This window comes from Paenibacillus sp. RC84 (genome assembly GCF_041260495.1).
GTDB lineage: Bacteria > Bacillota > Bacilli > Paenibacillales > NBRC-103111 > Paenibacillus_F.
Genome location: NZ_JBGBYL010000004.1, coordinates 230686 through 288356, shown reverse-complemented (window position 1 = coordinate 288356; position 57671 = coordinate 230686). Strand labels below are relative to the sequence as shown.

Annotated in this window: 50 protein-coding genes and 1 pseudogene (2 of these 51 only partly in view); 10 read left to right on the top strand and 41 right to left on the bottom strand. The window is 55.1% G+C overall.

The window, feature by feature from the left end; translation table 11 throughout:
• The 3 genes in view from ABH899_RS11555 to ABH899_RS11545 are tightly spaced (at most 3 nt apart) and all read right to left on the bottom strand, a layout consistent with a single transcriptional unit that may run on beyond the window.
• On the bottom strand, positions 1–643 hold the 5' portion of the coding sequence (locus tag ABH899_RS11555; protein WP_369996248.1) for a M24 family metallopeptidase. Its footprint begins 557 nt before the window's first position; 643 of the gene's 1200 nt are visible here — the first part of the coding sequence; it begins with the start codon at positions 641–643; the stop codon falls past the left edge of the window.
• A 3-nt stretch (positions 644–646) separates the two neighbouring features.
• Entirely contained in the window at positions 647–1051 is a 405-nt protein-coding gene (locus tag ABH899_RS11550; RefSeq protein WP_369996247.1) for an NUDIX hydrolase, read from the bottom strand.
• Positions 1032–2486, bottom strand: a complete 1455-nt coding sequence (locus ABH899_RS11545) for a 4-hydroxyphenylacetate 3-hydroxylase family protein (RefSeq protein WP_369996245.1) — start codon at positions 2484–2486, stop codon at positions 1032–1034. The genes ABH899_RS11550 and ABH899_RS11545 overlap by 20 nt, the downstream gene beginning before the upstream one ends.
• 262 nt (positions 2487–2748) lie before the next feature.
• Between ABH899_RS11545 and greA the strand changes: the two genes are divergently transcribed.
• Positions 2749–3222 (top strand): transcription elongation factor GreA, encoded by a 474-nt coding sequence (gene greA, locus ABH899_RS11540; RefSeq protein WP_009673590.1) that lies wholly within the window; start codon positions 2749–2751, stop codon positions 3220–3222.
• 204 nt (positions 3223–3426) lie between these two features.
• Here the strand turns inward: greA and ABH899_RS11535 are convergent, their stop codons facing one another.
• The 10 genes from ABH899_RS11535 to ABH899_RS11490 all read right to left on the bottom strand — a co-directional run bounded on the left by ABH899_RS11535 (position 3427) and on the right by ABH899_RS11490 (position 14467).
• Positions 3427–4329, bottom strand: coding sequence for an alpha/beta hydrolase (locus tag ABH899_RS11535; protein WP_369996244.1), 903 nt, complete (start codon positions 4327–4329; stop codon positions 3427–3429).
• A gap of 1 nt (position 4330) precedes the next feature.
• Positions 4331–5185, bottom strand: coding sequence for an ABC transporter ATP-binding protein (locus ABH899_RS11530; protein ID WP_369996243.1), 855 nt, complete (start codon positions 5183–5185; stop codon positions 4331–4333).
• A gap of 15 nt (positions 5186–5200) precedes the next feature.
• Positions 5201–6223 carry a FecCD family ABC transporter permease gene (locus tag ABH899_RS11525; protein ID WP_369996241.1) on the bottom strand — a complete coding sequence of 341 codons (1023 nt, stop codon included), beginning with the start codon at positions 6221–6223 and terminating at the stop codon, positions 5201–5203.
• Positions 6216–7223 (bottom strand): FecCD family ABC transporter permease, encoded by a 1008-nt coding sequence (locus ABH899_RS11520; RefSeq protein WP_369996240.1) that lies wholly within the window; start codon positions 7221–7223, stop codon positions 6216–6218. Before ABH899_RS11520 ends, ABH899_RS11525 begins: the two co-directional genes overlap by 8 nt.
• A 27-nt stretch (positions 7224–7250) precedes the next feature.
• Complete coding sequence (locus ABH899_RS11515) at positions 7251–8231, bottom strand: ABC transporter substrate-binding protein (protein ID WP_369996238.1); 981 nt, start codon at positions 8229–8231, stop codon at positions 7251–7253.
• 6 nt (positions 8232–8237) lie between these two features.
• Complete coding sequence (locus ABH899_RS11510; protein ID WP_369996237.1) at positions 8238–9038, bottom strand: alpha/beta hydrolase; 801 nt, start codon at positions 9036–9038, stop codon at positions 8238–8240.
• 169 nt (positions 9039–9207) lie between these two features.
• On the bottom strand, positions 9208–10842 hold the full coding sequence (locus tag ABH899_RS11505; protein WP_369996236.1) for an ABC transporter substrate-binding protein: 1635 nt from the start codon (positions 10840–10842) through the stop codon (positions 9208–9210).
• Between the two features lie 346 nt (positions 10843–11188).
• The gene (locus ABH899_RS11500; protein WP_369996234.1) at positions 11189–12382 is read right to left on the bottom strand and encodes an MFS transporter; all 1194 of its coding nucleotides are present in this window, start codon (positions 12380–12382) and stop codon (positions 11189–11191) included.
• Between the two features lie 100 nt (positions 12383–12482).
• Positions 12483–13037, bottom strand: coding sequence for an RNA 2'-phosphotransferase (locus tag ABH899_RS11495; RefSeq protein ID WP_369996232.1), 555 nt, complete (start codon positions 13035–13037; stop codon positions 12483–12485).
• 5 nt (positions 13038–13042) lie between these two features.
• Complete coding sequence (locus tag ABH899_RS11490; RefSeq protein WP_369996231.1) at positions 13043–14467, bottom strand: RtcB family protein; 1425 nt, start codon at positions 14465–14467, stop codon at positions 13043–13045.
• Between the two features lie 427 nt (positions 14468–14894).
• On the opposite strand from ABH899_RS11490, the gene ABH899_RS11485 reads away from it, so the two are divergent.
• Together ABH899_RS11485 and ABH899_RS11480 are read left to right on the top strand one after the other, a co-directional pair.
• Positions 14895–15869: a copper amine oxidase N-terminal domain-containing protein gene (locus tag ABH899_RS11485; RefSeq protein WP_369996229.1), complete on the top strand. Its 975-nt coding sequence runs from the start codon at positions 14895–14897 to the stop codon at positions 15867–15869.
• A 96-nt stretch (positions 15870–15965) separates the two neighbouring features.
• Positions 15966–16139 carry a hypothetical protein gene (locus ABH899_RS11480; RefSeq protein ID WP_009673705.1) on the top strand — a complete coding sequence of 58 codons (174 nt, stop codon included), beginning with the start codon at positions 15966–15968 and terminating at the stop codon, positions 16137–16139.
• Between the two features lie 90 nt (positions 16140–16229).
• Here the strand turns inward: ABH899_RS11480 and ABH899_RS11475 are convergent, their stop codons facing one another.
• The 20 genes from ABH899_RS11475 to ABH899_RS11380 form a co-directional block, all read right to left on the bottom strand.
• Positions 16230–17303, bottom strand: a complete 1074-nt coding sequence (locus ABH899_RS11475) for a bifunctional 3-deoxy-7-phosphoheptulonate synthase/chorismate mutase (protein WP_369996228.1) — start codon at positions 17301–17303, stop codon at positions 16230–16232.
• A 408-nt stretch (positions 17304–17711) separates the two neighbouring features.
• Positions 17712–18824 (bottom strand): DUF3626 domain-containing protein, encoded by a 1113-nt coding sequence (locus tag ABH899_RS11470; RefSeq protein WP_369996226.1) that lies wholly within the window; start codon positions 18822–18824, stop codon positions 17712–17714.
• A gap of 149 nt (positions 18825–18973) precedes the next feature.
• Entirely contained in the window at positions 18974–19933 is a 960-nt protein-coding gene (locus ABH899_RS11465; RefSeq protein ID WP_369996224.1) for an alpha/beta fold hydrolase, read from the bottom strand.
• Positions 19934–20040: 107 nt separating this feature from the next.
• On the bottom strand, positions 20041–20868 hold the full coding sequence (locus tag ABH899_RS11460; RefSeq protein WP_369996223.1) for an undecaprenyl-diphosphate phosphatase: 828 nt from the start codon (positions 20866–20868) through the stop codon (positions 20041–20043).
• A 15-nt stretch (positions 20869–20883) separates the two neighbouring features.
• A complete protein-coding gene (locus ABH899_RS11455) occupies positions 20884–21618 on the bottom strand; it encodes an ABC transporter permease (RefSeq protein ID WP_369996222.1) in 735 nt (244 codons plus the stop codon).
• Complete coding sequence (locus tag ABH899_RS11450) at positions 21611–22531, bottom strand: ABC transporter ATP-binding protein (RefSeq protein WP_369996220.1); 921 nt, start codon at positions 22529–22531, stop codon at positions 21611–21613. Before ABH899_RS11450 ends, ABH899_RS11455 begins: the two co-directional genes overlap by 8 nt.
• Before the next feature lie 82 nt (positions 22532–22613).
• Positions 22614–23669 carry a sensor histidine kinase gene (locus tag ABH899_RS11445; protein ID WP_369996219.1) on the bottom strand — a complete coding sequence of 352 codons (1056 nt, stop codon included), beginning with the start codon at positions 23667–23669 and terminating at the stop codon, positions 22614–22616.
• Positions 23666–24382 (bottom strand): response regulator transcription factor, encoded by a 717-nt coding sequence (locus ABH899_RS11440; protein ID WP_369996218.1) that lies wholly within the window; start codon positions 24380–24382, stop codon positions 23666–23668. The genes ABH899_RS11445 and ABH899_RS11440 overlap by 4 nt, the downstream gene beginning before the upstream one ends.
• A gap of 218 nt (positions 24383–24600) precedes the next feature.
• Positions 24601–25515: an oligopeptide ABC transporter permease gene (opp4C, locus tag ABH899_RS11435; RefSeq protein ID WP_369996216.1), complete on the bottom strand. Its 915-nt coding sequence runs from the start codon at positions 25513–25515 to the stop codon at positions 24601–24603.
• Between the two features lie 12 nt (positions 25516–25527).
• Positions 25528–26481: an ABC transporter permease gene (locus tag ABH899_RS11430; protein WP_369996214.1), complete on the bottom strand. Its 954-nt coding sequence runs from the start codon at positions 26479–26481 to the stop codon at positions 25528–25530.
• A gap of 48 nt (positions 26482–26529) precedes the next feature.
• On the bottom strand, positions 26530–27549 hold the full coding sequence (locus ABH899_RS11425; protein WP_369996213.1) for an ABC transporter ATP-binding protein: 1020 nt from the start codon (positions 27547–27549) through the stop codon (positions 26530–26532).
• On the bottom strand, positions 27546–28556 hold the full coding sequence (locus tag ABH899_RS11420) for an ABC transporter ATP-binding protein (RefSeq protein ID WP_218230222.1): 1011 nt from the start codon (positions 28554–28556) through the stop codon (positions 27546–27548). Before ABH899_RS11420 ends, ABH899_RS11425 begins: the two co-directional genes overlap by 4 nt.
• Before the next feature lie 130 nt (positions 28557–28686).
• The gene (locus tag ABH899_RS11415) at positions 28687–30099 is read right to left on the bottom strand and encodes an amidohydrolase (protein ID WP_369996211.1); all 1413 of its coding nucleotides are present in this window, start codon (positions 30097–30099) and stop codon (positions 28687–28689) included.
• Positions 30100–30114: 15 nt separating this feature from the next.
• A complete protein-coding gene (locus ABH899_RS11410; RefSeq protein ID WP_369996210.1) occupies positions 30115–31758 on the bottom strand; it encodes an ABC transporter substrate-binding protein in 1644 nt (547 codons plus the stop codon).
• A 17-nt stretch (positions 31759–31775) separates the two neighbouring features.
• Complete coding sequence (locus tag ABH899_RS11405) at positions 31776–32438, bottom strand: GNAT family N-acetyltransferase (RefSeq protein WP_369996208.1); 663 nt, start codon at positions 32436–32438, stop codon at positions 31776–31778.
• Positions 32387–34468, bottom strand: coding sequence for a dipeptide ABC transporter ATP-binding protein (locus ABH899_RS11400; protein WP_369996207.1), 2082 nt, complete (start codon positions 34466–34468; stop codon positions 32387–32389). The genes ABH899_RS11405 and ABH899_RS11400 overlap by 52 nt, the downstream gene beginning before the upstream one ends.
• A gap of 34 nt (positions 34469–34502) precedes the next feature.
• The gene (locus tag ABH899_RS11395) at positions 34503–35411 is read right to left on the bottom strand and encodes an ABC transporter permease (protein WP_369996205.1); all 909 of its coding nucleotides are present in this window, start codon (positions 35409–35411) and stop codon (positions 34503–34505) included.
• A gap of 45 nt (positions 35412–35456) precedes the next feature.
• Positions 35457–36383: an ABC transporter permease gene (locus tag ABH899_RS11390; protein ID WP_369996204.1), complete on the bottom strand. Its 927-nt coding sequence runs from the start codon at positions 36381–36383 to the stop codon at positions 35457–35459.
• Positions 36384–36398: 15 nt separating this feature from the next.
• Entirely contained in the window at positions 36399–38069 is a 1671-nt protein-coding gene (locus ABH899_RS11385; protein ID WP_369996203.1) for an ABC transporter substrate-binding protein, read from the bottom strand.
• A 265-nt stretch (positions 38070–38334) separates the two neighbouring features.
• Complete coding sequence (locus tag ABH899_RS11380; RefSeq protein ID WP_218230216.1) at positions 38335–39630, bottom strand: MFS transporter; 1296 nt, start codon at positions 39628–39630, stop codon at positions 38335–38337.
• Positions 39631–39804: 174 nt separating this feature from the next.
• Here ABH899_RS11380 and ABH899_RS11375 point away from each other — a divergent pair, with 174 nt between their 5' ends.
• Positions 39805–40626, top strand: coding sequence for an MBL fold metallo-hydrolase (locus ABH899_RS11375; protein WP_369996202.1), 822 nt, complete (start codon positions 39805–39807; stop codon positions 40624–40626).
• Positions 40627–40780: 154 nt separating this feature from the next.
• Here the strand turns inward: ABH899_RS11375 and ABH899_RS11370 are convergent, their stop codons facing one another.
• The 5 genes and pseudogenes from ABH899_RS11370 to ABH899_RS11350 form a co-directional block, all read right to left on the bottom strand.
• Positions 40781–41956 (bottom strand): MFS transporter, encoded by a 1176-nt coding sequence (locus tag ABH899_RS11370; protein WP_369996201.1) that lies wholly within the window; start codon positions 41954–41956, stop codon positions 40781–40783.
• Between the two features lie 812 nt (positions 41957–42768).
• A pseudogene (locus tag ABH899_RS11365) lies at positions 42769–43080 on the bottom strand (Gfo/Idh/MocA family oxidoreductase); the annotation flags it as partial.
• Between the two features lie 20 nt (positions 43081–43100).
• Entirely contained in the window at positions 43101–43598 is a 498-nt protein-coding gene (locus tag ABH899_RS11360; protein ID WP_369996199.1) for a GNAT family N-acetyltransferase, read from the bottom strand.
• Between the two features lie 66 nt (positions 43599–43664).
• Positions 43665–44882, bottom strand: coding sequence for a 5-aminolevulinate synthase (gene hemA / locus ABH899_RS11355; RefSeq protein ID WP_369996198.1), 1218 nt, complete (start codon positions 44880–44882; stop codon positions 43665–43667).
• Between the two features lie 407 nt (positions 44883–45289).
• Complete coding sequence (locus ABH899_RS11350) at positions 45290–46186, bottom strand: LysR family transcriptional regulator (protein ID WP_369996196.1); 897 nt, start codon at positions 46184–46186, stop codon at positions 45290–45292.
• A 134-nt stretch (positions 46187–46320) separates the two neighbouring features.
• Between ABH899_RS11350 and ABH899_RS11345 the strand changes: the two genes are divergently transcribed.
• Complete coding sequence (locus tag ABH899_RS11345; RefSeq protein WP_369996195.1) at positions 46321–47061, top strand: SDR family NAD(P)-dependent oxidoreductase; 741 nt, start codon at positions 46321–46323, stop codon at positions 47059–47061.
• A 246-nt stretch (positions 47062–47307) separates the two neighbouring features.
• Here the strand turns inward: ABH899_RS11345 and ABH899_RS11340 are convergent, their stop codons facing one another.
• Together ABH899_RS11340 and ABH899_RS11335 are read right to left on the bottom strand one after the other, a co-directional pair.
• Positions 47308–48126, bottom strand: a complete 819-nt coding sequence (locus ABH899_RS11340; RefSeq protein WP_369996193.1) for an alpha/beta fold hydrolase — start codon at positions 48124–48126, stop codon at positions 47308–47310.
• 216 nt (positions 48127–48342) lie between these two features.
• Entirely contained in the window at positions 48343–49335 is a 993-nt protein-coding gene (locus tag ABH899_RS11335; protein ID WP_369996192.1) for a LacI family DNA-binding transcriptional regulator, read from the bottom strand.
• Positions 49336–49439: 104 nt separating this feature from the next.
• Between ABH899_RS11335 and ABH899_RS11330 the strand changes: the two genes are divergently transcribed.
• The 4 genes from ABH899_RS11330 (at position 49440) to ABH899_RS11315 (ending at position 53962) form a co-directional block, all read left to right on the top strand.
• On the top strand, positions 49440–50768 hold the full coding sequence (locus ABH899_RS11330; protein ID WP_369996495.1) for a DegT/DnrJ/EryC1/StrS family aminotransferase: 1329 nt from the start codon (positions 49440–49442) through the stop codon (positions 50766–50768).
• Positions 50752–51609, top strand: a complete 858-nt coding sequence (locus ABH899_RS11325) for an HAD-IIB family hydrolase (RefSeq protein ID WP_369996191.1) — start codon at positions 50752–50754, stop codon at positions 51607–51609. Before ABH899_RS11330 ends, ABH899_RS11325 begins: the two co-directional genes overlap by 17 nt.
• A 62-nt stretch (positions 51610–51671) precedes the next feature.
• Positions 51672–52727: a Gfo/Idh/MocA family protein gene (locus ABH899_RS11320; RefSeq protein ID WP_369996189.1), complete on the top strand. Its 1056-nt coding sequence runs from the start codon at positions 51672–51674 to the stop codon at positions 52725–52727.
• Positions 52728–52762: 35 nt separating this feature from the next.
• Complete coding sequence (locus tag ABH899_RS11315) at positions 52763–53962, top strand: MFS transporter (RefSeq protein ID WP_369996188.1); 1200 nt, start codon at positions 52763–52765, stop codon at positions 53960–53962.
• A gap of 160 nt (positions 53963–54122) precedes the next feature.
• Here the strand turns inward: ABH899_RS11315 and ABH899_RS11310 are convergent, their stop codons facing one another.
• Positions 54123–55838 carry an ABC transporter ATP-binding protein gene (locus tag ABH899_RS11310; RefSeq protein ID WP_369996186.1) on the bottom strand — a complete coding sequence of 572 codons (1716 nt, stop codon included), beginning with the start codon at positions 55836–55838 and terminating at the stop codon, positions 54123–54125.
• Between the two features lie 602 nt (positions 55839–56440).
• On the opposite strand from ABH899_RS11310, the gene ABH899_RS11305 reads away from it, so the two are divergent.
• Positions 56441–57671: the 5' portion of a lytic polysaccharide monooxygenase gene (locus ABH899_RS11305; protein WP_218230185.1), read on the top strand. Its footprint extends 116 nt past the window's final position; 1231 of the gene's 1347 nt are visible here — the first part of the coding sequence; the start codon lies at positions 56441–56443; its stop codon lies off the right edge, out of view.

The window sequence follows — 57671 nt, the reverse complement described above, 5'->3', positions numbered from 1 at the left end:
TTGAAAAAACGGCCGCGATTTCATGCTCCGTAATGCCTTCGCGAAGCTCCCCGATGACCTGACCGATCGCATAGTCGATGCAGTCGGCCGAATACGCGAGGGCGTCGGCTTCCGCCTGCGTCTTCACGGCCCTTACCTGCCGGAGCAGGGCTGCGCCTTCGACGAATTCCCCCTGCGGATGCCTGTCGCGGATCGCACCGAATGCGGCGGCCGTAATTCCGTCTTCGTCCAGCGCCACCCGTTCGGCGGTAAGGTTCAGACGGGCGAGAAGAACCGCCAGCGCTTCCTCGGGACCGGCCTGACTTTTGTGCACGTCCGACAAATATTTCAGACGCTCTTCCTCTACAGGCAGGGAGCCTCCGTCCGGATGTTCGCGGTAGAACGTGCCGTACGTTACGACCTGCCCGATGCTTGAGCGGGCGTCGAGAATTTGATCGATTTCGCCTACGGAGTGCACGACGTGCACCTCTTCCGGCGAATCCGCCGTCACAATCGCATAGCATTGCCCCCGGTACGGATTCAGCGTTTTCACTACCGGCTCGAAACCGGTCAGATAACGGATATTTTCTTTGGTTGTCGATATGATTGCCGCCAGATTATGTTCGTTCAGCTTCGCTTGAAGCCTCTGCGCATTGTACAGCATAACTCACCTCGTATCGGATTCGGTTTCGTTCTTGATCGCCCGGACCAGGTCCACTACGGCGGGAGCCAGCAGCTCATGCCGGTCCATCTCGATCCAGCCGGCTTCACTGATCTCGGAGCACGGGGCGATTTGCCCGTTCCAGTCCGCTTCATAGCAGACGAGTTCGACCTGCGCGTCCTCCTTGTAGGCGGCGCCGATCACCGTTCTCAAATACGTGATGCTTTCGGGGAGAAGGTCCAGGTTCAGCTCTTCCTTCAGCTCTCTTTTCAGTGCGGCCTCGGGGTCTTCGCCTTCCTCGATTTTTCCGCCGGGCAGGTACCACCGCTCGTTGTCTCTTACCCGGACAAGCAGCAGCCTGGTTCCGTCCCGCTTCACGAGACAAGCGCATCTAATCCGCTTTGTTTGCACGAGCCAGCACCCTGTCGACCATCGACAGCATTCCGCTTTTGTCGTAATGAAGATAATGGCCGGCCGCAATTCTCATGGGGTCCCCCGCATGGAAAAACTCGTACACCAGCTGACGCTGACCGAACCCGTCCCCGGAGGCATCCCAGGCCAGATTCAGGAGCTTCGAGCGGGTCGCGGCGTCCGTCTCTCCCGTAGACAGCGAGACGCCCAGTCCGCTGAGCTCCTCAGCCAGAAAGTCTTCGTAATGAGGGGTCGACAGCATAGAGCCCGCCGCTAGAGATTGGATCGTTTTCACCATTTTTTCGTACATTTTGGGGAAATTGTAACGGATCGCTTGTATGGCGTTAATGCTCGGCGTTTGTACACCCTCGTGGCTCACGGCGGAGTCGGCTTCGCTTAACAATATGCTCGCCCTCAGAAGCTCGACGTAGGAGGTCATCTCCCCCAGCTTCTCCTGAATGTTCACGAACCCGTCCAGTTTGAGCATCCCGGCAAGTTTGACGGCTATTCCCGTCAGAAGCTCCGCCTTGGACAGGCCGCGTACAATCCCCTGATGGCCCGTATGATTCCGCGCGAAGGTTTTGTCGTAGAACAGGTTCGATTTCGCTACGTCTTTAAACACAAACACTTTATTCCAAGGGATAAATACTTCGTCCAGGATCAGGTACGCGTCGATTTCGTCGAAAGAGTTGGCCAGCGGGTGGTCGAAAGCGTGGTAAGCCGATTTGACAAGCGGTTTGCGGCAGATGATTTTGACTCCGGGATAATCGACCGGCAGTGCGAAAGCCACGCCGTAGTCCTCATCCCCCGGCTTTAACCCCGGCATGTTAAAAATAAGCAGCTCGTCCGCGATCGGCGCAAGCGTGACGATCATTTTGGCGCCGGTGACGGTAATTCCCTCTTTGTCGTGCCGGATCACCTTAACGCCGGCATATTCGTTGACCTGGGAACCGAGAGGCAGCGAGCGGTCGATTTGCGGATTGATCGCGCCGTGGCCGACGAAATAATTGTTCGTCTTGACGTGACGATAGTATGCGTTCATATTTGCGGAAAAATCGGTGTACGCATTCTCTCCCAACAGCTTGCTGTGGGCATGAAGCGTGGCAAGGGCCGCGTTGATAAAATCCGGCGTTCTGCCAAGCATGCCGTAAGACAGATCCGCGACTTCCTTGTAAGACTTTCCTTTTCTCCGCAAGTCTTCTACGGTTAAAGGTACGAGCAGGCTGATCGGAGCATCGAGTCCTTCCTCGTCCTGAAAACAGTGAATCTCGGGCTTCTCCTCCTGCAAATCGTAGTAACGGCCCATGCACGCGATGGCTCCCGTAAATGCGGGCTCCGTACGTACATCGACTTTTGCTCCGTTGACATACACGGTATTCCGGTCCTTCAGTCTCTCCAGGTACTGATCGGCGGCCGATTTTGCGGTAACTACCATCTGGAATGCCTCACTCCTGTCTGCTCGTCACAAAATGACAATTTTTGTTTAATGAAACAAATACAAATACATTTTGACAATTTTTACTATATTCAAGGTTACCATGCCGCCTTCTTCTTTTTCAATAGAATTTATGCAATTTTTACCAAAATAAAAAGAAGATGACTTTTTCCGGCTTGAGGTTCGCATGATCGCTTCATATAGTGTACAATGCAAGAAACACCTGTTATCAAAAGTTTGGGTACCATTAGGAGATGTTTACATGGCAGAAGAACAAGTGATCTTAACCCCCGAAGGGCTGGCTCAGCTGGAGCAGGAGCTGGAAGAGCTCAAAACCGTGAAGCGCAAAGAGCTGGCCGACCGCCTCAAAACCGCAATCAGCTACGGGGATTTAAAAGAAAACAGCGAATACCACTCCGCGAAAGACGATCAGGCCTTTATGGAAACCCGGATTATCACGATTGAGCGGATGCTGAAAAAAGCCCGTGTTTCCGACAATACCGATACGTCTACCGTTAAAGTAGGCTCTATTGTCGTGCTGAACGATATCGAATTTTCCGAAAAAGTGGAGTACCGGATCGTCGGCCCGGCCGAAGCGGATGTAGCCGACAACAAAATTTCTTACGAAAGCCCGCTGGGGGTTTCCCTGATGGGGAAATCGGTCGGCAGTATTATCAGCGTGGATGCTCCGGTAGGAGTCATCAAATACGAACTTCTCGAAATCAGAGCGAAATAATGGCCCTTTGCCGGCAAAAAGGGGGCTGCCCGCCGAGTCATCTCAAATGACTTGGCGGGCAGCCCCCTTTAACTATATTCCGGTCCGTCTCAGCCCGAATGCAGCCGTTGCCGTTGCCCCGGACGTGGCCTGACATGAATCGTGCCGGACATCGATGAACTGGACGGCACCGGACCGCTGCGGCGGACGGTCGCGCAAAATCCGCTACACTTGCCGGTCAGCGGGTTCGGGACGAAGCGCGAACCGCACGGCGCGGCTGATTAACGGCGGCAGCACGGAGACGTGCCCCTCTCCCTCAAACTCCTTAAACTCGGTCACCATGCCGTATTCGCTTAATGCCGAAAGGCGCTCGCAAAGCTCGGACGCATTCTCTCCGCCGCCGGTATGATGCGACTTTTCCAGTTCCCCGATGGCAAGGAACAGCTTTATATCCGCAGCTCCCTCCGTCGACTGTCCGCCAGAGGCTGACAGCTTGGACGCGAAAGCCCGCTCCTCTTCGAGCAGCACCCGCTTGTTCCAGTGGATGGAGGGGCTGCCCGCTACATAACATTGGAACGCTTCCGGCTTGGCGTACAGCATGTGCAGCACAAAAAGTCCGCCCAGCGAATGGCCGAAGATCGTCTGCCTCCTGCGGTCGATAGGGTACGTCTCTTCGATCCGCGGCTTCAGCTCGTCTTCGATGAACGCCATGAAAGCTTCGGCTCCCCCGTGCTCGGGCCGCTCCCCCGCTCGAAGCTTGAAGGGCAGTTCCTCCAGACGGATTTCACGCGTGAAATCGTAATGCCGCGCGGGATGAAACGGTCCGTCCGTCGGATAGCCGATACCGACCACGATAGCGGGAATAACGCCGGTTCTCTCCGGCGCCCGGGACTGGACGCGGACCGCTTCCACCATCGTGCCGAAGACGGAATTGGCGTCCAGCACGTACACCACGGGGAATCCGGATGCAGGCGCTTCCCCCTCGGGGACGGCGATGAAAATCCGGTATTCCCGGTTTTCCGCGCGCGACCGCATGGTGCGCTGCTCGGACCGCGGCATCGTCACACGCTCCAAGACTCCGGCTGCCGCCCCTCCGGTTTCTGCATACTCTCGGTTGACTGTACTCAATCTATCTCACTCCTTCGCCTACCGCTTCTTTTTGCGGTTCCGTGCTGCCTGCGGCCGAAGCCGCCTTATTGCGCAAATAGCTTTCATAACCGTAGCAGACGGGCGCCCCGTTCTCCGGGTCCAGCATAATCCGGGCATCGATGTGGAACACCTGATTCAGCACTTCCCTGGTGATGATTTCATGGGGATGCCCGGCCGCGATAATTTGCCCGCTCTTCATAGCGACAATCCGATGGGAAAACCGAGCCGCATGGTTGATGTCGTGAAGCACCATGACGATCGTCTGCTTCCGCTCCATATTCATTTTCTCTACGATCTGGAGAACTTCCAACTGGTGGGCCATGTCCAGGAAGGTCGTCGGCTCGTCGAGCAGCAGCACTTCCGTATCCTGGGCGAAAGCCATCGCCAGCCATACCTTCTGCCTCTGTCCGCCCGACAGGCTTCCGATCTCACGATCCCGGAAGGACGCCACATTCGTGACTGTGAGCGCCCACTCGATCACTTCCTTATCCTGAGGAGACAGCCTGTTGAGGTTTTTGCGGTGCGGATAGCGTCCGTACGAAACGAGTTCCTCCACTTTAAGCTCCGGAGGGGCGACTGGATTCTGCGGCAGGAGCGCGATATGCTGCGCAATCTTCCGGGTCGGGATCGCATTCAAATTCTGTCCGCGGAAAAAAACGTTCCCGTTCTTCTGCTTCAGAATGCGTCCGATCGTTTTAAGCAGCGTCGATTTACCGCAGCCGTTCGGCCCGATGATGGTGGTGACCTCCCCTTCCTTCACCTCAAAATTGAGATCACGGAATACGCTGTTCTTTTCATAACACGTTTCCAGATTCTCCACACGTATGATACTCAAGGACGAACACTCCCTCTATGCTTTGGCCTTAAACAGCAGGTAGATAAAATACGGAACGCCTATGATCGAGATCATGACACCTACAGGCAGCTCGACCGGCATAAATACCGTTTTGGCGATAAAATCCGATCCGATGACGAGCAGCATTCCGATAACCGCACTGACCGGCAGAACACGGTTATGATGAACGCCGACCAGACGTTTGGCGATATGCGGCGACATCAGCCCGATAAAGCCGATCCCCCCGGACACGGAAACGCACGCGCTTACAAGCCCGATGCTGCCCAGCAGAAGAATCCCATTCTGCCTTTCCACATTTACCCCCAGACTTTTCACGCTGCTCTCTTCGAGCTGGAAAAGATCCAGGGTGTACGCGCTTCTGCGTATAAGCGGGATCAGGATAAGCAGCCAAGGCAAAATGGAAACGACATATTTCCAGTTGGCGTTGTAAATGCTGCCCGATGTCCAGACGGCGGCCATTTCGAAATCCTTGGCATCCATCTTGAGCGTCAGGAACAAAGCCAGAGCGCTGAATCCGGCTCCGATTGCGATTCCCGTTAAAATCAGGCGCTGGGAATCGATCCGTCCGTTTTTCCAGGAAAACAGGTAGATGAGAACGGCGGACGCGAGCCCGCCGACCAGTCCGAACAGAGGCATCGTCATAATCCCCCACCAGCCCGTACCGTGCAGCTTGCCCTGGAAGAAAAACATGAAGATAACGATGGCTGCCCCGGCGCCGGCGTTGATGCCGAGAATGCCCGGGTCCGCCAGCCCGTTGCGGGTAATTCCCTGAATAACGGTTCCCGCAATGCCGAGTCCCATGCCGACCAGTCCCGCAATCACGATTCGCGGCAAGCGGAATTCGAGAATGACGAGATCGTTCTCGGGACTCGGATCGATCCGGAGGAGCGTATTCACCACGTCCCCGACCGTGATATCGAATGAGCCGTTGGTCAAGCTTGTATAAGCGGCGATCGCGATAAGTCCTATGCCGGTAAGAAGGACCAGCATATAGCGGCTGAACGATTGTTTAGGCATGCTTTTCCCCGCCTCTCGTCCTCGCCAGATACAGGAAAAACGGCACGCCGATAATAGCGGTCACGACACCGATCGGCATTTCGTACGGATAATTCAGGAAGCGGCTGAGAACGTCCGCCAAGGCCAGGAAAATGCCTCCCAGCACGCCGGCGCACGGAATCACCCATTTGTAGTCGATTCCGATCAGGAAGCGGGTAATATGGGGAATAATCAGTCCCACAAATCCGATTTTGCCGGCCAGAGCTACCGAGATCCCCGTCAGAATAACGACCGCGCCCATCGCGACAATCTTGACCAGCAGCGTTCTCTGTCCCAGGTTAATGGCGACTTCTTCTCCCAGCGAGAGAATCGTGATCGATTTCGCGATCCGGAAGGCCGCGATAAGACCGATAACCGCAAAAGGAATGCACAGCAGTATCAGCTTGGGCTCCAGTTGATGAAGTCTCGCGTTGTACCAGAAGCTTATGTTCTGCGATTTCTGAAAATACATGGAAAGAGCCGCCGAAACACTGCTGAGAAATGTGCCGATGACTGTGCCGACGATCGCCATCCGCACAGGCGTCAGTCCGTTCGGGAGCAGCGAGGCGAGCCCGAATACAATGCCGACCCCGAGCGCGGAGCCGATCAAGGAATAGAAGATCATATCCAATGAAGACGAATTGGGCAGAAATATCATGCAAAGCGTAATGACAAACGCCGAGCCGTCGGTCACCCCCATGATGGAAGGGGATGCAAGGTAATTCCTTGTCATCCCCTGCATGAGCGCGCCCGATATGGCAAGGAACGCTCCGATTAGAAGCGCCCCCACTACTCTCGGCAAACGGGAGGTCCGGATGATCTGATGATCGACATTACCCGGATCGAAATGGAACAGGGCGTCCATGACCGTTTGCAGATGAATTTGTTTGGCCCCGTACAGAATGGACAGCACTATGATGAACACGATGATCACAGGTGAAGCCCATAAGATCCATTGAGGTTTTGCCAGACTTCTTTTCATATCGGATTACTCGTTTCGGTTTAAAATTTAGTTGGTCAGCTTCGGAAGAGCGGCCTCAAGGAACTTGATCTTACTGTACGACGTTCCTCCCTGCGCCAGCGGGTCTACGACGTTGACGTACATTTTTTTGTTTTTCACTGCGTTGATACTTTGCCAGATCGGATTCTTCTCCAGGTCTTCCAGCGCTTTCGGCTGCTCTTTATTCTCGTCTTCCGAAAATTGGACGAACATATAGTCCGGATTGATTTCAGACAATTTTTCCATCGAAATCAATTGCTGCGCCTTGGCCTGCTTCACTTCTTCGGGTGCGGTGAGGCCCAGATCGCCGTACAGGGATGAATTGAAGAACACGCCTTCCGGATAAATGGCGATGCTGCCCGCACGCACCCGAATCGCCAGCACTTTTTTGTCTTTCAGCGACGTGCCGAGTTTTTCTTTCGCGGCGGCGGCTTCTTTTTTATATTTCTCGATCACTTCTTTAGCCTTGTCCTGATGACCGGTCAGTTCCGCCAGCACGTTCAGATTGGCTTCCCAATCGGTCGAAACGTGGGAGATCGGAAGCGTGACTTTAACCTTGTTCATCTTTTCCATCATTTCCGGCGGAAATTTGGTGGAACCGAGAATGACATCCGGTTTCAGTTTGAGAATCGTCTCCAGATTCGGCTGCGTTTTCTCGCCCACGGATTCCGCCTTGTCCGTAATGCTTTTGAACAGCTCGGGGAATTTGCCGCCGACCGAATTTGCGCCGACCGGTTTCACGCCGAGCACGAGTGCGTCTTCCATCGATTCGAAGGAGCCGGCCACTACGATGCGTTCCGCTTTGGACGGTACGGTATATTCCTTGCCGAGGTAAGTGATTTTACGCGTATCGTTCGTACCCGCCGCTGTCGGGGCCGGGCTTTTCGCCGCTTCCGCGCCGCCTGTCTTTGCCGCCTCTTTTTGCGCTCCGCATGCGGAAGATAATAGTGTTACGGCAACCAGACCGGCTGCCACCCATGTTTTTTTCATTTTTCTCTAACCCCTCTCCGTATCCGGAAAAAATGTGTTTGTATCCATACCGAAAATCCACTTCAATGCTTCGGGAAACTGTTCCACGAATACGGGAACTTGATGCTGCCCGCCTTCGCCGATAACGAGGCGCAGCTTGGCGCCGTTAAAACCGGAGTCCGCAAGCAGCGTGTAAGCCTGCCGGGTTCTGGCCATCATGGCACTCTGAATCGTCTTCTTGCCGACGCCTTCCTGATCTCCCACATACATGTAAAACCTCTGTCCCTCGTCGGCAAGCTTATGCCCCCGCATATACTCGGTGATGCCTTCATACCAGAAGGACCCCGAGATGCTGCCAATTCTCCCGAAAACCGAAGGATGCTCGAACGCCGCAAACATCGAGATCAGACCGCCGAGCGAAGCACCGATCATCCCCGTTCCGGCAGGTCCCGCCAACGTCTCGTAGCGGCCGTCGATATAAGGCTTAAGCTCATGAACGACGAGATCCAGGTATTTTTTGCCGTAGCCGCCGAAATCTTGTACGGATTCCACCAGAGCCTTCGCCGGCCAAGGCGTATATTCATCCAGCCGCTCATCCGGCTCCAAACCGACGAGAATCAGTTCCGGCAGCTTCTTCTCCCGGAAAAGCTCTTCCATACGGGTAACCGCCTGGTTGGTGACCGAATCCATATAATCGGACGGATCGTTGACATAGACGACCGGGTAACGCTTGTCTGCCAAGCCGTAGGACGGCGGCGTATAAACGGTCAGCGTCCTGCCTTGAAAGACTTGCTGCTCCAGACTTCCTCTTTCTCTAATGCTTTCCATGCCATTCCCCCGACGCTCTCTTTGTAAAAGCTGAGAATCATTATCACTTAATAACAAAAAAAAGAGGGAGGTTCTTTTTTGAATATTTGTATTGATAACAATTCTCAATTGAAATTATAACCCACGTTTCTTTACCGGGACATGGACAATACACGGAATTCAAACTGGACTATTTCCGCAAAAAGAGCTTTTCCACTTCACTCAAAATACGCTCGTGCCCGGAAGCCGAGTATTCCCGCCAAGGGTCGGAGGGGATTTCGTAAACCCGGTTCTGCCGCACCGCGTGGAGATCCCGCCAAAGAGCCGTCGCCTGCAGATCTTGCCATCGCCGGAGCGTCTCCGTTTCCTGGCAAACGTTGACGAGGATATGGTCCGCGTCCAGCTCCGCCAACTGCTCCGGGAGAATCTTCACATTGATTTTGTCCCGGGTGTAGTTAAAGGCCGGCTTCATACCCAGCTCGTGAAAAAACACGTCTCCCATGCTGCGGGTTCCGCATACCCGGATCTCCTGCTTATGTAAGCTGATCAGCAAAAATGTTTCTTCTCCCGTCCGTTTACGCAGTCTGCCGCGGAGCGACTCCACGCGGCGGTCGTATTTACCGAGCCATGTCTCGGCTTCGGCCGTCCGGTCCAGATGGGCGGCGATAAGCAGCAGCTGCTCCCGCCAATCCGCCGGGCGATCGGGAATATACAGCACTTTTCCCGCCTGCTCGAGGCGCTCTTTTTCTCCCGGATTGAGGGTATCCATCGAAAGGATAAGGTCCGGCTTCGTTTCCCGCAGCTTCTCGATGTTGTGCTCCCAGTCTTCGCTGTACCGGTAGGCGCTGAGATGAACGGGAATATCGGAACGGTAATTCTCGTAATAGTGCCCGGTCCATTTGGGATGAAGGGGCGCCGCATACGGGAGATGATGAATGGCCAACAATTGGCCGATCAGATGCGAATGATGGACCGCGATTTTTTTTCGCCGGTTCTTCATATAAACCGTGGGCGAGACGCCCACTTCCTGCTTGAACTTCCGGCTGAAGTAAAATTCATCCTGATAGCCCACTACGTGAGCGATGTCCTTGAGGCGGGATTGGGATAACGCCATTAACTGCTTGGCGCGGTTAACCCGCTGCTCGGTCAAGTAGTCGATTACGCTGAGGCCGTACGTTTTTTTAAACAAATCCCCATAGTATTTCGGAGACACTTCGGCCATCCGTGCGAGCTCGTCAATCGTGATATTGGTCTGGTAGTGATTTTCGATATAGTGCCGGGTGCGTTCCAAAGCGCTTCGGGCATCCAGGGGGGATTCGTCCCGCATATGGGCGGAAATCGAATGGATCAATTCAAGAAAAGCCGCCTGGGCTCTCAGCCGGTCGAAAGGATCGGCACTGTGCCAGTAGGTAGAAAGCGCCTCGCTCAGCACGGAAAAATGCGAAAGAGAATGAACGGGCAGCACCTGCGGTTCGTTCCACGTTCCCTTCCGGCATCCTTCACCCGTCTCGTCCTCATAAAAAAGGTCGAATCCGACCCATGTCAGCTCCAGACCGCCTGACTCCGTCTTCATTCCGATTACCTCGCCGGGCAAGCAGACATGTATGTTCTCTGCTTCCAGGCGGCTAAGACTGCCGTCCCGCTTCAAAGCTCCTTCGCCGGCCGTAACGACGATCAGCACATGCTGATCGATGAGCCGGTAATCCATTTCCCAGCCGTCCCCGGCCTTGATGGCTTCAACATGACGTACTTTATAGGAAACGTCCGTAACGGCTGCCGATAAAGCCGGACGTATTTTTTCATTGTCGGTTAAAGAGTCACTCAACCGTTTCCCCTCCCATTCTGTTGGATATTGTTCTGTTCCCGAGTCTGCCCGGATAAATATACCGAGATACAGGTTTATGATAATGATTCTCAATATCATTCGATTATAGCAGATGTCCCGGCCTTTGAGAATCCGAATAAAAAAAAAGACCGCACAGGTCTGTGCGGTCTTCCATTGTTCCGGCGGTACCGGCCGGTATGCGGCTTTAACCTTGTGAAGCTTCCCAAGTTCGGTCTCCTCGCAAAATGTTTCATATGCGCGAACATCCCGCCTCGTTAGAGAACCGTATGACTGGCGGTCTCAAAGCCTGTTTTGCTTCTCTACGGGCTAGTACCGCCCGGTGAGATCAGGCCGTTTTTCTGTCCAATGCGAACACCCAGAGCGCGAGCACCATGCCGATCAGGGACAAAACCGCGCCGGCCCAAGGAAGCGTCGATAAACCGGCTTGGTTAATGACCATGCCGCCGAGGAAAGCTCCTCCGGCATTACCGAGATTCAAGGCCGAATGATTGGACGTTGAAGCAAGGGCGGGGGCATCTTTGGCCAGCGTCATAATCTTGACCTGAAGGCCGGGCAGCACTCCGAAAGCGGCGACGCCCCATATAAAAATCGTCACTACAGCCGCAGCGGGCAGATTAACCGTGTAGGCAAAAACCGCCAAAATAAGCGCCAGTACGGCGAAACTGCCGATCATCACCGGCATCAGCTTCCAGTCCGCCAGCTTTCCGCCCAGAATATTGCCGAAGGTAACGCCGAAGCCGAATAAAACGAGAATCCACGTCACACTGTGCTCCGCATAACCGGTCACCTGCTCCAGGAGCGGGGCGATATAAGTGAACACGGTGAACAGGCTGCTGCAGCCGATAGCTCCCGTAAGAAGAACAAGCAGCAGTCTCGGCTGCGCCAGCGCCCGGATCTGCCGGGCCAGGCTGGATGATTCCTCCCGCGGAATGACCGGAATCAGGGCCAGGATTCCGATGAGCGAAATAACGCCCATCACGGCCACTGCCCCGAACGATGCCCGCCAGCCCAGATTCTGGCCGATAAACGTGCCGAACGGAACGCCGATGATATTGGCGATTGTGAGTCCCGCCATCATAATGGAGACAGCCGCAGCCCTGCGATGCGGCTTCACCAGATTGGCGGCGATAACCGAGCCGACGCCGAAAAAAGTGCCGTGCGCCAGCGCGGTCAACAGCCTCGCTCCCATCAGCAGGCCGTAATTCGGGGCGATGGCAGCTACCATGTTGCCGAGGATAAACAGCACCATCAGCAGGCAGAGCAGCATTTTCTGCGGCAGACGGTGTGTAGCGACCGCCAGCAGCGGGGCCCCGACCGCTACTCCGAGCGCATAACCCGTAATCAGTTGTCCCGCATGCGGGATGGAGACATGAAGATCCCCTGCCACATTGGGCAGCAGCCCCATAATGACAAATTCGGTCATTCCGATGGCAAAGGCGCCGCACGTTAAGGAAATGAGCGCGAGCGGGAACCGGTCCTTGGCCGTTACCGTTTCACCCGCAAGTTGTGCATGATTCATGATGTCCGGTTGATCCCCTTTCCGCTATTCGATAAGACAATGATCTATGTTAGCACGCTTATTGAATAAACTCCACCCTTGCAGGCACGACTGATAACGATTATTGATCGGCAATCGGACGGCAGCATTCGGCCGGAATCCGGTCCGCCAGCCATACTTCGTTCCCGGCGTAATAAAACCGGACGCCTTTCTGTCCGGCCCGGGCTGTATCCACCTCGAGAATGACGAGTTCTCCTCTCCTCTTTCCCGCTAAGGCAGCGAAATGCAGCCCTTCGGACAGGTGCACGTATTGCCGGGACATGGGCAGGAGCCCTTCGGCCATAATTAGGGCAACGGCCTTCCGGTTCGTTCCGTGATAAAGGACAGAAGGAGGTTCGGCCGCCTCGTACGTAATTCGTTCATGACTGTGCCCGTATCTGGCCCGGATATAGTCCTCCGCAATCTCGAACCGCTGTTTTTCGCATTCGCGGACTACTCTTTGAATGTCTTCGGGACGAACATCTTCGAAACCGGACACACGATTCAAAGCAGTCAAAAAATCCCCCAGAGAGCAGAAACCCTCTCCGTCGAGAACAAGTCCGAAATCTCCCGGCGAGTGTCGCAACATTTTGCTCATCAGCTTGCTTAAACCTATATCTTTCTTTGATATCGGCATCTTTATCAAACTCCTTTTATGACAGCCATCGGCCTGCACTTGGCAACAACGGACGCGAGGCCCGCGCCGACGACACTTTCGATAATTTGATCCACATCCTTATAGGCCTGCGGCGATTCGTCGAGAATCGTTTCGAGGGAACGCTGGTTCACGACGACCTCGTCCTCCATACCCACGCGCATACTGGCGGAAAATTCATCTACGGTTACGAGCCTTTTCGTAGCGCTTCGGGACCGGATTCGCCCCGCTCCGTGGCAGATGGAATGATAATTGGCTTTTCCTCCGTCCGCACCCACCATAATATAAGAAGAAGTTCCCATCGAGCCCGGAATTAACGCGGGGTGGCCCGTCGAAGCGTAAGGTTCGGGATTATCCGGATGATTTGCGGGAAGCGCGCGCGTAGCCCCCTTGCGGTGGACGAATACCCGGCGGCCTGCATCTTCCGTATCTTCCTCCCAAGCGTAGTTATGCATCAGATCGTAGAGGGTGGCCAGCTCGAATTTGGAGCCGAATACGTCTTTGCCTGCTTCCCGGATGGCATACGCGATAAGATGGCGATTTACGACCGCATAGTTCAGCGCCGAATACATCAGATCCGTGTACTGTACGGCCAGAGGGTGATCCAAGGAGGCGAACAGCAGATTAGGATCGGCTGTCCCCATACCTTCGGCCCGCATCATTCGTTTGATGTCGCTGCCGCACAACTGGCTGACCGATCCGCCCCACGCACGCGATCCGGAATGGATCATGACGATGACCTGTCCGTCAAACAACCCCCATGCTTCCGCCGTCGCCCGGTTTTCTTCCGCAATTTCCACCGACTGGATTTCGGCGAAATGATTGCCTCCCCCCAGCGTTCCGAGCTGGCGATGAGAACGGTGCCAGACGTTTTCCGGCAGCCGGTTCAGCGAATTCTCGTCAAAACCGAAGCGGCTCGATTCCACGTGAGTCAGCGATTTGGCTTTACGCGGCGTATAGCCGTCGGGGATGTACTTTTTCGGAAGGCCGTGAAGCCCTTTTTTCACCACCGTCTCCAAACGAATATCGGAAAAATGTCCACGGGTATGGGAATCGACCGGCAAGTACTTCTCAATCGTGCGCACCAGCTTCTTCCGCAGCTTCAAATCCTTCAGTTCGTCCTTGTGCAGATTCGTCAGATGAACCCTCATGCCGCAGCCGATATCGCTCCCCACGATGGAGGGGGATACATACCCGTCCTCACTGTTCCAGACGGCCGTAGTGCCGATGCAGGTGCCGACTCCGACGTGAACGTCCGGTGTATAACTCATATAAATCCCGTTCGGGATTTGCAAATTGTTGTTTGCCATTTCGAATACTTTATAGTCCAGCGCCTCATACAAGGACGGTCCGGCGTACACGTGTACGATCCCCGAGGGCAGTTTAACCTGGCGGTAGTAGTTTTCTTTCATAGATAGACTTCCTTTCTTGGTTGAGAAACTTGATAAAAAATAAACGCAAAAAAACCATGGACCTCGCGTCCATGGCTGTCTGCAGCACGGTTATTCAGGACGGCATGCGGAAAACATGCGCCTGACCAACTTTCACATGATCCCGTCGAGACCGGTGAAATGGACTTCTCTGTTCAATTGAATGCGGGAGATGGTAAATGTCATTGTGTCCGGCCTCCTTTCGAATAATTGTACCCATCATACGGTCTGCTACGGCAAATTGTCAATCCGTACCACTGGGAAAAAATAATTATAATTGTTTCGTTTTTTAAATAAGCCTATAAAATCGTGTAACAATCTATTTCTTTTCCAAAATATAGGTTGAAAGTCCTATCTAACTGTGAGACGATTGCGGAAGATTTTTACATAAGAAAAGGGGATACTTATTTTGAACCGGAAAACAAAAACCGCACTTCTGTCCGCCCTGCTTGCGGCTTCGTTCGCAATGCCCGCCAACGTTTTTGCCAATGACCCTGTTAAAGTTTTCATACAAAACGAGCGGGTGCATTTCGACGTCGAGCCGGAGATTGAATCGGGGGTAACTCTCGTCCAATTTCGTCCTATTTTTGAAGAACTGGGCCTAACCGTGGAGTGGGACTCCAAAACCAACACCGTTACGGGCCGAAAAGACGGGCTGTCTATCGTCTTGCAAATAAACAACAAAAATGCAGCCGTTAATGGTGAAACCAAGGTTTTGGAGGCGGCCCCGGCGAATGTGGACGGCAATACAGTCGTCCCTTTGAGATTTATCGGCGAAGCGACAGGCAATCAAGTGATTTGGAACGAATCCGCACGGCAAATCGTTATCCGCAGCGGTGCGGAACGTGGATCAGGCGACAGCTCTACGGTGAGCGATCCTTATTTTAATTGGACTTGGGGAATGAGTCCCGTCGAGGTGCAAGCTACGCTGAATCAAAAACCGTACATCCAATACACCGGTGACAAAGACGGTTACGATTACATGATCTATCACAATCGGTTTGTAGAGGAAAACGACAGCCAATTGGCTTTCAAGTTCAACTCCTCCGGATTAACGGAAGTCGCTTATCTTCCCCTTTTGTCTTCTACCTATGACGAAATTTACGATATGTACGGGGAGATGTCCGGGACACTGTCCGCCTTTTACCGGCAAGACGACGAAGACTACATGATATGGTCGGAAGATCTAGCGGAATCCTTTTATAAACAAATCTACGGAGAGGACCGCAGAGGTATGATCGAAATGGCCATGGGATCGGAAAACTTAGCGATTTTCAACCAATTCGAGGCCGATACCTACAAAGCCTCCTTGCTCTTTACCAATGAGGGCACGCTGACAGAGCCGGAATATAAAATGGGCCTGATCTACTCGCGTCCCAAGTAACTAATACAATCAAGCATCCCTCTTTACTTTTGCTTAAAACGATCAAGAAATTTATAATGGCAGGAGGACATTAGCTCATAAGAAGGAGAATGCACGATGAAGATTTATGCGGTTCTCGCGTTTAACGGAGAGAGTACGGAGAATGTGTGCGTGACGCCGGACGAAGAGAAAGCAATGGCGTTTAAACCGGAAGATTTCGAAGATTGCGATGCGCTGTTCCTGGAAATTTGGGAAGACGGCGAGAAAATAGACGATTACCGTCTCGTTTGAAAAAAAGAACCGGCCGGCCCTTCTTTCCGAGGAAAAAAGGAGCTGTGCCGGTTCTTTTTATAACTGCTCCGCTATGCGGACTCGGGATACTTAAAACAGGCCGGACTCCGTTACCGTTTTGTAGAAGTCTCCGAATTCCTTGAAATTCAGCTGCTGCGCAGCGTCTGAAAGGGCGGTAGCCGGGTCCGGATGGACTTCGACCATTACGCCGTCCGCCCCTGCGGCAAGCGCCGCTTTCGCACAGGGCGCCAAAATATCTTTGCGTCCCGTGGAGTGGGTGACGTCGACAAGCACCGGCAGATGGCTCTCCTGCTTGAGGATCGGCACGGCCGAAATGTCGAGCGTGTTGCGCGTCGCCTTCTCGTAGGTGCGGATTCCTCTCTCGATCAGCATCACCTGCGTGTTGCCCCGGGATACGATGTACTCCGCCGCATTCAGGAACTCATCGAGCGTGGCCGCCAGACCGCGCTTCAACAGGACGGGAACGCGCACATCGCCGGCCGCTTTGAGCAGCTCGAAGTTCTGCATGTTGCGCGCGCCGATCTGGATCACATCGATGTAATCGCAGGCGATTTCGATATGGGCCGGGTCGACGATTTCGCTGATCGTTTTGAGGCCGAATTCGGAAGCCACTTCTTTAAGAATTTTCAGCCCTTCGATGCCAAGACCCTGGAAATCGTAAGGAGATGTGCGGGGTTTGAACGCCCCTCCGCGCATGATCGTCACACCGGCTTCTTTCAGAACAGCCGCGACTTGACGGACCTGTTCGTAGCTTTCGACGGAGCAAGGGCCCGCGATCATGACAGGCTTGCCGGTTCCGACCGAAATTCCGTCACCCAGCGTGACGATCGTGTCCTCTCTCTTGTTTTTGCGGCTTACGAGCAGATGTTTCTTCTGGCCTTCTTCCTGCAAGTTAAGCGACGCCTTGAAAATCTGCTTGAACAGATGCCGGACGGTCTCGTGGCTGAACGGGCCTTTATTGAGCGCCACCAGTTCATCGAGCATTTTCTTTTCGCGGACGGGATCGAATTTCGGGACTCCCTGGCGTTCCTTCTCCTGACCGATCTCCTGGACGATCTCTGCCCGCTCCGAAAGCAGCTCCAGCAGTTGTCCGTTGATCGTATCCAGCCGTTCACGCAGTGCGTCTAAATTTCCTTGTGCCATCGTAATCTCTCCTTTTTATGTCCAGAAAATAAAAAAAGACCTCTCCTCCGCAAGGGACGAGAAGTCGTGGTACCACCCTTATTCGAGAGAACGGACTGCATGAAAAAAGTTCGGTCCTCTCACTTTCGGCCCTGTAACGAAGGGAATACGGGTAACCCTAGAGAAAGCCGCTTGCGGCTGTCCATCAGGTACCGGCTCCGGAGTGAACTTCGGCGGGGACATTTTCTCGGACGCTCTCAGTCGGTGGCGGTCCGTTCCTGTCATAAATGTCAATCCGCTTACTCTCTCCATCTCAGCCTGTTCAACAAGTAATTTTAATCATTCTAACCCAATGGAAAAAATAAAAGCAAGCTGCCGGTTTAACGCGAAGTTGCTTTGTCGCAATAAAGCAACTTCCCAGCCCGGCAATCAGCCGAAGCGGACGAGCACGTGCCACAGCTGCTTCAAATATTGAAGCACCTCGGCCGGAGTCCCGAAGTCCGCCCATGCTTCCGGCTGACGATGCAAGCTGGCCGCGGCTCTGCCGATCGCGGCCGCATCGAACATGTCCGGGGACGCCGCCCCCGTCCCGAAGGACGCAGCGACTCGCCGCGCAAGCGGAGGCATAACGGGTCCGCGGAAATCTTCCGGCACCGATCCGGCGGCAAGCCGGAAGCCGCGATGCCAATAGAGCGGAATGCCGTAAGCCCCGCTCAGCGCGTCAAGCTGCGTGCCGATGGCGGTGCCTTGAAACGACGGGTCCGCGACGAGCGCGTCCACGTCGGACTCCAGGCGGATCGCCCCGTGTATCTGCGCTTCGATGTAGGCGTCGAGGGCGCGGCCTATTCCGCCGATGGCACCCGGACCGGGCAGCCCGTCTTTGCTCGCAGGCTCCGCCGCGCTCAGACAGCGGGCTGCAAACGCCCCCGCTCCTGGCACATTCGAAGCGAGCGCCGAGCCCGTGGTCCGCACCTCTTCGAGCAGGGCCGCCAGCACCGGCATAAACACCTTGCGGGTGCCCGCATGTTCCGGCTGCGCATGGCTGTCCCCGCAGGTAAACGTGCACCGGTCCAGGACGCCGGCTTTCAGCCGGAAATGGCAGGACCCGAAGCGCGGCGACGCCCCGTCCGCGTAGCGCATCACGTTCAGCGCGCCGTATTTCGGCCGGTCGCACGACTGCACGCTCTCCGCCTGATACGCGCCCGCGAACAGGCTTCGCTCCCAGCGGTCGCGGTCCCCGCCCGGATAAGCGCTCAAGCCGCCGCTGGAGATGCGCGTTTCGAACTGGCTCCGGTATTCGCCGTCCTGCAGCAGCCCTTCCGCAACGGTAAGGCCCCCCGCGATGAGCCGGTCCGGGTGAAAATTCAGCGTGACGCGGGAGCGGGCCACAACCGCTGCGCACAGCTCTTCCGCGGACAAAGCGTCGAAATCCGCCTCGCGCAAAATTTCCACGGCCTTCTCCCTCGCATGCGGCTCCTCCGCCGCTGCTTTGGCCTCAATGGCCTCCAGTGCCCGCTCCTGGCAACGTTTCAGCTCCGTCATGGCGAATCCCCCTCCGCATTTTCCCGTGATGATACCCGACTTCCTGCAAACATCCTCATGTATCCGCGACGATGTCTGACTTACTACAGATTATAGGCCGGAAACACGACAAAGGCCAAGGGAAAAATCCCCCGGCCTTCGCGGTCCTTTTATAACTGCTGCAAAAACATAAATTGTTTATCGCCCATACCCGGAAGTCCCTCGTGAGCAAAATCGGGGTAGATCTCCAGCTGTACCGGCGCCTTCAATTTATTAAGCACCGCATACTGCGTGGACGGCGGGCATACGGTATCCATCAGGCCGATGCCGAACAAAATATCCGCCGTAATCCGGGAAGCCAGGTGCTGAATGTCGATATAGCCCAGTTTGTAGAACACTTCGTCTTCCCGCTTGTGCTGGGGATCGAAAAAACGGAAGTACGTACGCAGCTCCGCGTAAGCGTCCTTGGCCAGATCCATTTCCCAGACGCGTTTGTAGTCGCTCAGAAACGGGAAGTTGGCCGCGACCTTGCGGATGCGCGGCTCCAGTGCCGCGCAAGCGAGCGCCAGCGCGCCGCCCTGCGATCCGCCCATCGTGGCGACGCGGCTGCCGTCCACTTCCTCGAAATCCATCACGATTCGCGCCAGACGGACCGTATCCAGGAAAACATGGCGGAACAGCAGCTCGTCGGGGTGCTCATCCAGTCCGCGGATAATGTGACCGTGATGCGTATTGCCCCCAATCCCGCCGATATCCTGCGACTTCCCGCCCTGACCGCGTACGTCCAGCGCCGCTACCGAATAGCCGAGCGCGGCGTACGGAAGCCGCTCCAGCCAGTCTCCGGCATGGCCGGTATAGCCGTGAAACTGAAGAACCGCCGGATGCGGTTTGCCGTCCGATTTCGGTTTCACGTATTTCGCGTGAATCCGTGCCCCTTTTACACCGGTAAAATACAGGTCGAAGCACTCGGCGTAAGGGACCTTAAAGTCCGACGGAACCAGTTCCACCTGGGGATTTACGGAATCCAGTTCGGCCAGCGCGCGCTCCCAGTACTCGTCAAAGTCCGACGGACGCGGATTTCTTCCCTGGTACTCTTTCAGCTTTTCCAATGGCAGATCAATTAAGGGCATTTTGAACTTTCCTTCCTTCTTGTATATATATAATTGGAGGTTTGTTCCTAATCTACCTTGATCATATCACCCGGTTTAAACAAAAAACAACCAAAATTTCGCTTCGTCTAAAGCAGCACCATGTAAATGACTGCCGCCAGCACGAGCCGGTAAATCGCGAACGGAACGAGCTTGATCCGGTTGATCAGCTTCAGGAAGAAACGGATGGAAATCAGGCCGAACACAAAGGCGCTTACAAAGCCGACGGCGAAGAAAGGGATGGCCTCCGCCGGAATCGAGTCCCAGCTTTTGAGCAGCTTCAAAAAGCTTGCGCCGGCCATGATCGGAACGGCCATAATAAACGTAAAATCGGCCGCCGCCCTGTGGCTCAGCCCCAGAAGCACTCCCCCGGATATTGTGGAACCCGAACGGGAGAAGCCCGGCCACATGGCAAGGCACTGGAACAAGCCCATGCCCAGCGCTTGTTTATACGTCATCCGGTCCACCGTATCGGTCTTGGGGACGGACGGCCGCCGCCATTCCGCAACCAGCATCAGGACGGCTCCGAGTACAAGCCCGATGACGACCGTGCGTGTGGAGAACAGATACTCGTCGATATAATCTTCGAAGAGAACGCCCAGAACGCCGAAAGGAATAAGTCCTACGATGACTTGAAGAAGGTTGAGCCGCGGACCTCCCTCGTCCTGCCCCGGCAGTTTTTTCAAGCCGAGCAGGTTCATAAAGCGGTCCCGCATCAGAACGACTACGGCCAGTATAGAGCCGAGCTGAATGACGACCTTGAACGTGTTGGCCGCCTGCGGAGTAAACAAATTTTTGGTCTGAAACCAGGCATCATCCACGATAATCATATGGCCGGTGGAAGAAACCGGAGCGAACTCCGTAAGCCCTTCGACCAGTCCGAGTATAAACGCCGCAAAAGCTTCCCATAGATTCATAGCCGCATGCTCCTTTTATTGAATATCCGATTTGTTAAAGTAAATAATCGTTGCCGCCAACCCCGCGATAGACGCAGCCAGAATGACAAGGACAGAGTACAGAACCGGATATTCGGGCACATACGCTTTGTTGGCGACGACGTGAACCGCCGACCATGGAAACAGAGCGCTGTACTTCTTATCTACAAGAGCTACGTTCGCCATAGTGGCAATGGCCGTGAAAATAATGGTCGGCACATAGTTTTTGAACCAGAACGTGACGAAAATCGAAGGGGTCGACAGCAGAAAGAGCAGGACCGCTCCGATCAGATACCGGCCCAGCGAGTACAGAATGACGTGGATCGTGAGCCCGTCGAATCCGCCGATCAGCCCGAATACGAACGTAAATCCCCAGGATATCAGCGTCAGCGCGACGATCCAGATCAGCAGCATAAGCAGTTTGCTGACAAGCAGGCTCGTGCGCGAAACGGGAATGGTCAGCAGGTTTTTGAGCGTGTCCTCCACGTATTCCCGGTTGAACAGGTAAGCCGTTATGACGCCGTACAGCAGCGTTCCGCTGAGCAGCAGCACATACATATTCGTGTTGTAGAAGGAGATTTCATACGTGACGGAAGTCTCCGGTTTTTCGCTTTTCATGTTAAGGAATCCGATAAACATAAGGACGGGCGCGGCGGCGGCTCCAATGACGCTGACCAGGAACATTTTCGCGCGTTTTAATTTCAGCAGTTCGGTATACAGCAGATTAACCAATCGTTCCGCCTCCTATCAGCTTGATGAAATAATCCTCCAGCCTGTCTTCACTGATCGTAAGGCGGGAAACGTCGATGCCGTTCTCCACGAACAACCGGTTCAGACCGGCTTGACGGCCGATATGAGAATAGACGCGGATTTTGCCTTCACCCCGGACTTCGTAATCGTGAATGTCCAGCTCTTTTTCCAGCAGCATGGCCGCCTTGTTATCGTCCGACACTTGAAACTCCAGATGTTTGCGGTTGCGTTTACGCAGTTCTTCGAAGGAAATTTCCTCCAAAAGACGACCCTGGTGAACAATCCCGATCTGATCGGCCAACTGTTCGATTTCGGGCAAAATGTGGCTGGAAATGAGGATCGTCATTTTCCTTTCCTCGGCGAGCGATTTGATCAGCCTTCGGATTTCCTTGATCCCGATGGGATCGAGACCGTTCGTCGGCTCGTCCAGGATAAGAAGCTCGGGATGATGCAGGACGGCTCTCGCGATGCCGAGACGCTGCTTCATCCCCATCGAATACTGTCCGACGAGCTTTTTCGGCTCCTGGTGGAGGCTGACGATTTCAAGCGCATCCTGGATCGCCGTCTTCTTGTGGACCCCCATCAGCCTCGCGTTGATCAGGAGATTTTCGGCTCCGGTCAAATTTTCATAAAAGCCCGAATGTTCGACGATTGAACCGATCCTTCTTAAAAGATTTCGGTTGTGTTTGAACAAATTTTCACCGAATAGTTCGATCTGTCCTTCCGTGGGCTTAATCAGCCCCAGCAGCATCCGGATGGTGGTCGTTTTCCCCGCTCCGTTGCGCCCCAGGAAGCCGTAAATCTGTCCCTGCCCCACGGTCAGCTCCAAGCGGTCCACCGCTTTCTGGTCTCCGTAAGTTTTGGTCAAACCCGTTGTTCTGATAATGGCGCTCATGGTTCCCTCCTGCTCCGTATGGTTCTTTTCTCTGTCTCTATTCAGGATAAGCAGCCGATTTTAAATGCCTCTTAACAAGTTCTTAATTGTTTCTTAAAATGTCGTCCGCAGGCTGAAGACCCTTGCCCGTTTCCGGCAGAGTCAGGTAAAAAGCGGTCCGTACGCCCGGCTCGCTGTCCGCTCCCAGCGTTCCTCCATGCTTCTCGGCGAGGGCTTTCGCAATCGCCAGCCCCAGACCGCTCCCGCCGCCGGCCCGGCTTCTCGACGCATCCGTCCTGTACATCCGTTCAAAGACGAGGCCGAGCTCCTCTGCGGGAATACCCGCTCCGTTGTCCCATACCGTCAGGCAGTACTTCCCCTGCGCCGAGGACAACTCCAGGCCCAGCTTATTCCCTTCCGCTCCGTGCTTGACGGCGTTTTGAATCAGATTATTCAGCATCCGCAGAAGGCTGACCCGGTCCGCGACAACGGGACAAGCTTCCTCGGGGAGCCGCAGAACCAGCTCCAGCCCCGCTTGATGCAGTACCGGCAGGAACTCGATGACGGCTTCGCGTACGGTTTCGGCCAGATCAAGCCTGACGGGTTGAAGCCGGATCTCGTCCGCGTCCAGTTTGGCCAGCAGAAACACTTCGTCGATAAGCTTCTTCAAGGCCCCGGATTTACGGGCCAGCACATCCAGATACTGCCGCTTCTGTTCCTCGCTTCCCGCCACGCCGTCTCTCAAAGCGTCGATGTAGCCGATGATGGACGTCAGCGGAGTGCGGATATCGTGCGAAATATTCGAGAGGAACCTTTTGCGGCCCGTTTCGGTTTTTATGGTATCAACATGGAGCTTGTCCAGTTGTCCGATCAATTCATTGACCGAGAAAATGACTTCGTTCAGAGCCGGATCGTCGTTCGCCAAAATCCGGGTGTTCACGTTGCCTTCAAGCGCCCTTGCCAGCTGACGGTTGATGTCCCGGAGTCTGGCGGTATATCGGAATCTGGACATGAGCAGTCCCGCTGCGGACGCAAAAAGCGCGGCAAACAGCACCCCGCTCGTCAAAGCGCTCGGGGTGCCGACTGCCGTAAGCCCGGCCAGGGCCGCCAGTAAAATCAAATGGATCATGCCCAGCAGCTTAACGGGATCTCTTTTCATAGTCTCTCACCCGCGAATTTGTAGCCGATCCCCCAGACCGTTACGATTCTTTTCGGATCGGACGGATCTTCCTCGATTTTTTTCCGCAGCTTGCGGATATGGACCATGACGGTATTATCGTCTTCAAGATAATCGCTGTTCCAGACTTGGCGGAAAATCTGGGTTTTGGTGAAAACTTGTTCGGGGTTCGTCATAAAAAATTTCAGCAGCTCAAATTCTTTAGCCGTTAACGCGATCTCTTCTCCGTCTTTGGTCAGCGTGAATGTCTTCGGGTCCAGCTTCAAGTATCCGGAGGTCAGAGCCGTTTCCGCTGCCGGACTATTCTCGCTGTTTTCGCTGCCCAGCACTTTGTATCTCCGCAAATGCGCCTTGATCCTCGCGATCACTTCGTGAATACTGAACGGCTTGGTGATGTAATCGTCGGCTCCGATGCTCAGTCCGACTAATTTATCCACTTCCTGGTCTTTGGCCGTCAGCATCAGGATCGGCACGTTCGACGTCTGGCGAAGTCTTCTGCACACCTCGATCCCGTCTACTTTCGGCATCATCAGATCCAGCACGATTAAACTGTAATCGCGTTCCTCCGCAAGCCGGAGCGCTTCTTCCCCGTTATGAGCCGTGTCCGCCATGTATGTTTCTCTTTCCAGATACGTCTTCAGCAGCTCCCTGATTTCTTTCTCGTCGTCTGCAATAAGAATGTGAATTCCCGTCATCCGTGCACCTGCTCCGCAACAATTTTGCTTCTTCTTGTACACTCAGTTTACCGAAATCTCCTTTAAAAGCCAATAAATCGGCAAACACGCATATCCGCAAAAAGAAACGCAAAAAACCCTTTTCTCCGAAACTCCGGGAAGCGGGCGGCAGCGCACACCCTCCAAAAGCCTCTCATCCCGCCGGAAGCGAGAAAAGAGGCTCGTGCGGATACGCTCGATTACGGCTGTGAATCCAGGGCATCGCGCAGTCCGTCCCCGACAAAGTTTATGCTCAGAACGAGGAGCAGAATCATCGCACCCGGCGGAATCCAGAGCCAGGGCTGTTCCGTCAGCACGGTCAGGGACTGGGCGTCCGTGAGCATATTGCCCCAGCTGGCGGTCGGCGGCTGAACGCCCATGCCCAGGAAGCTGAGTCCCGCCTCGCTCATAATGGCGGAAGCAACGCCGAACGTAGCTTGGACGATAACGGGGCCGGCCGCGTTCGGAAGGATATGCCGGAACAGCATACGGGGTGTGCCGTAGCCCAGGGCTGTGCCCGCTCTGACATAATCGAGCTGCTTGATCGTCAGGACGCTTCCCCTGACCAGACGTGCGACGCCCGGCCACGAAAACAAAGCCAGAACCAGAATGATCGTACGCATGTCCGAGCCCAGTACGGCCACGACAACCAGGATGACCATAAGAAACGGAAACGCCATGAACATGTCCGTTATCCGCATGATCGCCATATCCAGCCAGCCTCCGAAATAACCCGAAATCAGACCGACCAGCGTCCCGAATGTCACATACAGAAATACCGAAGCGAAACCGACGATCAGTGAAACGCGGGTCGCATAAACCAATCGGCTGAATACATCGCGGCCGACCTGATCCGTACCCAGCCAGTGCTCCGCGGAAGGAGCGGCCGAGAAAACGCCCGTCACTTCCTTCGGATCATACGGGACGATAACCGGAGCAAGCAGAGCCGCGGCAATCAGCAGCAGAGTCACGACAGATCCGGCTGCGGCCAGCTTATGCCGTCTGAACTTCCGTAAAGCCTGCCGCCACGGCCGCGGCGAATCGGACTCGGCTTCCGTCTCTGCCGTGCCGCTGCGGAAATTCGTTTCGCCCAGTTTCCATTCGGTCAGCGCCACAACTTCCACCTCCTATCCATTGTAACGAATGCGCGGATCCGCTGCGGAGTACAGAAGATCGGTCAACAAATTCGTTGCCAGAACGATACAAGCCGCCGCCAGATTCAGCCCCATGAGAGTGGGATAATCCCTGGAAAGTATCGATTGAATGGTCAACTGGCCGATCCCCGGCCACTGGAAAATTTGCTCGATCAGAATGCTTCCTCCGAGCAGAAGAGGAATTTCCATCGCGATGACGGTAATCATCGGGATCAGCGCGTTCCGGAGCGCATGCTTGTTCGTGACGATAAAAGGATGCAGCCCTTTGGCCCGGGCGGTCCGCAAATAATCCTGCTTCAGCACGTCAAGCATACTCGCCCTCACGTACCGGACCTTCTTGCCGGCGATAAAAACGCCAAGCACAAAGACCGGAAGAATCATATGACGGATCAGATCCCAGACACCCCCGCCGGCTCCCAGCGTGTACATTCCGCCCGTCGGCAAAATTCTTAACTGGACGGCAAAAATATAAATCAGGCTGAGTCCGAAAAAAAACTGCGGGATCGAGGTCCCGACAAAGGACAGCCCCGTCATGACATAATCAAACTTCGTATTTTGCCGGACCGCGCTAATAATGCCGACGGGAACGGCGATCAGCAGGCCGAGAGCCAGCGATGCCGCCGCAAGCCCCAGCGTAGGCCCCAGTCTTTCGGCGATCAAAGTGCTTACGGGGGCGTAAGAGCTGAACGAATAGCCCAATTCTCCGTGCAGCAGGCCGCCGAGCCACTTGGCATACTGCATCCACAGAGGATCGTTAAGGCCCAGCAGTTCTTTGCGCGCGTCCAGCAGCTCCTTAGGCATCGTCGGATCGATTAACATGTCGACCGGGTTGCCCGGAGCCATGTTGATCAGGAAGAAGTTAATGACCGTGATGCCGAATAATACGGGAACCGCAATCAGAATCCGCCGGATCGTATACGGAAGCATAGCGAGGCTCCCTCCTTTCTCTTGCCGCCGGCTCGTTATCCTCTGATTTCAAAACAAGTGATCTGCCGGTTCATCCAGCGGAAAATGACAGGCGGCGGCATGAGCTTCGGCGCCCAGCGGCGGCTCGGCCGTTCTGCACAAGTCCCGGACATACGGGCAGCGCGTATGAAACCGGCAGCCGGACGGCGGGTGTTCCGGACTCGGCACATCGCCGCGGATCAAGATCCGGCCCGCCGAGCGGGCTGTCGGGTCCGGAGGCGGATAAGCATTCAGCAAAATCCGGGTGTACGGATGCTTCGGATTCCGGAACAGCTCCTCTTTGCTTCCGATTTCAACGATTTTACCCAGATACATGACCGCGATCCGGGTGCTGATGTACTTGACCGCCCCTATCCCGTGAGCGATGAACAAATAGGTCAGCTTCAATTCCTTCTGCAGATCGCCGAGCAGATTCAGAATCTGGGCCTGGATCGACACGTCGAGTGCGGAAACCGGCTCATCGCACACGATCAGCTCCGGTTCAAACGAAATCGCTCTGGCGATGCCGATTCTCTGCCGCTGCCCTCCCGAGAACTCATGCGGGAACCGGTTTCCCGAACCGCGGGGAAGCCCGACCAGTTCCAGAAGACGGCCGACGCGCGCGGGAATGTCTTTTTTATCCGCAAGCTTGTGGGCGATAAACGGCTCGGACAGCAGCTCGCTTACTCTTTTGCGGGGATTCAGGGAGGAGTACGGATCTTGGAAAATAATTTGCAGCCGCGTCCTTACCGGCTTTAATTGCCTTCGGGTCTTGGTCGTAATATCCTCGTCCCGAAAAAGAATCCGCCCGGAAGTCGGGTTTTCCAGCCGCACGATAGAACGGCCGATCGTCGATTTGCCGCAGCCGGATTCTCCCACAAGACCCAGCGTTTCCCCTTTGCGGATCGTCAGGCTTACATCATCCACCGCCCTGACGTAGCCTGTCGTACGCGCGAAAACACCGCTTTTGACGGGATAGTACGTTTTAAGATGCTCGACCTTAAGGAGAGGCACATCGTCCGCCGCAGGAACTTCAGGCCGGCCGCTCATAAGGCAGCCTCCTTGCGGACGGGCTTTTCGGGCAGCCTGCCCTCCACCTGGGAGACCCAGCACCGGACCCGGCGGCCTCCCTCCAGAGCGGTCAGTTCCGGCTGCTCTTGCGTGCAAACGGCGGAAGCCCACGCACACCGGGCATGAAACCGGCAGCCTTCCGGCATGCGGTTCAGGGAAGGCACCGTCCCCGGGATCGCCTCCAGTTGTCCGCCGTCTCCGCTAATTCTGGGCATGGAGTTGAGCAGCCCCTTTGTATACGGATGCAGCGGCTCGCGGAACAGCGTAAAAACATCCGCCTCCTCCACAATTTGGCCCGCATACATCACTACGACCCGGTCCGCCATCTCGGCGACGACACCCAGATCGTGCGTGATCAGCAGGATGGCGGCCCCGCTCTCTTCACGAAGCTGTTTCATCAGCTCCAGAATTTGAGCCTGGATGGTCACATCCAGCGCCGTAGTCGGCTCGTCGGCGATCAGCAGCTTCGGCTTGCAGGCGAGCGCCATCGCAATCACGACCCTCTGGCGCATGCCGCCGGACAACGCGTGAGGGTACGATTTCATCAGGACTTCGGCGCGGGGAAGTCCTACTTTTCCGAGCATTTCAATGGCATAGGCCCGCGCTTCTTTACGGGAGAAATCCATATGCCGCCGGATGACCTCCAGAAGCTGTTCTCCGATCGTAAAAACCGGATTAAGCGAACTCATCGGCTCCTGGAAAATCATCGACATGTCCCGTCCCCGGAGCTGTCTTAGCTCCGAATCCGACGATAGCGCCAAGTTGCTTCCCTGGAAGAGGATGTCCCCTTTCTCGATGCGGCCGCTTCTGCCCAGCAGTCTCATGACCGAAAGGGCCGTCACGCTTTTGCCGCTGCCGGACTCGCCGACAATACCGACCGTTTCGCCGGGCAGAAGCTGAAAACTGACTTCATCTACGGCCGTTACTTCTTCTTGTCCCGTCTTGAAAACGGTCTGAAGACGGTGGATTTCCAGCACGGGCAGCATACATTCACCTCTCCTCGGATATAATTTGCAGTTCCCGCCCCGCGAGCCCGCCATGCGCGATGAGGCGCCTCATGGTGAACTATCCGCATGGGGGATAGCCGTGCGAAGCGTCCGATAGCCACCGGAGTATTCAGACTAGCACCGGCGCTTGAACGTCACCGGGTATGGCAGGCACATACCTGCGGCCGTTCGTGGCACGCAGGAACTCCGCCCTGGCCTCGGCCAGCAGCACCCCGCCGTCCGTCAGCAACTCGTAGGCCGCAAGCGCCAGGAGCTTGGACGCAAGGTGCATGCCTTTGAGGCCGATCGGCGAGCCGAAAGACGCCGTCGCCTGCCACGTATGCACCTGCACGCCAAACGGCGCGCACGTGGTGATAATCTGCCCGACCGGCGTAATCCACGAGACGTCGCCGACGTCCGTCGAGCCTCCGCCGAAAGTTTTGGGCGCCGGCTTCACGTTCACGAACCCGGCCGGCAGCAGTTCCCCGGCGGGAAGTCCGAGCTCTTCCCGGCGCCTCAGTGCCGACTCCCGGAGATCCGGGGGCAGCGTATCCGCGAGGGCGGAGGCCAGACGGATATCTTCGTCCGTGAACGAAAGCGGGCCCGCCTCATCCTTCTGCCGGTAAAGCAGGTCGTTGAGCGTATGGTTGACGTTCAGATCGTAGGCGCCCGCCTTAATCTCCCACGTCACCTCGGTTTCCGTCATCAGAGCGGCTCCGCGGGCGATGTTCTGCAAACGCCGGAGCAGCTCGTCGACGTGATCCCGGCTGGAGCCCCGCAGGAAGTACCAGACACTCGCGTCTTCCGGCACGATATTCGGGGCCTGTCCGCCGTTCGTGATCGTGTACTGAATCCGCGAACCGTCCACCACGTGCTCCCGCAAATAATTGGCGCCGACGTTCGTCAGCTCCACGGCATCCAGCGCGCTACGGCCCAAATGCGGGAAGCTTCCCGCATGGGACGCCCGGCCTTTGAAAGAAAACTCCACCGACGTAAGAGCCGACGTCGGCACGTTCCACGGCATGTTGGAGCTGCCGGGATGCCACGTGAGCGCCGTATCGAGGTCATCGAACACGCCTTCCCGGGCCATAAACGTTTTGCCCGAGATAACCTCTTCGGCCGGGCAGCCATAATACCGGATCGTACCCGGGAGCTTCTCTTCGCGGATGCGGCGGCTCAAAGCAACGGCGGCGGCCACACCGGCCGTGCCGAGCAGGTTATGTCCGCATCCGTGTCCGGGTCCGCCCGGAACGAGAGCTTCCCGTTCGGCGCTCACCTTCTGTGACAAGCCGGGCAGCGCGTCGTATTCCCCGAGGATGCCGATGACGGGTTTTCCGGTGCCGAACTCGGCAACGAACGCCGTGACGGCGCCCCCGATACCGGAGCGGAGCGAGAATCCGGCTTCCCGCAGCACGGCGGCTTGCAGCTTCGAGGCGTACGCCTCCGTATAAGCGACTTCAGGCTGTTCCCAGATCCTCAGCGCAAGCTCTTCGAATTTTTCCTCATGGCCGTCCAGCCACTCCACCAAGTGCCGCTTTCCCATCGCCCTCACGCCTTTCTATTTTTTCAAATCCCACTCGTTCGTATTGTTGTACATCCCGATATCGCGGGGTTTTCCGACCAGAACGTCTTTGGAGACGGCAAGCAGACGCTTCTCCGAGTAAACCGCGAGCGTAGGCACATCCTCATGGATGACCGCCTGCAGCTCGTTGTAGATCTGCCGCCGCTTCGCCGGATCGGATTCCGTCTCCCCTTTCGTAATCAGCTCATCCACCTTCGGATTTTTGTAGCTGTAGTAATTGCTCGAGCTGTCGCTTTTGTACAAAGTGAAATACGAGCTCGGTTCAATATAAAAGTCCCGGTTGAAAATAGTAAGATCAAACTCTTTTTTGCGCACCTTCTGGATCAGCGTGGCAAAGTCATACTTCTGAACCTGAACCTTCAAACCGACGGCCTGCAAATTCTGGACAAGAATATCCGCCGCCTGCTCGCGCACTTTATTGCCCACCGGAACCAGGAATTGGATAGGCTTGTTCGTGTCCCATTTCGCCTCCTGGAGCAACTTTTTCGCCTTTTCCGGATCGTAGGGGTATGGCTGGATGTCTTTATTGAAATTGGGGTGATAGCTCGGAATGCCGCCGTCAATCACTTCGCCCTGGCCTTTCAGAAGCTGATCGACAATAAGCTTGCGGTTGATCGCGTAAGCGAAGGCCTGACGCACGCGGGAATCGCTGATATTGGCCGTGTTGAAGAAGAGTTCGGGCGGAATCGAAGGATTGCTCGTCGTAAGTTCCACGTTCGGCAGCGCCTTTACTTTCTCGTATTCCGTGATCGGAATGAGACCGACAGGCAGCGAATTCATATGAATTTCGCCCGTTTGCAGCTGTGCCACCAGATTGGCGGCCGGAAGCACTTTAATAAAGATTTTGTCGAGCTTGGCCGGCGGCAAATAATAGTTCGGGTTTTTGACCACCTCGGCATACTGGCCCTTTACGAAGTTGGCGAATTTGAAAGCCCCGATCGTTACTTCGGGTTTCTGAAAGTAGGGGTGAGTCGCGATCTGTTCCGGGGGAACGTCTTTCAGGATGTGCTTCGGCAGGAAAAATACTTTCGTTCCGAACCGTTCTTTGAAAAGAAGCGGATCGACCGGCGTCTTCGTCCGCACTTCGAATGTGCGATCGTCCACAATTTTGAGGCCGCTGATTTCCGTTTTCCCTTCCTCCAGCTTCCCCGCATTGTTCAGCCCTTCGATAAAATTCAGCTTGAAGTAAGTCTCGACTTTCGGGTGCAGAGCGGTCTGGAGCGTAAAAGCGACATCGGCCGTCGTAAAAGGTTTACCGTCATTCCATTTCGCAGATGGATTCAGCTTCACAACGAAAGTCTGATTGTCTTTCGTCTCGACGGACTCCGCCAGCTTCGGAGTAAATTCAAATTTCTCGTTCAGATTCAGCAGTGAATCGTTGAGGAGCGCGATCACGTTGTCCGAGGCGGAATCGCCCTGGTCGTTAATCTGGCTGAGTGTAATCGGTGCGTTCACAATGCCGATATACACGGTCTTTTCGCCGGTATTCGCTCCTTTGCCGGGCTCTCCCCCTGGATTCGGCGACGAGGCCGGAGAGGCGGCAGGCGCCCCGCAGGCCGATAAGCCGGTCATGAAAGCGGCCAGTACAATCAGCCAAGTAACCCGATGTCTTTTTTTCACCGTAACATTCCTCCACTTCAAATTTTCTTTAGATCCCCGGGAAAAGAATACCGCTCTGCTCCCGTCTCGCCGGACGAATGAACGGGGTCTTCACGGTCCGTGCCGGACCCGCTCCGAAGGTTTTTGATCATGAAAACCAGTCGGTCGTCGGTTCCGAGATCCCTCTCGTAGAAGGGCTGGTAGCCTTTCCTCTCGTAAAAGGGAAGAAGCCACGGATGCTTACGTGAGGTTGCGAGCGTCGAAGCGGGCGACAAAAGCGTATCCCGCACGATTTCTTCCTCCACGTAACGGAGCAGGCGGCTGCCCACACCTTGAGACTGCTCCGCCGGGTGAACGGCAAACATAAACAAGAACGGATACACGGATACTTCTTCCATGTATTTCAGCGAAAGGGTTGCGCTTATCCGTCCGTCTCGCTCCAAAACGTAGCACGCGTTTTCCTCCATGTTTGTCCGAACGAACTCGTAATCCGCCCGTGTCGCCCTGAAGTCGATGTTCAGGTCCCGGATCGCTCGATAAGCCCCCTCGATAAGCGTTAACAGCTGTCCGGTGTCGCTTTCCTCCGCCAGCCGGAAAATATCTCCCATTTTCGTCACCTCGCCTTTAGAACCTGCAGCAGCAGACCGTTTTACAGCGGATAATGGCAGGCCGCCGTATGTCCCGGGCCTACCTCTATCCATTCGGGCTGAACCTCCCGGCACAGCGCCGTTGCCGCCGGACAGCGCGTGTGGAACCGGCAGCCGGACGGCGGGTTGGCCGGGGAGGGAATTTCGCCCGCGAGCCGGATCCTCTCCGGTGAGCCGCTGCGGTCGCGCCTCGGGACGGACGCCAGCAGAGCGGCCGTGTAAGGATGGGCCGGATGGCGGAACAGCTCGTCGCTCGGAGCCGTTTCCACAAGCTTGCCGAGGTACATCACGCCGATGCGGTCGGACATATGCCGGACCGCATGAAGACCGTGCCCGATAAACAGATACGTGAGATTCTCCCTCTCCCGGAGTTCCTGCAGCAGATTCAGAATTTGGGCCTGCACCGATACGTCCAGAGCCGATACGGCCTCATCGGCCAGAATAAACCGGGGCTGCAGAGCCATCGCTCTGGCAATGCCGATCCTTTGACGCTGTCCCCCTGAAAATTCATGGGGATACCGTTCGCCCGCCGAAGGGGGCAGACCGACCGAAACCAGCAGCTCCGAGACTTTATCCCTGCGCTCTTTCCCCTGGTGCGTCCCGTGGACAGCCAAAGGTTCGCCGATACACTGCCCGACTGTCCAGCGCGGATTAAGCGAGCCGTACGGGTCCTGGAAAATGACCTGCATCTGTTTTCTCGCCTTCCGCAGCTCCGAGGGAGACATGGCGGAAATCTCTTTGCCGGCAAAAAGAACTTCACCTTCCGTAGGCGGCTCCAGATGAAGCAGTGTCCGGCCGAGAGTCGACTTGCCGCTGCCGGATTCGCCGACCAAACCGAACGTCTCTCCTTCCTGGATCGTGAAGGTGACATCGTCGACGGCATAGATCGACCCTTTGGGCCGGCGGAGAAACCCGCCTCCGAGCCGGTATGTTTTCCGCAGGCCGTGGACGGAAAACAGCGGCGTCCGATCGCCGGAGATTCCGCCTGCGGTGTTTTCCTCCGGCGGAGCGGAAACGACGGCGGCGGGCCGGATCACGGCGGGCGTGGACTCCGCCCGCCCCCGGACAACGTCCGGCGAGGCTTCCGCCGCCTGCGCATCCTCCTTCTGCCGGAGTTCTCCGGCAAGCCAGCACGCCGCCTCGCGTCCCGCGATCTCTTCCAGAGGCGGTGCGGACTGCGCGCACCTCTGGACGGCATGCGGGCAGCGGGGGTGAAAGCGGCAGCCGGACGGCGGCTCGGCCAGCGAGGGAATGCTTCCTTCAATGGAAGGAAGCCGGGAGCCCCTTGGCGTCTCCAAACCCGTGACGGAGCCGATGAGCCCCTTGGTGTAAGGATGCAGCGGGGTCCGGAGCAACGCATCCGCCTCACCGATCTCGACGATTCCGCCCGCATACAGGACGGCAACCCGGTCGGCGATCTCGGCCGCCACGCCCAGATCATGCGTGACGAACAGGATCGACATGCCGTATTCCTTCTGGATCTCCTTCAGAAGGGTCAAGATTTGCGACTGGATCGTTACGTCCAGCGCCGTTGTCGGCTCGTCGGCAATGAGCAGGTCGGGAGCGCAGGACAGCGCCATTGCGATCATTGCCCTTTGGAGCATTCCCCCGGACAGCTCGCCCGGGTACTGCTTCATCCGCAGGCCGGGCTCCGGGATGCCGACTTTGCCGAACAGACGGGCTGCGTGCTCCCACGCCTCCTTATAGGAGCTGCGGTTATGCCGAAGATACGCCTCGGCGATTTGCTTTCCGACCGGAAAAAGCGGATCGAACGCCGCCATCGGCTCCTGGAAAACCATCGCGGCCTTCCTGCCCCGGATTCCGCCCATCTGCTTCTGCGGACGCCGGGTTACGTCTTCCTGTCCCAGCCGGATGGTGCCGTGAGTGATGCTCCCCCCTTCAAATTCCACCAGACGGAGGATCGCTTTGGACAAAATCGTTTTGCCGCTGCCGGATTCCCCGACCAGACAGAGCGTCTCGCCGGGTCTGATATGCAGGCTGACTTCCGATAGTGCCGTCAGGCTTTCGTTTTCTTTGGTAAATTCCACCCTCAACCGGTCAATTTCCAGAATCGGCTTTGCCATGATCGTCCCCTCCCCCTCCGGGTTTTTCTCCCGTTCATTTTGCATGCCGTTTGGGGTCGAGGGCATCCCTCCAGCGGTCTCCCACCAGATTGACGGCCAGCACCAAGAGTGTGATCGCGAGTCCCGGAAAAGTCGCATTCCACCAGGCGACGGTCAAATAACCTCTGCCCTGTGAAAGAAGCGTTCCCCAGTCCGGAATCTCCTTAAGCACACCCAGCCCCAAGAAACTAAGCGCAGAGCCGACCAGAATGGACGATCCGATTCCTATCGTCGCCATGACGAGCAGCGGAGAAAAGACGTGAGGAAGCACATGCTTCACGAAAATATGACCTCCGCCCGCGCCGATCGACCGGGATGCAGCGATGTAGGGACGGCTTTTGATGCTGATCACCTGACTGCGGACAACCCGGGCAAATTTGGGCACCAGCGACACGCTGACGGCCAGCACAATGTTGAGCAGACTCGGCCCCAAGGCGGCCGCAATGGCCAGTGACAGCAGCAAGCCCGGTATGGCCATGAGCACGTCAATGATCCGCATGAGCATTCCGTCCGCGAAGCCTCCGATGTAACCGGCCAGACTGCCGATCAGCATGCCTGCGGCCCCTCCGATGAGAACGGAACCTGCGCCGATCAGAAGTGAATCTCTGGCCCCGTATATGAGAAGGCTGAGCATATCCCTTCCATAGTAATCCGTCCCGAACCAGTGGGCGGCGCCCGGCTTCTGGAGCAGGGCATTCGCATTCATTTCCGCCGGCGGATAAGGCGCCAGCCATTGCGGAACGACTGCACAGAGCGCAATCGCCGAGACGATTAAGAGCGCCGCATAATACGGAAGATCCCCTTGGCGCAAAAAACCCGGCATTCTCCGTCTTTGTTTCGGTTCCCGGCTCCGCTCCCGGGTGAGCTGTTCCGGCATGTAGTTTACTTCTGCTGCAGTTTTCATACCGCTCCCCCCCTTTTTCACGCGTCTCTTTAACGGTCGCCAGCATCAGACGGCCCTTCTCACTCTGGGATCGATGAAAGCATAGGACAAGTCCACCAGCACATTTACAAGGACATACACGATTGCGGTAAAGAAAACGACGCCTTGTACGACCGGAAGATCTTTGGACAAGATAGCTCCCGCCAGCAGCCTGCCGATTCCCTGTCTGGAAAAGACCGTTTCGATCACGACGGCCCCGGCCATGAGTTCTCCGATCTGGATACCGATCATGGTAAGAGCCGGAATGAGGGCGCTGCGCAGCGCATGCCGGTACATGACGACTCTTTCGCTAAGCCCTTTGGAACGCAGAGTTGTAATAAACGGTTCGTTCATAACCTCAAGCATGGAACTCCGTACCATGCGCACGATAAAACCCGATCCCACAAGTCCAAGCGCAGCCGCCGGCAGAACAAGCGACTCCCACCCTTCCGAACCTACGGCCGGAAACCAGTTCAACCGGACGGAGAAAACGAGGATCAGAAGGATGCCCGACCAGAAGGTCGGCATGGAAATTCCGAACAGCGACACGATGCGGGCCAGGAAATCAATGAAGCTGTTGCGGTGAACCGCCGAAAGCACGCCGAGCCAGATTCCCGTCACAACCGCCAGGAAAGTACCCGCTGCGGTAAGCAGCGCCGTTGCGGGAAACTGCTCCAAAATTTTGGGGAGCACCGGGTCGTCGTTAACGAGAGATTTCCCGAAATCCCCCCGCAGCAAATTTTCCGCATAGACGAGAAATTGCCGGATCACGGGCTGATCCAAGCCCAGCTGATGCCGCAGATTCGCTGCCGTCTCCGCAGAAGCGGACGTCCCGGCAAGCATCATCACCACCGGATCTCCCGGGAGCAGGTACAGAATAAAGAAGACGAGAACCGAAGCGCCTCCTATGACAAGCAGCGAAGAGACCAGTCTTCTTGCGATGGCGTAAATCAACCCGGCTTCCTCCCGTCACGATTTTTTCAGGCTTACATCGTAAAACAACGGATATCCCAGCGAATCGAATTTAAGTCCGCTCACGTTTTTCCCGGCTGCGACGGTATATGGAAATACGTACACGGGGAATCCGTATGCATTTTGGATCAGATACGATTGAACCTGCTTGTAAATCTCCGCCCGCTTCTTGGGGTCCTGCTCTCTAAGCCCTTCTTCCAGCCAGGCGTCCAGCTTGGGATCGGATTTGTGGGTGTGGTTGTGCCCCCACTTCCCGTCTTTCGGAATGGCATTCGTGTGAAAAAAGCTCCGCAAAATGTCCGGGTCGCCCGAAACATTACTGACGCCGACCAGATCATTCGTCCCCTTGACCATAAGAGCTGTCGTCGTATCGGCCAAAATTTCCACTTCCACGGCGATTCCGGCTTTTTTCAGCTGCTGTTGGATCATTGCCGCAATGTCGTTGCGCTTCTCCCTGTTCGGCGACGCGTCGATATAATGGATGGTCAGCTTCTTGCCGTTTTTCTCACGGATTCCGTCCGCCCCCTTGATCCAGCCCAGTCCGTCAAGCAGGCGGCCCGCTTCGTTCGGATCGGGTTTGAGCGCCCCTTCCAAGGAGGGATTATAGCCAAGCACGGACGGAGTCAGCGGAGACCAGGCTCGCGTATACGCGCCCAGATACAGCGTTTTGACGATGGCATCGAAGTCGATTGACAACTGGACGGCCTTGCGGGCCTCCAGCTCGTTCCAGGGCGCATGATCCTGATTGAGCATCAGCGTGTAGGGAATACCCGTAGACTCCGCCTGGAAAAGCTGCACGTTCGGGTCCTGCTTGAGAGTGACGAAATTTTGGGGAGGCACCGTCTCTCCGGCCGAAACCTGCCCGCTTTGTACGCTTCCGATACGTGTCGCTTCTTCGGGAATAATTTTGAATACAAGCTTGTCTATGTAAGGTGCGCCCTTATTGGTCGCCAGTTCCGGCGCCCATTTGTAGTCGGGATTGCGCTGCAGCGTCACGGCCGAATTTTCGGTCCAGCTCACGAATTTAAAAGGGCCGGTGCCCACGGGGTTTTTGGTAAGCTGGTCCTTGTATTTCTCTGCGGCCACCGGTGAAACGATTCCTAGAAAAGCTTGGCTGAGCGAACTCAGAAACGCGCTGTAAGGCGATTTCAGCCGCACCTTTACGGTGTATTCATCGACCACATCGGACGATTCATAAGGACCCAGCAGGGTAACGGCAAACCGGGATTTCGTAGCCGGATTCACGATCCGGTCGAAATTCGCTTTAACGGCTGCCGCATTAAAGGGCGTTCCGTCATGGAACTTAACGTCCTTGCGCAGCTTGAACGTATACTCTTTTCCGTCGGGTGAAACCGTCCATTCCTCGGCAAGCCACGGTTTGATGGACTGGTCGGGCAGCTGGACGACAAGACTGTCGTAAATGGAGCGCATAACCCGGTAATCGAGTGCGGCGGGCACCACATTCGGATCGAGTCCCGACGGCGATCCGGCGAGCGCGTAAGTAAACGTGCCGCCTTGAACGGCGGACGGCTGCCCGGCTGCTCCGTTTTCAGAGGCCGGAGGGATTGCGCTGCCGGTATTCCCCGCGTTTCCCCCGCAGCCGGACACGATCACGAGAATAAGTGCAGTCAAAACTGCCTTGTGAAAATTACGTCTGGATGAAATCATAAGTCCTCTCCATTTCATTAAGTTTAAGTCGCACTCTGCCGCCTCTCCCGGTGCGGGCTTATTTTGCCCCACAAAAAAAGGAGACACAGCTTCCCTCCGGGAAAGACCGTATCTCCAGTGACCTGGTCGATATCTGATTAAACCGATAATATTAGTATGTTATGATTATAGCGATCCCTCTTATTTCTGTCAATCCTTGGCAATCGAGACGTGTAAATAAAAAACGGGACACTTCCATTCGGAAGCATCCCGATCAAATCGGCTGTTACCCGGCTGCCTGCTCGGCTTCCTCCACCGGCTTGAAGCGTTCTTTGCCGAAGAACACGTGAAACAGAATACAAATCACGGTATAAACGACGGCCGTAATGCTGAAAGCGTAGGCGTAGCCGTAGTAAGAACCGTACGTCGCCACAAGTCCCATGCTGACCGGAGAGGCCAGAAACCAGCCCAGATTGAACATCGCTTCCCCGGAGCTGGACGCAAGTCCCCGCATCGATCGGTCGACATACTTCATTTTGATCGTGCTGTAAAAAGGATTCGCCGCATTCATAAGCGCCTGTCTGAACAAGTATCCTACGCTGGCCAGTGTAAAATTAGACGAGTACGCCGTAATCAGCAGAAAAGGAATCGAGCTCAACTGGAGCAGGACGACCGCTCTCGCTTCGCCGATTTTGCGCGCAATGGCGGGACCGAGCAGAAAAGCAAGCGCGGTCGCCCCTTGACCCAGCGACACGATGAAGCCGATCATCGTTTTGGAGGCATCGAACCTGTCCTCGAAATACACGTTCAAATAAGGCACGATCATCCCGCCCGCCGTCGATGACAGCAGACTCAGAAACGCAAACAGCCCGATAATCTGCAGCGAAGATTTATGCCTGGATGCCGTTTGCCGCCAGCCGGGTTTAGGACCGGCCCTTTTATCCTCCCTTTCGTCTTTTTCTCCGGAAGCTTCCGATGTATACAAGAGCACGGGAATGAGTCCGAGCGCCATCGTCCCGACGCCGATCAGCAAAGTCGTTCTCAAGCTGAGCACTTCCGAGATGCCGAAGGCAAACTGGAACATGTCCGTCAAAACGCCGCCCAGCATATTTCCCGCCACGCTCGCGAACATACTTAGCGCCATGTTGAAGCTGAACAAGTGAACCCGCTGCCGGGGCGTCGAATTGTTGGCCATAAAAGGAATAATCGTAGCCGATACGACCGCCTGCGACATTCCGCCGAGAAACGAAGTGACGAGCAGGGCGTTTTTGAATTCGAAAAGAGAGCGGGCCGTCAGTGCCAGCAGCACAAAAAAGAGACCGGCGGATACGATCCGCTTGGGCCCGAATCTATCGTTCATTATTCCCGCCGGGATTAATATGATTGCGGATGCTATGGCCGTCATCCCGACCAACTGTCCAACCATCGTCTGATCGTAGCCAAGAGCGCGGACGTACAAATTGTACACGAGCCCGAACATGCCGAGACCCGTATTCCACACGAAAATAAACACGAAAAAAAGACGAATGTTCCGGCTGTATTCGAGCAGTTGGGTTTTCCATTCGTTGAGAAAGTTCGTCATGCTTCTAGCATAACTCATTTCTCTGGTAAGCGGTATCTTTTTTCATCCGCCGGTGAATAAAAGGTTTCTTTCAAAAGATAAGCCCGCCCGGTTTCTTTCTCCGTCTTTGGGTGCTACAATTTCTCTTAAATGCCGGGCGCAAATCGTCCATGGAGCAAGGAGATTATGAAACGTATGATCCAATACCAGAGCGGACATGTAACTGTCTTTCAAAGCGCGATATACCAAACAACCTCGACCGTAATCGTGACAGATGATCTCGTCTTGATCGCGGATCCGAATTGGCTGCCTCGGGAGATCGAAGAAATCCGGCAGCATGTCGAAGCCGTGCGGGGCGAAAGGCCGGTTTACGTGCTGTTTACCCACGGCGATTTCGACCATATTATCGGATATAAGGCGTTCCCGGGGGCTGTCACGATCGGAAGCGAAGGACTGCTGAGCCACCCGGATAAAGATAAAAAGCTGGCCCTCATCACTTCGTTCGATGCCGGCCACTATATCGACCGAGGCTATCCCGTAGAGTTCCCGCATGTTGATATCGCAGCGGCCGGAAACGGGCAGGTGTTCCAGCTCGGAGAAACCCGCCTGACTTTCTATCTCGCACCCGGTCATACGGCTGACGGGCTGATGACCGTGGTCGAGCCGTTAGGCATACTGATCGCCGGAGATTATTTGTCGGACTTCGAGCTGCCCTTCATTTATGACAGCGCCAAAGCATATGAGCGGACATTGGACACTGTCCGGCGCATTTACGGCGCCCATAACTTGGAGCTGCTTGTCCCCGGACACGGGCAGGCGACCGGAGACGTCCGCGAAATGCAGCGCCGGCTGGAGCTCGCGGACCGGTACCTCGCAAGCCTGATCGGGGCCGTTCAGGCTGACGACGGCGACGCTCTGCTGGCGCTCCGGGACGCGCACGCTTACCGCTCCGCCTTTACGGACGGCTGCCACGACGAGAACGTCCGGATCGTCCGGAGCGAGTACGCCGGCGGCTAGAGCGAACGACTGGCGCGGACGACTGGCGCGGACGACTGGCGCGGACGACTGGCGCGGACGACTGGCGCGGACGACTGGCGCGGACGACAAAAAGACCTTTCATGCCGCTGAGCGGCTGAAAGGTCTTTTTGCATTCGCGCTCACGCGATCCCGCTCAAGACTGGATCTTCTCTTCCCGGCCGGCTTTGGCAAAGCCCTGGCTGCGCGAGACGATCCAGATCTGCCCGAGCAGCGCCGCCGCAATCAGCGCGCCCGCCGCGATCGGCAGCTGGCCGGGTGCCAGCCCCGCGAGCAGAACCGCGCCGCCAAGGGCGGAGCCTACCGCGCTGCCGAGATAATTCGCGGAGCTGTTCAGCGCCACGGCGGCCGGTCCGTGTTCAGGCTGAAGGACGAGGAGCACATGCTGCTGCGGAGCCTGTGAAGCCCAGCCGGTCGCCCCCCACACGACGAAGGCCACGAAAGCGGCAAGCGTGTAGTGAATCCCGACCGGAAGGACGAAGACTGCCAGCGCCATCAGCGCCAGAATTACGGTCATCAGCAGCCCGGGACGTCCCGTACGGTCAATGAGCGTCCCGATGGAAAAGCTGCCGATGACTCCGCCGATTCCCCACGCCCACAAGTACGGCGTGATAGCCTGGATGTCAGCCAGATCCTGCAGGACGGACGCCACGTACGTGTACAGCCCAAGACTGGCGACACTCGTAATAAATGTGATGCCGACAGTCGAGGCAACGCGTCCGTTCGTCATCATGGCAAGACGCTGACGCAGGGACGGCGGAGCCGCAGCCGGAAAGTTCGGAAACCAAGCGGTAATGCCGATTATCGCGATGACGCCGAGTGCCGTTACGGCCCAGAGCGTTCCACGCCAGCCGATCTGTTCGGCAATGAGCAGCCCTACGGGGACCCCGATGACGGTCCCCATGCTCATTCCGCCCAGCGTCATGCCGAGCGCTCTCCCCCGTTTCTCACTGGAAACGAGGGCCGCCGCTGCCGCCGCCGCCAGCGGCGAATACAGGCCCGCTCCGATCCCGGCAATCGCGCGGGAGAGCAGCAGAAGCGTATAGGTCGGCGCAAGAGCCGTTCCCGCATTGGCCAGCGTGAACACGACGAGCGCCAGCAGGAGTATGCGCCTTACCGGCTTGCCGGCCAGTATCGTGGCGAATACCGGCGCCGCCAGTGCATAGCAGAGCGTAAACACGCTTACGGCCTGACCGGACTGCGATGCGTTAATGGCGAATTCCGATCCGATTGCGGGAAGCAGACCCGCCACCACGTAGGCGTCAAAGCCCAAAGCGAACATGCCGATGGTAAGCAGTAAAACTTTTTGCATGGAAATCTCCCTCGCTTATCTTGTTCGATGGTAGACCCGGAAGCTCAGCCGAGGCGTTCCCAGTTCGTTTCATCATTGAAAAACTCCCGTTCGGAGCCGACGACATACTGTACAGGGCCGATTGTCCTCGCGTCCGCGTCGATCGTATTGAGCAGCTTCTGGAGCTTCAGGGAACTTGGCAAATCCGCGAAAGGCTGGGAAGGCTCCGCCCCTGAAGCGGCAAACCCCGCAGCATCGCCGACGAGCCGGATTAACTTGCGGATCGTGTTCAGCTCCGGACGGCTTTCGTCGATTTCCGTCTTGAGATCCACGATGACGCGTTCTCCGGTATTCGTTTTTTCCCAGATCCGCAAATAATCGATATCCCAGACCGGCGTGTCAAAAATCATCGTCGCGAAAATCAGCTTATTCGCCGGCGAGGCGAAGACGAGATCGACCTCCCGCTTGCGGAGAATATTGACGAAGCTGCTGTAGCCCGTCACGACGGCTCCCGCCAGATTTGCGGTTATTGCCGCACTGTCCAGCACGGCCGTTCCGGAAATGGAGAAATCGGAGCGGATGCCCTGTAGATCCTTCAATTCCAGCTCCGCATCTCCGCCGCTCACCCACTGCACGAGATCGAGCGGATGAATAATTTCGCTGATCACCCCGCTTGTCGGCCTGTGGTCGTTAATCCGGTCCTTTCCCCAGTAAAAGTTGGCGCGTACGAGACGCAAATTATGATCCTTCACATACTGCTTCAGCGTGATCGAGGCATCCGAGTACCGCTCCACTAGGTCCAGAGCGAATCCCGAGGTGTGCTTCAAGCTTGCCTCCACCTCATCGAGATCGTCCTGAGGATGCACCAGAGGTTTCTCGCAAATAACGAATCCCCGGTAGCCCCGGAGCTGTTTGATTACCTCGATATGATATTCGTCGTTTACGCTTACGACGACTACGGCAGGCTCGAATTTTTTCAGTGCCGTCTCTATGTCGGAAAAATACCGGTAGCCGTTCGATTTCGGGCTGCGGTTCACATATGCGATCTCAACGGGTTCATTTCCCGTCACCGCCGGGTCCAGATTGGAGAAGGCTTGCGAGAAGCGGGTTCCCGCATAGCCCAGTCCGATAATTAGTACGTTCATGCGCGTCCTCCCGGGAATCATTAAAATTCTTTGATCAGAAGATCTTCCCCCGATTCCGAAAAACCCAAATTCTCATACAGCCGCTTGGCGGAGGGGGTCGTCTGGAGCGTTACCTTTCCTACTTCGTTGGCACGGAACCAGGATAAAACATAATTCATAATCCCTTCGCCCAGTCCGTGGCGCCGCTTGTCCGGATGAACGACCACGGTCTGAATCCAGCCGACTTTACCGTTCAGGCAGCCTTTCATCGGCGCCCGGTCGTCTATAATGCCGATGGCGCAGGCGCAAATTCGTTCTTCGTCGTCCAGGCTCCCCGCCGCCACGAGTATGCGGTCGTTTCCCTTCAGATTGGCTCGGAGCCAATTCCGGTACTCCGACTGCCAGGCGAGGTCTTCTTCGGCGGAGCGGGAGACATAATGCCCCTCGCCCCGGCTGAGCAAAATTTTACGGAGCTCCACAAGCTCGCCTATATCTTCCAACGAAGCCCTTCTTATCCGCAGGGTCAGACTCGTATTCATGCCGATTCACTCCCGTTTCTTCTGTTGGCAGGCTGACGAAACCGACCTTTCAACCGGAAGATCGGGTCAGGCTTTCAAAGCCAGCGTTTTGATATCGAAATACTCGAACACTTCGGTTAAGGCGTTTACGAGTTCGTAGATGTGCTCTTCCGTATGATTCGGAGTCACATTCACCCGGAACCGCTCCGTACCGACCGGCACTGTCGGCGAGTTGATCGGCTGCAGGTAAACATGATGCTTCTCCAGCAGTCTGCGCGCAGCCAGCTTGCATTTTTTCGCCTCCCCGACCAGAACGGGAAGAATATGCGTCTCGCTGGATTCCATCACCGGAATGCCAGCCTCGGCCAGCGCATTGCGCAGCAGGGCCGTCTTGGCGTGAAGTGCGCCGCGCTCCGCATTCGAACGCTTCAAATGCTCCACACTGGCGTAGCAGGCCGCTACTACGGCCGGAGGCAGGGACGTTGTGAAAATGAAGCCCGAGGCGAAGGATCGCACGCTGTCGATCAGCGGTGCCGAACCCGTTATGTAGCCTCCGATAATCCCGATGCCCTTGGCCATCGTTCCCTGGATAAAATCGATGGAGTCCGCTACGCCGAGCTGGGCCGCGATTCCCGCGCCGCGCGGTCCGTACATCCCGATGGCATGTACCTCGTCTAGGAACGTGAGGGCTTTGTATTTTTTCGCTAACCGCACGATTTCACGGATCGGCGCGATATCCCCGTCCATCGAGTACACCGATTCGAACACGATGATTTTGGCCCGGTCGGCCGGCTGGGCGGCCAGCAGTTCTTCCAGATGCTGCACGTCGTTGTGCCGGAAAACGGCTTTTTCCGTTTTGGAGCTGACAATTCCGTTAATGATGGAAGCATGATTCAAAGCGTCCGAGAAAATGATGCTGTCGGGAAAAATGCGCGCCAGGCACTGGAGCGTGGCGTCGTTGGAGCCGTAGCCCGTCGGGAATACGAGAGCCGCTTCTTTGCCGTGCCATTCCGCCAGCGAAGCTTCCAGCTCCGCGTAATAGTGGTGGGAACCTCCGATATTTCGGGAACCGCCGGAGCCGGCTCCGTACAATTCTATCGCCTTGTGCATCGCTTCGATAACAACTGGATGTTGAGACATACCGAGATAATCATTGCTGCACCATACGACCACCGGGTGATCTCCCTGGTTATCGACAAGAGCCATAGGGTATTTTGTCCGCAGCCGGTTAATGGTGACAAACTCGCGATATTGGCCGCTTTCCTTCAATTGGTTCAATTTGCTTTCAGCAATTTCCGTGTACATCTTTCATCCCTCCAGTTTCATGATTTGTATATTTTTATATCATGTGGATCTCCTATCCAATTAATAGTATAGGTTAACTCGGATATAACAATCAAGAGGTTTTTTGTAAATTTGTACAATTCTGTCAATTATATTTTCCAGTCGGCCTGCTTAGTCTGGAACAACATACGGAAACAATAATTATACAAAGGTTAATTCTCTTCTTCTTCCATCTTAACGTGACAAGATTAAAGGAGCTTTTTCAGGGAATGAACTTTTCGTTAATTTCCAAGATAATGGTTAATTTATGGCGATTCCGGCCCCTCGTATAAACCTCCCGAAGGAACTAAATAAACAAAAAAACACCGCGCGTCGGTGTTTTTTTGCTTTGGCGAATTATAGAAGGCAAGCCGGAATGAACAGGAGCATCATCCCTTTTGACGGGTGAACTCGTGCAGCAGAAAGTCATACAAGTTCTTTCCCGCTCGCTTTAACGGCAGATCAGCCGATCTGCAAATCAGACCGCACGTCATGTTAATTCCGCTCCCCTCCATGGGAAACGCTAACGTGCCTTCCGGCAAGGGATCGAGCACCATCCTCGGAACAAGCGCTGCGCCGAGGCCTTCGGCGACATAATGTTTCAGCGCGGACATGCTGCCGATCTCCATCGTATCCGGCGGAAAGCTTCCCTCTTCTCGGAGCGCCGTCTCCAGCTTTCTGCGGTAAGGACACGACTGTGCCGTAATAAGCAGACGGGTTTCGCGAAGCTGACCCAGCGTCACCGAGTCCGATTCCGCCCGGGCCAGCGTGTGATCTTGAGGCACAAGCAGGAGAAACTCTTCCGTAAACAGAGGCTCGAAATGGAGCTGAGCGGCCGAATCCGGGAACGAGCCTAGGCCGAAGTCCAGCTCGCCTTTAAGGATTTTATCCGTCAATACAGACGTTCCGGCAATCTCAACGGAGATTCGAATGTTCGGGTACACATCCGTAAAACGGCGGATCAGTCCGGGAAACTGATGACTGGCCGTCGGCTCCGTAACGCCGACCCTTACATGCCCCGCCTCGCCCGACGCAAGATCACCCAGCGTTTTTTGCAGCTGTTCCATGCTTTGCAGGATCGGAATGCTTTGTTCATAAAAGAGGCGGCCCGCTTCGGTTAAGGCAATTTTTTTGCCGCGTTCGAACAAGAGCACACCCAAATCGCTTTCCAGCTTCTGAATCTGGGTAGTGACAGTTGATGGGGAATAAGCCAATTCTTCGGCCGCACGGGCAAAGTTTTCGTGTTCGACGATTTTTTGAAAGGACTTTAACGTTTTGAAATCCAACCGGCGTTCCTCCCTTCACTTCATTCAATTATTTTGAACGATTCCTTCAAAACATTCAAGTATATGAAATCACTCTTTTCCTTTAAACTGGATACAGAAAACCTAAATTGAATTCCTTGAAGGAGTGATCGTACATGTTCATGCAAAATAAAGTCGCCTGGGTAACAGGCGGGGGTACCGGCATCGGCAGGGCGACCAGTCTTGAACTGGCCAGGCGGGGCGCCATCGTCGCCATCAGCTACTCGCAATCCGGAGAGGATGCGGAATCCACCGTGCGGATGATTGCCGAAGAAGGCGGGCGTGCCGCCGCTTTTAAAGCGGATGTGACCCGGGAAAGCGAAGTCAGGGAGCTTGCGGAACTGATTGCCGCCCGGTTCGGGAGCATCGACCTGCTTGTCAACAATGCCAGCGTCACCCGGCATATCCCGATGAGCGATTTGGATGCGGCCACGGAGGAAGTTTGGGATGAACTTTATGCGGTCAATGTCAAAGGCATGTTTACCTGCGCCAAAGCCGCCGCTCCCCGGATGAAAAAGAACAAAAGCGGCGCCATCGTCAACGTCGGCAGCATAGCCGGACTTACGGGTCTCGGCTCCTCCATCCCTTACGCCGTGTCGAAGGCAGCCGTCCACGGGCTGACCAAATCCCTGGCCCAAGCGCTTGCGCCGGAGATCCGCGTGAACTGCGTCGCGCCGGGCGCGGTAGCGACACGCTGGTGGAAAGGCCGCGAAGAAACGATGAACGCCCTCATCGGCAAGCTTCCGCTCCAGCGGATTGCGACCCCCGAAGACATCGCCCAAATTATCTGCTCCCTTCTGGAACAGGAGGCGGTTACGGGGCAGATTTTGACGGCAGATGCCGGGCAGACCTTGTAGCTTTGGAGTTTTGTAACTCCAGCGCTTCTATATAGAAAACCAACCCGGGCAGAGGAGATTCTTGTGTCGCCGGTTGGAATCGCGTCGAAATCAATGGCAAGAATTTTAAACCTGACTCCTCGACGTTGCTTTCATTGCTTTTCTAACTAAACTATTCCCACTCATATCATCACTCTCCCACGATAATAATGTATAGAAGATAAAAAGGTATAGATAAAAGTATCTATACCTTCTCGGCGGTTATTGCTAATTGATACGTGTAAACATCGCATGGATAGCGCTGATTACCGCTTGCGGCTTATTCAATTGAATATAATGGCCAGAGTCAACGGTTGTGTGAACAACATCGTTGGATAGGGCTGCAATTTTGTTTTGCAAGGAAGCCCATTTGGTTTCGTCGAACAAGCTGCCTGGGTTTTGCTCATTGCAGACACCGTGGCAGTTAGCGGAAAGAACCGTGATCGGTGTGTTACGAAGTGCATCTTGTGCATGCAATTGACGAATTTGTTGATCAATTGTCAACCAGTCGGTCCATGCAAACTCGTCCGAGTACTCAAGGTCGCCGCGGATAAAATCTTCTCCGTATTCTTGAACTACATCTTCGTGAGTGGAATCAACAAAGATAATACCAGCTGCTTCGCCGGGATATAGAGCAGCGAAGGTACGAGCAAACACGCCGGAAATGGAATGGCTCACAAACAGGTACGGGCCGGGAATATTTGCGTTATGAAGTAAGGCGTGAAGTTGAGCTGCTTTTGTCACAGCGTCCTTGGCAATATTAGCGTCATCATCAGATTGACCACGACCGGCACGGTCATAGGAAACGGTCAATGTGCTTTGAGCGATTTGTTGTTGTACATAAGCCGTTTGCCATACAGTATGGTCATCACCGGCGCCGGAATCGAATACCACAGTTGGTTTACCAGGGACAGATGTTCCTTGGACGTCGATAAGAAGATCCAATCCGCTGCCGACATCAACCTTGGATGTTTGAGCGAACGCCGTTGTTACGGACAATAAAAGAAGGACTACCATTAATAGGGCCATTTGGGAAAAACGCTTCATGATTCCTCATTCTCCCTTGTATTTGTTTTACTATCGCGCGGTTGAATAACAATCTATTCATTTAATAAGGATTTGAAAATGAAGGTTATGGAAGCGGTAGACAGTGGGCCCTACTTCTACTGAATCAACAGACTCACTATCGTCTTCTTCCACACGGCAAGAAATAACATACTCCCCTTGGGTGAGCATCTTTCATCCTATAAATCTTAGCTCCCCTCATGTCGACTCCCGTACCACCAAGGCTGTCGGGAACAGAGTGACCTCGCGCTTCAACGGGAGTTCCTCCGTCAAGCAGGCAAGGAGCCTGGTAACGGCTTGTCGTCCCAACTGTTCTACCGGAATGTCGATGCTCGTAATGGTCGGCGTCGTTACTCTGCAGATCGGCTGATTGTCGTATCCGATCACGGCCAAGTCACCCGGCACGCTATATCCGAGATTCACAGCCTGTTTGATCAACCCTGCCGCAACCTGGTCGCTGCCCGAGAAAAGCGCGGTCGGTTTCTTCTCCGGCAGATGGTGGATCCGGTCCATAATACGGATGCCGTCCAGGATCGAAAAGGCTCCGTCAAAGATCCACTCCTCACGATAAGGCAGGTTGTGGTCCGACAGGGCGGCCAAATACCCCTTCTTCCGCATGTTCTGCGCTGCGCTGTTGGCCGTGTCGAAGCAAAAGCCGATGTCCCGGTATCCTCTTTCGATCAGGTGCCGCACCGCGGTATATCCTGATTCGAATTCGTTGTAGCACAGAATGGGGACCGGTGCGGTTTCATGAAACTCGTTGCACATGAGGATGGGCCCCCGCTTCAGGTAAGGAGCGATATCGTCCCACAAGTTCTCCAGTGCGCCAAGAATGATCCCGTCCACTTCCCTATTCTGGAGAAGCTTCATCAATTCAAGCTCGTTTTCTTTACAATAGAAGGTCTGAAATACGCACACCTTGTAATTGAATTCCAGCGCCTGCAGCGATATTCCCTTGATCAGGCCCGCAAAAAAGGGATGGTCCGCCTTGGGGACGGAGACGGCAAGTAATTTGGAGCTGTTGGTGCGCAGCCCTCTGGCCAAAAAATGCGGCGTGTAGTTCATTTCTTCAATAACCCGTAACACATCTCTCCTTATCTTCTCGGAAACATACGGATGATTGTTCAAGACCCTCGACACCGTGGATGTCGATACTTTGCAGAGCTTGGCGATCTCTTGTATCGTAGGCATGGATTTTCCTCCAAAAAATGTCTTGACCTGTCATCGATTTCATAATTTACGATGAAGGCGGATAGGAACTATCAATAAATTCGGGAAACGGAGGAAAAACCGTGCTGACCACTAAAAACAAATATTGGGGAACAAGCAAGGACTATCTTCATCTGTTGGATCGCATCAAAACAGGTCGTGACGTAGAACCGGATTGCTTTGAAAACCATTTGGTGAACACCCAGTTACTAGAAAAATTATACATTTTAGGGAGAGAAAATACAATTAATACTTGGATTCGCTCCCTATTCCCCGCCCTCTCGGAATTCCGCGGTAAAGTCGACTTCCTGCCTGTGAACAGGCTGATCTCCGCAGAAGAGGTGGAAGCGATTCTGGCGGTGATGAGAGTCGTGCTCCCGACAGGGCAGTTTACCAGCGGACCGTACGTGAACCGCTTTGAAGAGATCCTGTCAGGCTACCTGCGAAAAAAATATATCATCGCTACCTCCAGCGGGACGGATGCAGCGATGGTGGCTCTGCTCGCCTTGGGCCTTCGCCCCGGCGATGAAGTTATTATGCCGGCCAACAGCTTTGCCGCAACCGAAAATGCCGTGCTTGCAGTAGGCGGTATCCCCGTCTATGCGGATATTGATCCGCATACTTATACGCTGGACCCGGCAAGCACAGAAGCGGCCATTACGACCCGAACCCGATTTATCCTCCCGGTGCATTTATACGGGAAGAAAGCGAATATGGCAAGTCTCCGTGAGCTCGCGGACCGCTACCGCCTGAAGATTGTGGAGGACGCCTGCCAAGCAATTGGCGTAACGGAGCTTGGACGGGAGGGAGATGCCCTGATTCTGAGCTTCAACCCGTACAAGAATGTGGGGGTATGCGGCAAAGGAGGCGCGATAGCTCTCGATGATGAAGAAGCGGCGCAGCGCTGCATGCAGTTCAGCTATCACGGATTTGAGGTCAACGTCAAGAACCGGAAAGTAAGGGACTTCGGATACAACAGCCGAATGGATAACCTGCAGGCCGCCATCGGGATCGAGCGGATGAAACATTTGTCCCTGAACAACTTCAAACGGACGGTTCTTGCCGACCGGTACCGCCAAGGCCTGCAATCGCTGGCCGACAGCCAGAAAATCCGGCTGCCCGAATTGTCGGATGATCATGTCTGGCATCACTTCCCCATTCAAATCCTGAGCGCAGACAGGGACCTGATTCGGCGGGAGCTGATGGACAAGTATTCGGCCGAAACCGATATCTATTATCCCGTTTTGTCCCACAGGCAGAATACCCCGTTCGTGAATGCCCGCTATAAGGATGCGCGGCTTCCGCAAACGGAGCAGACACACAGCCGGCTGCTGCATCTGCCCATGTATCCGCATTTGACCTGGGAAGAACAAGATCATCTGATGGAGGGACTGCGACGTGTTATCGGAGTATAAGGACAGCTTCATCCGGCTGGAACATCCCTTGAAGCCAAAGCACCTTGTGTTCTGCGACTTTGACGAAACTTATTTCCCGCACGTCCTGCTGGACCAGCACCGCAGGGAACTGGAAGAGCTTGAAGCGTTCATTGAACGGAAGAGCCGCGAGGGAGAATTGATGATCGGCTGGGTGAGCGGCAGCAAACTCGAGGATATTTTGCGTAAAATGAGCGGGGGGAAATTCCGGATTTTCCCTCACTTTATCGCAAGCGACCTCGGGACGGAGCTGACCTATGTGACTCAGGAACATTACGGCGCGAGGGATGAGCAGTGGGACCTCCGTCTTGAAAGCAGCGGTTTCTCCGAAGAAGCGGTCAAAACGCTGGTCCGGGAGTTGTCGCGGGAGTACGACGTGGACCTGACCCCTCAGACCCAGCTGGGCAGCTCCCGTTTCAAGTGGAATTTTTACTATAGGCAAAGGGATCCCTTGACGGACCTGCATACGATAAAGCACATCCGCGATTTGGCCGGCCGGTACCGGGTAGACGTCAATATCAACCGGTGCAATCCGCTGGCGGGCGATCCGGAGGACTGTTATGACGTGGACTTTATTCCGCTCGGGACCGGCAAGGCGGAGATCGTGCGCTTCATGTTGGAGCGGTACGGCGTTCAACCCGAGCATGCATTTGCTTTTGGCGACAGCGGAAACGACCTGCTTATGCTCCAGGCCGTCCGGCACGGCTACTTGGTTCACAACGCGACGGAGGAAGCCAAGGGCCTGCATCCCCTGGTCTCCGAAGGAGCTTATGTGAAAGGCATTCTTCATGTACTGAAAGATCACCTGCAAGCGGGAGCATGACGATTCAAAGACCCTTTGTTTGATCAGAGAGAAAAACCACGGATAAGGGAGAGGAAATCAAGATGATCAAGATTGGTATTATCGGAGCCGGGAATATTGCCATGACGCATGCCAAAGCACTGTCAACGGTCAAAGAAGCCGTCCTGACAGGCGTACATGATATCCATCAGCCCGCAGGCGAACGATTAGCGTCCACCTTCGGGGGACAGGCCTTCGAAAGGTACGAGGACTTGTTGGATTCCTCGGACGGCATTATTGTCGCTTCCCCTAACTTCAAGCATAAGGAGCACGCGCTGCAGGCCTTGGCTGCCGGCAAGCATGTCCTGTGCGAGAAACCGATGGCCATCACTCTCGAGGAAGCCCAGGTGATGCGGGACTATACGGAGAAGGCCCATGCCATCGCCATGTTGGGATTCAACTACCGGTATTTGTCATTCGTCCATATCTTGATGGAGTTCATCCGCAACGGCGGACACGGCGGCATCATTTCGTTCAATATCTCCTTTAAGAAAGACAGCGCTCTGAGAAAAAAAACCTTCACTTGGAGAGACAGCGAAGCCAGCAAGCAAACTAGCGGCGCCCTGGGCGATCTCGGCATACACCTGATCGACATGATCTGGTATCTGTTCCGTTCGGATTTCCGGCCCGAATCGATCCGTGTCAAAATGGCCACTCATGTGAAGGAAAAAGAAAACAGGGAGGTCCAGGTCGACGACTATTCGGAGATTCTGGGACAGCTCCGTAATCAGGTGTTCATTCATATGGTTACCTCTAAGAGCACGGTTCCCGAGGAATGCGGGTTTGGCATCGAAGTCATCGGACACCGCAAAAATTTCCATTATCACACCCGCAATCCACTGAGCTATACCATCACGGAAGGAATTTCGTCCGCAAGCTTCGATCTCCCTCCCGCTTTATTGACGGACCCGGCAGGCGAGTTTCACGGATGGGCGGATTCATTCCGAATCGAGCAGATGGCATGGGTGGACGCCATTCTCCGGAAAAGCCGAATGGGTCTGCCGAGCTTTGCGGACGGGTACCGTTCTCAAGCTACGCTGAATCTGTTCTTCGAAACACACGCGAAGGATCTTTCAGGCACGCTTGTGATGCAGGCCTAATCCCCTGATTGCCTTCCGCAGATTGGAGGCCGACGATGCGAATCGTCCTTTGGATGGGCTGCGCCTTTTATTTTCTGGTTGGCGTCGTTCATGTGTTCATCGGCAGTTTGTCACCTCATTTTTTTGCACGCTACGACATTGGGGCCCAGGAAATCTCAGTGATCCTGTCCGTACAGTTTATCGGGTTTCTCATCGGTGTCCTCTTCTCTCCCGTTCTATCCAAGAAAATCGGCCCGTTCGTCGTCATTACGATCGGACTGAGTATGGTCGGGGCCGCCTTGGCGGGCTATCTGTGGATCGACAGATGGGAATTACTCTCTCTGACAGGGTTCCTGATCGGATACGGGGCGGGCACGCTGGAGACGACCGTAGGGGCTTTAATCATAGCGCAGGGGGAAAACGGCAAGGCAGGGATGGCGAAGCTGGAGGTATTCTTCGGCTTCGGGGCCCTGCTCTTCCCCATCCTTATCCATGTGCTGGCCGGCGAAGACGTGGTTCCCTTGGTTCTGTATTCCCTGCTCAGTACAATTGCAGTGCTGCTGGCGGCTTGGGTGTCCGTGATATCAGTCGTCCGGCCGAAACAGCAGTTTCCGCAACCCGAAGGAGCCGGAAGCGGGACGGAGAAGTTTTTCCCGGAAAGCGGATTGATGAGAGGGGAAAAGCGCAGCTTGAGCCTGCTCATTCTGTTCGCCTTCGTTTATGCCGGGATCGAGACCAGCTATGCGAACTTTTTGCCTTCACTGATGATTGTCGGCGGATTTGAGTCCTACAGCCTGATCGGAGTTTCCGTATTCTGGGCTTCGATGGTTATCGGACGAACCGTGCTCGCCGTTAAAGGAAAGAAGATTCCGCCTCTGCCGATGCTGCAAATTTCCGCTCTGTGTCTGATTTTACTTTTAGGCGTGTTCCCCTTTCTCCATGATGCAATCCTGGCGCTGGGGGTCATTTTTCTAACGGGCATTGCGGCATCTCCCCTGTTTCCGGTTGCCATTACATTTGCGGCCTCCGTGAAGCGGGGATATGTAGATGAGGTGACAAGCTACTTTATCGCTGCCGCGAGCTTGGGAGGATCGCTCATTTCGCTTCTAATCGGCTGGAGCTTGGCTTTGGAAGAGCTTTCGGTTACGCTGTTCCTATTTGCCGGACTGGCGCTGCTGCTTTGGTTCATTTCTTTCCGGCTGAGAGACACGGGTAACAGCTTCTATAAGCATGCAGGCAAGAGCATGGACCGCTAAGGTTCATGCTCTTACCTTTGTCGGAAAGCCGCTCCCATAAGAAAAAGCCGCTTAAAAAGCGGCTCATACTTGCTATTGCGGCAGGGTTCCGTTCACACTCCTGCCGGGCTTCTGCCCGGCTGCTTCATGTATTGCCGCAAGGCTGCCCACACTGACCGCGTCAGACGCCGAACTGCGCTTTGTGAAGGCCGCTGTAGATGCCTCCGGCCGCGACAAGCTCCCTGTGGGAGCCTTCCTCGGCGACTCCCCGTTCGGTTACGACGATGATGCGGTCGGCGTTCTTGATCGTGGCGAGCCTGTGGGCGATAACAAGAGTCGTCCGCCCTTTCGACAGCTCGGTCAGCGATTGCTGAATCGCCAGCTCCGTGGCCGTATCCAGCGCCGAAGTCGCTTCGTCGAGAATGAGAATCGGCGGATTTTTCAGGAAGATTCTGGCGATCGCGAGACGCTGCTTCTGTCCTCCGGACAGCTTGACGCCTCTTTCGCCGATCATCGTCTCCATTCCGTCCGGCTGCTTCAGAATAAATTCTTCCAGCTGGGCCTGCCGTGCCGCTTCCCAAATTTCTTCCTCGCTCGCTCTCAGCTTTCCGTAAGCGATGTTTTGCCGGATGGTGCCTTCGAACAAGTACACATCCTGCTGCACAATTCCGATCTGGTTACGCAGAGATTCCAGCGTCATATCCCGGACATCCATGCCGTCGATGCGGATAGCGCCGCTTTTGCAGTCGTAGAACCGGGGAAGCAGACTGCAGATCGTCGTTTTGCCCGCGCCGGACGGCCCTACAAAGGCAATGGTTTCCCCGGCCCGAATGTTCAGGCTCAGCTTGTCGAGAATATTCTTCTGATCGTCGTATCCGAATGTAACCGAATCGAAGACAATGTCGCCCTTAAGCTTATCCACGCTCACCGCGTCCTTGACGTCCGCCACATCGGGTTCCGTGTCGATAATCGAGATGTACCTTTTAAACCCGGCAATGCCTTTCGGATAGCTTTCCAGCACGGCGTTGATTTTCTCGATCGGACGGAAAAACACGTTGGACAGGAGCAGGAACGCGACAAACTGGCCGTACGACAATTCGCCCTGGATGACGAAATAAGTTCCGCACAGCATAACGAAAAGCGAAACGAAGCGCATCATCATGTAGCTGATCGACATGCTTTTCGCCATCAGCTTATAGGCAAGCAGTTTCGTCTGACGATACTGCTGGTTGGTTCCTTTGAACAAATTCTTTTCGTATTCTTCGTTCGCGAATGCCTGAACTACGCGGATTCCGCTGATATTGTTTTCGACCCGGCTGTTAAATTCGGCTACATTACCGAACAGCCTTTCATACGTATGGGTCATTTTTTTGGTAAAATAGATGGCAAACCAGGCAAGCAGAGGAATGACAATAAACGTAAGCAGCGCCAGTTTCGCGTGGATCGAAAGCATGAGCAAGAAAGCCCCGATCAAGGTCATTATGGCGATGAAAACATCCTCCGGCCCATGGTGGGCAATCTCCCCGATTTCGTTCAAATCGTTAGTAATTCGGGTCATGAGGTGACCGGTCTTGTTATTGTCGAAGAACCGGAACGAGAGCTTCTGGATATGATCGAACAGTTTCTTCCTCATATCCGTTTCGATGTTTACCCCGAGCATGTGGCCCCAGTACGTGACGACGTAATTGAGGACCATGTTCAGTAAGTAAATCGCCAGAAGAGCGATGCAAGCCCAAGTGATCAGCGACCAGTCCCCGCTCGGAAGAAGTTTGTCCAGAAACAAGTTCACCGCAAGCGGAAAGCCAAGCTCAAGTAGCCCCGCGATCACGGCACAGCCGAAATCCAGAATAAACAATCCTCTGTAAGGACGGTAATAAGCAAAAAAACGTTTAAGCAATCCTATCCCTCTTTCTTTCTCTATCTTTTATCCGCGATGCACAGACCTGTCTAATATTGTAGTCCAAACTTGCCGAACAACAAAGATAAAATTCGTTTTTAACCGAACCTTCCTGCGTTCCGAGCCGTAATCTATGAATAAATTTACTAAATCTACGAAAATAAGGGTTGTCAAATTTTAGCATAGATTGTATGATACGGGTATAATCTTTCTGGATAAACGACTCTTTCTTCTCAGTCCCGGTTTTTTTTAACCTCAATCTTGTAAGCGCTTAAACCTGTTTAAGCCGCACCTCGATAATTGCCTGGTCAACCTGCCATTGACCCCGGAATGCCGGTCAACTCTGCCTGCTCCGCTTTCTGCATCTCGCACGCAAACTCTTCCAAGCTCCCGGTTTCCGCCTATTCTCTATGTATATAAGCTCCCAGGAGTTTGTATAAATCTACCTGCTATAAGGAGGGATAGCCTAGCGTTGCCCCGCGAAATTTCCGTTCTGCACGTTGCGCAAGCACAGAAAGGAGATGATCCAGGACTACCGCTGCCAGGATAATGACTTTTCAAGCCGTTCTCTTAGCATTCCCCATTAAAAGGAGGCCAATTATATGTCAACTGTTCGTATCTCCCGCTCTGTCACGACCCGGATTCTGTTTGCCGCCGGATTGTCTCTGATCCTTGCCTTCTGCATGCTTTTACTCGCTCAAAAAGCGTCCGCCCACGGCTATGTCGAATCGCCCGGCAGCCGGGCTTACCTCTGTAAGCAGGGAACCAACAAAGACTGCGGAGCTGTCGTTTATGAGCCTCAGAGCCTCGAATATGCGAAAGGCTTCCCGGCTGCGGGCCCTGCCGACGGTAAAATCGGGAGCGGAGGCGGAACTTTCCCGAAATTGGACGAGCAGTCCGCAACCCGCTGGAGCAAAGTGAACATCTCCTCCGGCACGAACACGTTCACTTGGAAGCTGACGGCCGCCCATGCGACGACAAGCTGGAAATATTACATCACCAAAGCCAACTGGGATCCGAATTCCGCACTGACCAGAAACTCTTTCGATCTGACGCCGTTCTGCTCCGTGAACTATGGCGGTAAACAGCCGCCGTTCTCTTACTCCGATACTTGTAACGTTCCGGCCAGAACAGGTTATCAGGTCATCCTGGCCGTCTGGGAAATCGCCGATACAGCGAATGCTTTCTACAACGTGATCGACGTTAATTTCGGCGGCAGCAATCCTTCCGACACAGTCGCTCCGACAGCACCGTCCGGCGCAGCCGCGTCCAACGTGACGACAACGGGCGCTACTCTGACTTGGGGCGCTTCGACGGATAACGTCGGTGTAACCGGGTATCAGATTTATAACGGTTCCACGCTCGTTACGACAACAAGCGGATCCGCTACCTCTTACAATGTAACCGGCCTCACTCCGAATACGGCTTACACTTTCACGGTGAAAGCCGTCGATGCGGCCGGCAACACTTCTCCGGCCAGCAATTCGGTTACGTTCACGACGGGATCTGCTCCTGTCGATAACCAGGCGCCAACGGCACCTGCCGGTCTGACAGCCGGAACGGCTTCTTCCTCGTCGGTTGCCCTGAGCTGGAATGCCGCCACCGATAATGTAGGCGTTACGGGTTACCGGATTTACAAGGGCACAACGCTTGCAGGCACGGTTTCGGGCTCGACGCTTACGTATACCGTGTCCGGCTTGACGCCAAGCACCGCTTATACGTTCACAGTGCGGGCGATTGACGCCGCCGGCAACGAATCCGCTAACAGCAACGCGGTTTCGGTAACGACAGCTTCCGGCCCGGCGGTTGCCGCTTGGGCGGTCAACACGGCTT

Bases quoted from the DNA above. Each gene is read 5' to 3' on its own strand.
- ABH899_RS11510 (WP_369996237.1), bottom strand. From the start codon at position 9,038: ATGGAAAGCATTAGAGAAAGAGGAAGTCTGGAGCAGCAAGTCTTTCAA.
- hemA (WP_369996198.1), bottom strand. From the start codon at position 44,882: ATGTACACGGAAATTGCTGAAAGCAAATTGAACCAATTGAAGGAAAGC.
- ABH899_RS11345 (WP_369996195.1), top strand. From the start codon at position 46,321: ATGTTCATGCAAAATAAAGTCGCCTGGGTAACAGGCGGGGGTACCGGC.
- ABH899_RS11440 (WP_369996218.1), bottom strand. From the start codon at position 24,382: ATGACGGGAATTCACATTCTTATTGCAGACGACGAGAAAGAAATCAGG.
- ABH899_RS11465 (WP_369996224.1), bottom strand. From the start codon at position 19,933: ATGCCCTTAATTGATCTGCCATTGGAAAAGCTGAAAGAGTACCAGGGA.
- ABH899_RS11380 (WP_218230216.1), bottom strand. From the start codon at position 39,630: ATGACGAACTTTCTCAACGAATGGAAAACCCAACTGCTCGAATACAGC.
- ABH899_RS11400 (WP_369996207.1), bottom strand. From the start codon at position 34,468: ATGGCAAAGCCGATTCTGGAAATTGACCGGTTGAGGGTGGAATTTACC.
- ABH899_RS11500 (WP_369996234.1), bottom strand. From the start codon at position 12,382: ATGAATCATGCACAACTTGCGGGTGAAACGGTAACGGCCAAGGACCGG.
- ABH899_RS11475 (WP_369996228.1), bottom strand. From the start codon at position 17,303: ATGGCACAAGGAAATTTAGACGCACTGCGTGAACGGCTGGATACGATC.
- ABH899_RS11340 (WP_369996193.1), bottom strand. From the start codon at position 48,126: ATGAAGCGTTTTTCCCAAATGGCCCTATTAATGGTAGTCCTTCTTTTA.
- ABH899_RS11480 (WP_009673705.1), top strand. From the start codon at position 15,966: ATGAAGATTTATGCGGTTCTCGCGTTTAACGGAGAGAGTACGGAGAAT.
- ABH899_RS11335 (WP_369996192.1), bottom strand. From the start codon at position 49,335: ATGCCTACGATACAAGAGATCGCCAAGCTCTGCAAAGTATCGACATCC.
- ABH899_RS11385 (WP_369996203.1), bottom strand. From the start codon at position 38,069: ATGATTTCATCCAGACGTAATTTTCACAAGGCAGTTTTGACTGCACTT.
- ABH899_RS11430 (WP_369996214.1), bottom strand. From the start codon at position 26,481: ATGCTTCCGTATACGATCCGGCGGATTCTGATTGCGGTTCCCGTATTA.
- ABH899_RS11460 (WP_369996223.1), bottom strand. From the start codon at position 20,868: ATGAATCTATGGGAAGCTTTTGCGGCGTTTATACTCGGACTGGTCGAA.
- ABH899_RS11490 (WP_369996231.1), bottom strand. From the start codon at position 14,467: ATGAAAGAAAACTACTACCGCCAGGTTAAACTGCCCTCGGGGATCGTA.
- ABH899_RS11420 (WP_218230222.1), bottom strand. From the start codon at position 28,556: ATGCTGCCCGTGCTGGAAATCCACCGTCTTCAGACCGTTTTCAAGACG.
- ABH899_RS11315 (WP_369996188.1), top strand. From the start codon at position 52,763: ATGCGAATCGTCCTTTGGATGGGCTGCGCCTTTTATTTTCTGGTTGGC.
- ABH899_RS11520 (WP_369996240.1), bottom strand. From the start codon at position 7,223: ATGAAAAGAAGTCTGGCAAAACCTCAATGGATCTTATGGGCTTCACCT.
- ABH899_RS11415 (WP_369996211.1), bottom strand. From the start codon at position 30,099: ATGGGAAAGCGGCACTTGGTGGAGTGGCTGGACGGCCATGAGGAAAAA.
- ABH899_RS11450 (WP_369996220.1), bottom strand. From the start codon at position 22,531: ATGAGCGCCATTATCAGAACAACGGGTTTGACCAAAACTTACGGAGAC.
- greA (WP_009673590.1), top strand. From the start codon at position 2,749: ATGGCAGAAGAACAAGTGATCTTAACCCCCGAAGGGCTGGCTCAGCTG.
- ABH899_RS11370 (WP_369996201.1), bottom strand. From the start codon at position 41,956: ATGCAAAAAGTTTTACTGCTTACCATCGGCATGTTCGCTTTGGGCTTT.
- ABH899_RS11395 (WP_369996205.1), bottom strand. From the start codon at position 35,411: ATGAAAACTGCAGCAGAAGTAAACTACATGCCGGAACAGCTCACCCGG.
- ABH899_RS11470 (WP_369996226.1), bottom strand. From the start codon at position 18,824: ATGACGGAGCTGAAACGTTGCCAGGAGCGGGCACTGGAGGCCATTGAG.
- ABH899_RS11515 (WP_369996238.1), bottom strand. From the start codon at position 8,231: ATGAAAAAAACATGGGTGGCAGCCGGTCTGGTTGCCGTAACACTATTA.
- ABH899_RS11405 (WP_369996208.1), bottom strand. From the start codon at position 32,438: ATGGATAGAGGTAGGCCCGGGACATACGGCGGCCTGCCATTATCCGCT.
- ABH899_RS11525 (WP_369996241.1), bottom strand. From the start codon at position 6,223: ATGCCTAAACAATCGTTCAGCCGCTATATGCTGGTCCTTCTTACCGGC.
- ABH899_RS11495 (WP_369996232.1), bottom strand. From the start codon at position 13,037: ATGCCGATATCAAAGAAAGATATAGGTTTAAGCAAGCTGATGAGCAAA.
- ABH899_RS11545 (WP_369996245.1), bottom strand. From the start codon at position 2,486: ATGGTAGTTACCGCAAAATCGGCCGCCGATCAGTACCTGGAGAGACTG.
- ABH899_RS11445 (WP_369996219.1), bottom strand. From the start codon at position 23,669: ATGAAAAGAGATCCCGTTAAGCTGCTGGGCATGATCCATTTGATTTTA.
- ABH899_RS11425 (WP_369996213.1), bottom strand. From the start codon at position 27,549: ATGAGCGGCCGGCCTGAAGTTCCTGCGGCGGACGATGTGCCTCTCCTT.
- ABH899_RS11320 (WP_369996189.1), top strand. From the start codon at position 51,672: ATGATCAAGATTGGTATTATCGGAGCCGGGAATATTGCCATGACGCAT.
- ABH899_RS11360 (WP_369996199.1), bottom strand. From the start codon at position 43,598: ATGAATACGAGTCTGACCCTGCGGATAAGAAGGGCTTCGTTGGAAGAT.
- ABH899_RS11375 (WP_369996202.1), top strand. From the start codon at position 39,805: ATGATCCAATACCAGAGCGGACATGTAACTGTCTTTCAAAGCGCGATA.